Here is a 54,726-nt window from a genome sequence, read left to right as displayed (position 1 = left end):
GGGATAGCTCCTTCCACGGCGTGGGGTTCCATGAAATTCAATGTCAGATCAAAGTTTCCGGCAATCCGGGCGATGGCGGCACAAATACGGATGCCGGCGTGGGGCTGGAGCTGAGAGGAAACGCCAACAGAGCAACCTGGTACAACGGTTTCTGCTATATCCACCTGTTCGGCGGCGTCGGCGCAACGGCGATCAAACTCACCCGGACCAACACCGATAACATCCTGGGGCAGTTTACTTGCGAAGGTGAAGCCATTCTTCAGAGTGATGGAAGCACTTTTGAATGTCGAGGCGGTTTCTATAACGTGAGTACTACCACTTACAATGTGGCGGCAGAGCCGGTAAACGGCATTGCGGCGGCATTTGTGTTTGATAACATGATGAGCAATACGACAAGATTCGCCAACGCGGCAATCGCCGATATGGCTCCAAGGCAGCTTCCGTGGTCCTTGGCGGACAGGGCCAGTAATGGCGCTTATCCGGCGATTTTCCATGGCATCAAGGGCGACTCCGATAACCTGTTCTATGCAGCCAGAGGGGGAAGTACCAACTATCATTACTTTGGCGGTATTTCTCCAGGCAATAACCTTCAGGGGTTTGAACCGGGCGTCAGGTTGGCTCAGGACGGGGCTTCTTTCATTAGTTTTGCACCTAAGTTTACGCTTGGCGCGAATAACAATACGACCAGCAGCGGCGTATCCATCTCCCCTGCTGATTTTTCGCCGCAGAAGGATATCGCGACCGCCTTAGGACAGCCCTCATTCAAATGGAGCGGGTTGTACACTAAGCAGTTAACGGTCGCTGACAATGGCGTTTATCCTGCCGGTAACGGCGCTTACCCTATTGGTGGGCCGAATAACCAATTCTCCTCTGGCCACATAAAAGTGTTGAATATTTATGATTCAGCGAACGTGAACGGAGATCCCGTAGGTGTCAGAGTTGCCGTCCCCGCTTCGGCCGTTGCGCCCGGTAAAATAGGCCAATGGTCGGCAGACTCCGCATTCTTTTATGTTTGCACGGCGGCCAATACCTGGAGAAGGGTGGCGCTCACCACATGGTAGGTACTGAACTTGCGGCTGATGGCTGACCTATCCATATCATCCTTCCGGGGCGGCGAGTATCGCCGCCCCGTTTTTTTCCTCTGCGTCATCCCGCCATTGCACTCTTTTTGTTCCCCCGCTGCGCACCGCTGGTGCAGCCCGTTTGCCGCCGCTGTCATAAGTTTTAATTATAATTTATTGAAATCATGAGATTAAAAATTGGCACGACGGTTGCTCTGTTGGATCCCATCTTGTGTACCAGATGGAATTCAGCCGATGAGCGAACCTGTTGAAGCGTGCGGTTTTACCCTCAGTGAATGGCAGCACCATTATCAAACTCGTCCGGCGGGCGAGCGCCTCGCCTGCGTCAGCGCGACGATCGAAACGCTGGTCGCCGGCCTGAACCCGGACGATAACGCCTGGCTGTATCTCGCCACGCCGGCGCAGCGCGAGCAGCAGTATCGGCAGCTCGCGCAGAGGCTCGAGGCGGTCGCCGGCGATCTCAGCCGCCTGCCGCTGTTCGGCGTGCCCTTCGCCATCAAAGACAATATCGACGTCGGCGGCTGGCCGACCAGCGCCGCCTGCCCGGCGTTCACCTATCAGGCCGCGGCGGACGCCACCGTGGTCGCCCACCTGCGCGCCGCCGGGGCGATCGCCCTCGGTAAAACCAACCTCGACCAGTTCGCTACCGGGTTGGTGGGCACCCGCTCACCTTATGGCGCGGTGGTCAACAGCTTCGACAGCCGTTACGTCAGCGGCGGTTCCAGCTCCGGCTCCGCTTCGGTGGTGGCGCGCGGCCTGGTGCCGTTCGCGCTGGGCACCGATACCGCCGGTTCGGGGCGCGTGCCTGCCGGGTTCAACAACATCGTCGGGCTGAAGCCGACCAAAGGGCGGTTGTCCAACCGCGGCGTGGTGCCGGCCTGCCGGTTGAACGATACGGTGTCGGTCTTCGCGTTGACGGTGGCCGATGCCGCGCAGGTGGCGGAGCTGGCGAGCGGCTTTGACGCGGCAGACCCGTATTCTCGTGCCGATCCGCATACCGCGCCGGCGGATATCCCCGCCGCGCCGCGTTTTGCCGTTCCCGCCCAGCTGGAGTTTTTCGGCGACGTGCAGGCCGAGCGGGCGTTTCATCGTGCGCTGGCGCAGCTGCAGGCGGGCGGCGCCACGCTGGAACCCCTCGATTTCGCGCCGTTTCGCACCCTGGCGGAACAGCTGTATTACGGGCCTTGGGTGGCGGAGCGCACCGTGGCGATTGAGCAGGTGCTGGAAGCGAGCCCGCAGGCCATCGATCCGGTGGTGCGCGGCATCGTTGGCAACGGCCTCGGCTACAGCGCCTGCGACGCCTACAAGGCGGAATACCTGCGCGCCGAGCTGGCGCGGCAGATCGCCCAGCGGCTGGCGCCGTTCGACGCGCTGGTGGTGCCGACCGCGCCCACTATCCGCACCCTGGCGGAGATGGCGCAGGAACCGGTGCTGTTCAATTCGCAGTTCGGCACTTACACCAATTTCACCAACCTGGCCGATCTGAGCGCGCTGGCGCTGCCGGGGCCGCTGCGCGAAGACGGCCTGCCGGCGGGCATCACCCTGATTGCGCCCGCCTGGCATGACCGGGCGCTGGCGGCGTTTGGCCTGCGCTGGCAACGGCAAAGCGCCTTGCCGCTCGGCGCTATCGGCCGGGCATTGCCGCCGCAGCCGGCGCTGGCCCCGTCTTCGGGACACGTGCGTCTGGCGGTAGTAGGCGCTCACCTTAGCGGCATGCCGCTCAACGCCCAGCTGACGCAGCGCGACGCGGTGTGGGTAGAGCAAACCGTTACCGCTCCCTGTTACCGCCTGTACGCGCTGGCCGATACCGAGCCGCCGAAGCCGGGGCTGGCGCGCGCGGCGCAGGGGGCGGCGATCCGCGTAGAGCTGTGGGACATCCCGCTGGCCCGTTTCGGCGAGTTTGTGGCGGAAATCCCGACGCCATTGGGCATCGGCACACTTCTGCTGGCGGACGGCCGGCGGGTGAAGGGGTTTATCTGCGAAGCCTGGGCGCTGGAAGGCGCCATGGATATCACTGAGTTTGGCGGCTGGCGCGACTATCTCGCCAGCGTTAAGGGAGCATGAACATGTTTACTACCGTACTGATCGCTAACCGCGGCGAAATTGCCTGCCGCGCCATTCGCACCCTGAAACGCCTGGGCGTCACCAGCGTGGCGGTTTATTCCGACGCTGACCGCAATGCGCCGCACGTCACCGAAGCCGACAGGGCGGTGGCGCTCGGCGGCGACAAGGCCGCAGACAGCTACCTGCGCATCGACAAGATCCTTGCGGCCGCCGCCGCCACCGGCGCGCAGGCGATCTACCCCGGCTACGGCTTTTTGTCCGAGAGCGCCGAGTTTGCCGAAGCCTGCGAGGCGGCCGGCATCGCCTTTATCGGCCCGACGGCGGCGCAGATGCGCGAGTTCGGCCTCAAGCACCGGGCGCGCGAGCTGGCGGCGTTGGCCGGGGTGCCGATGACGCCGGGTACCGGCTTGCTGGAGAACGTTGAGCAGGCGGTCGCCGCCGCTGCGCGCATCGGCTACCCGGTGATGCTGAAAAGCACCGCCGGCGGTGGCGGCATCGGCCTGACGCGCTGTGACGACGAGGCGGCGCTGCGCGACGCGTACGACAGCGTCAAACGGCTGGGGGAGCAGTTCTTCCGCGACGCCGGCGCCTTTATCGAACGCTTCGTCGATCGGGCGCGCCACGTCGAGGTGCAGATTTTCGGCGATGGCCAGGGGCAGGTGGCGGCGCTCGGCGAGCGCGACTGTTCACTGCAGCGCCGCAACCAAAAGGTGGTGGAGGAAACCCCGGCGCCGCATCTGCCGGCGGCGACCCGCCAGGCGCTGCATCGGGCGGCGGTGGCGCTGGGCGAGTCGGTGAATTACCGCAGCGCCGGCACGGTGGAGTTCATATACGACGCCGCGCGCGACGAGTTTTATTTCCTGGAAGTGAACACCCGCTTACAGGTAGAGCACCCGATCACCGAGATGGTCACCGGTCTGGATCTGATCGAATGCATGCTGCAGGTGGCGGCGGGCGATGCGCTGGATTGGGCGGCATTGCGCCGCGCGCCGCAGGGCGCGGCGATCGAGGTGCGCCTCTATGCCGAAGATCCGCTGAAAAACTTCCAGCCCAGCCCCGGCGTGCTGACCGAGGTGCATTTCCCTGACGACGTGCGCCTCGACGGCTGGGTGGCGACCGGCAGCGAAGTTTCGGCGTTTTACGACCCGATGATCGCCAAGCTGATCGTGCACGGCGCTGACCGGGCGCAGGCGCTGGAAAAACTGCGCGTGGCGCTGGCGGCGACCCGTTTGCACGGCATCGCCACCAACCTCGACTATCTGCGGCAGGTGATCGCCACGCCGCAATTTCAGCGCGGCGACGTCTGGACGCGCCTGCTGGACGATTTGCGTTTCCAGCCGCACTGCCTCGAAGTGCTGCAACCCGGCACCTACAGCAGCGTGCAGGATTATCCCGGCCGCCTCGGCTATTGGGACATCGGCGTGCCGCCGTCCGGCCCGATGGACGACTTCGCGTTTCGGCTGGCCAACCGCATCGTCGGCAACCACCCGGCGGCGGCCGGGCTGGAGTTTACCCTGCAGGGGCCGACGCTGCGCTTTCACTGCGACGCCACCATCGCGCTGACGGGCGCCAGCTGCCCGGCCGATCTGGACGGCGAGGCGGTTGCGTATTGGCGGCCGATTACGGTGCGGGCCGGGCAGGTGCTGACGCTGGGGCGCGCTACGCACGGCTGCCGCACCTATCTGGCGGTGCGTAACGGCTTCGACGTGCCGGTGTACCTCGGCAGCCGCTCCACCTTCGCGCTCGGGCAGTTCGGCGGCCACGCCGGGCGCACCTTGCGCGTGGCGGACATGCTGGCGATCGCCCAACCGGCGCTGGCGGCCAGCACCACGCCGGCGCCGATCGCCGCGCCGCAGGCGATGGACGACAGCCTGATCCCGCACTACGGCGATCAATGGCACATCGGCGTGCTGTACGGGCCGCACGGCGCGCCGGACTTTTTCACCGCTGAATCGATAGAGGCCTTCTTCGCCACCGACTGGCAGGTGCATTACAACTCCAACCGCCTCGGCGTGCGCCTGGCGGGGCCGAAGCCCGAGTGGGCGCGGGAGGACGGCGGCGAGGCCGGTTTGCATCCTTCCAACGTGCACGACTGCGAGTACGCCATCGGCGCGATCAACTTCACCGGCGACTTCCCGGTGATCCTGACCCGCGACGGGCCGAGCCTCGGCGGCTTCGTCTGCCCGGTGACCATTGCCAAGGCCGAACTGTGGAAAGTGGGGCAGGTGAAGCCGGGCGACCGCATCCGGTTCCATCCGATCGGCTTCCGGCAGGCGCAGTCGCTGGAGCAGGCGCAGCTTGGCAGCATCGAAGCGCTGGCGGCGGTGAAGGCCATCACCCTGCCGCCGCCGGATCTGGCCCCGGCGGACAGCGTTTCCGCCGCGGTACTGGCAGCGCTGCCGGCGGCGGAGGGGCGCCCGGCGGTGGCGTATCGCCAGGCGGGGGACGGTTACATCCTGATGGAGTACGGTGACAACGTGCTCGATCTGGCGCTGCGCCTGCGCATTCATCTGCTGATGCAGTCGCTGCGGCAGGAGGCGATCCCGGGCGTGGCGGAGCTGGCTCCGGGCGTGCGTTCGCTGCAGATCCGCTACGACAGCCGGCAGATTAGCCAGGCCGACCTGCTGCAGCGCCTGCTGGCGCGCGAACGGGCGCTGGGGGACGTCAGCCGCCTGAAGGTGCCGACGCGCACCGTGTGGCTGCCGATGGCGTTCGAGGATTCGGCCACGCTGGGGGCGGTGGATCGCTATCAGCAGACGGTGCGCGCCTCGGCGCCCTGGCTGCCGAACAACGTCGATTTCATTCAGCGCATCAACGGCCTGAGCCGACGCGAGCAGGTGCGCGACATTCTGTTCGACGCCAGCTACCTGATCCTCGGGCTGGGGGACGTGTACCTCGGCGCGCCCTGCGCGGTGCCGCTCGATCCGCGCCATCGCCTGCTGAGCTCCAAATACAACCCGGCGCGCACCCATACCGCCGAAGGGACGGTCGGCATCGGCGGCATGTACATGTGCATCTACGGCATGGACTCGCCGGGCGGTTACCAGCTGGTGGGGCGCACGCTGCCGATCTGGAACAAATTCCTCAAAAACCCGCAGTTCACCGCCGGTGAGCCCTGGCTGCTGCGCTTTTTCGATCAGGTGCGCTTCTACCCGGTCAGCGAGCATGAGTTGGACGAGCAGCGCGAAGCGTTCCGCGAAGGGCGCATGCAGGTGCGCATCGACGAGAGCGAGTTCGACTTCGCCGCCTACACCCGTTTCCTGGCCGACAACGCCGGGGCGATCGCCGACTTCCAGCATCGCCAGCAGCAGGCGTTCAGCGCCGAAGTGGCGCGCTGGCGCAGCGATGACGACGAGGCCGAGGCGCAGCTGTTGCCGCCGGAGGAAGAAGACGCCATCGACGGCGATCTGGTCAGCGCCGATCTGAACGGCAGCGTGTGGAAGATCCTGGTGGAACCGGGGCAGGCGGTGGCGGCCGGGCAGCCGCTGATCGTGGTCGAGGCGATGAAAATGGAGCTGGCGGTCACCGCGCCGCGCGCCGGGATCGTTAAGCGCATCAGCTGCCGGCAGGGGCGGCCGGTCGGGCCGGGCGACGCCCTGCTGTGGCTGGAAAAGGCGGTCTGAACGGAGAAGCGATGATGCAAATCACCAACGGAGAGCACAAGGCGCGCCCGGAGGGGCTGGCGGAGCGCATTTATCTGCAGCTCAAGGCCGACATTTTCGAGTTTCGCCTGCTGCCGGGCGATCGCTTCAGCGAAAGCGAGGTGGCGCAGCGCATGGCGGCCAGCCGCACGCCGGTGCGCCAGGCGCTGTTTCGGCTGGAGCGCGAAGGCTATGTCGAGGTGCTGTTTCGTAGCGGCTGGCAGGTGCGGCCGTTCGATTTCGCCTACTTCGAAGAGCTGTACGACCTGCGCATCGTGCTGGAACAAGAGGCGGTGAAACGGCTGTGCGAACGCCCGGCCGGGGAAACGCCAGGCGCGCTGGCGGCGCTGAGCCGTTTTTGGGCCGAAGCGCCGCGCCTGGCGGACGGCAAGGCGGTGTCGCAGCACGATGAGCAGTTTCATCAGGCGTTAGTGGCCGCGGCGGGCAACGGCGAAATGGCGCGCATTCACCGCGAACTGACCGAAAAAATCCGCATCATTCGCCGGCTGGATTTCACCCAGCAGGCGCGGGTGGACGCCACCTACCGCGAACACGCCGCCATTTTGCAGGCGATCCTGCAGCGGCAAAGCGGGGCGGCGCAAACGCTGCTCGGCGAGCATATCGCCGTCAGCAAGGCAGAGGTACGAAAAATAACGCTGCACATGTTGCACCAGGCGCGGGCTCAGCAGCCTGTGCGCTCGGCGTAACGATTTTGATTTCACACACATCAGGAGTTTGAACTATGCAACGTCGTCGTTTTATCAAAGCTTTTGCGCTGTCCGCCGCCGCGATCGGCATGGGCCTGGCCTGGAGCGCGCAGGCCGCCGACACCATCAAGGTCGGTATTCTGAGTTCGCTCTCCGGCACCATGGCGATTTCCGAGACGCCGCTGAAGGATGTGGCGCTGATGACCATCGACGAGATCAACGCCAAAGGCGGGGTGCTCGGCAAAAAGCTGGAGCCGGTGGTGGTGGATCCGGCCTCCAACTGGCCGCTGTTCGCCGAAAAGGCGCGCCAGCTGCTGAGCCAGGACAAGGTGGCGGCGGTGTTCGGCTGCTGGACTTCGGTGTCGCGCAAGTCGGTGCTGCCGGTGTTTGAGGAGCTGAACGGACTGTTGTTCTATCCGGTGCAATACGAAGGTGAAGAGATGTCGCCAAATGTGTTCTACACCGGCGCGGCGCCGAACCAGCAGGCGATCCCGGCGGTGGAATACCTGCTGAGCGAGGACGGCGGCGGCGCCAAGCGCTTCTTCCTGTTGGGCACCGATTACGTCTATCCGCGCACCACCAACAAGATCCTACGCGCCTTCCTGCACAGCAAAGGCGTGCAGGACAAGGATATCGAAGAGGTCTATACGCCGTTCGGCTACAGCGATTACCAGACCATCGTCGCCAACATCAAGAAGTTCGCCGCCGGCGGCAACACCGCGGTGATCTCCACCATCAACGGCGATTCCAACGTGCCGTTCTACAAAGAACTCGCCAACCAAGGCGTCAAGGCCACCGACGTGCCGGTGATCGCCTTCTCGGTCGGCGAGGAAGAGCTGCGCGGCATCGACACCAAACCGCTGGTGGGCAACCTGGCGGCCTGGAACTACTTCGAATCGCTGGATAACCCGACCAATAAACAGTTTGTCAGCCAGTGGAAAGCCTACGCCAAGGCGCACAATCTGCCGAATTACGCCACCGCGGTGACCAACGATCCGATGGAAGCCACTTACGTAGGCCTGCACATGTGGGCGCAGGCGGTGGAAAAGGCCGGCACCACCGACGTCGATAAGGTGCGCGCGGCGATGGCCGGGCAAACCTTCGCCGCGCCGTCGGGCTTCACGCTGACCATGGACAAAACCAACCACCACCTGCACAAACCGGTGATGATCGGCGAGATCGAGAGCAACGGCCAGTTCAACGTGGTGTGGCAGACCGAAGCGCCGGTGCGTGCGCAGCCGTGGAGCCCGTATATCGCCGGCAACGACAAAAAACCGGATTACCCGGTGAAAGGCGGCAAGTAACGTCACTCAGCGCCGGCGCGGCTCGACGCGCGCCGGCCCAACAGAAGAGGCAGCTGATGCAATCTCCGTTTTTATCCTCTCTGCGCGCCGGGCTGTGGCTATTGTGCGCCTGGCCCCTGCTGGCGCAGGCCGGGCCGGCCGATGAGTTCGCGGCGGCCACTCGCGCGCAGCAGGCCAAACTGCTGCAGGCGTGGGCGGCCGAGCCGGATCCTGCGCGTCTGCCGTTGCTGCAGGGGCTGCAGCAGGAAACCGTGGCGATCGACGAGGCGAAACGCGCCTTTATCCGCCAGGGCGACCGCTATCTGCCGCTTGAAGGTGAGGCGGCCCCGGTTGGCGAGCCGAAGAAGGTGTGGCTGAACAACCGGCTGCGCATTCTGATCGCCAACGCGTTGTCGGCGCAGCGGTTGGTCAGTGCGGACGCTGCGGTGCGGCTGCAGGCGGCGACCGCGCTGCAGCGCGAGGCGCAGGGCGAGCAGTTGCCGCTGTTGACCCGGCGGCTGGCGCAGGAGAAAGACCCGCAGGTACGCGACGCGCTGAGCATTGCGCTGGCGAACCTGCAATTGACCGACGCCAGCCCGCAGGTGCGCTTCAATGCGGTGCGGCTGCTGGGGGAATCGGGCGAGCCGGAAACCCGCGCGCGGCTGCAAGCCTTGACCGACGCGGCCAATGAGCCGGACGCCGCGGTGCGCGCCGAGGCGCAACGCAGCCTGCAGCGCGTGCAGCACCGCCTGATGATCGGCGATCTGCTCGGCCAGGCGTTCAGCGGCCTGTCGCTCGGTTCGATCCTGCTGCTGGCGGCGCTCGGTCTGGCGATCACCTACGGCTTGCTCGGCGTCATCAATATGGCGCACGGCGAAATGCTGATGCTCGGCGCCTATTCGGCCTATCTGGTTCAGGGGCTGTTTCAACAGTTTGCGCCGCAGTGGCTGGCGCTCTATCCGCTGGCGGCGCTGCCGGTGGCGTTCGCCATCACCGCCGGGATCGGCATGGCGCTGGAACGCACGGTGATCCGCCACCTGTACGGCCGGCCGCTGGAAACCCTGCTGGCCACCTGGGGCATCAGCCTGGTGCTGATCCAGCTGGTGCGGGTGCTGTTCGGCGCGCAGAACGTCGAGGTCGCCAACCCGGCGTGGCTGTCGGGTGGCGTGCAGCTGTTGCCGAATCTGGTGTTGCCGTGGAACCGCATCGCGGTGATCGCGTTCGTGCTGCTGGTGCTGGCGTTGACCTGGCTGTTGCTGAACAAGACCCGGCTCGGCATGAACGTGCGCGCGGTGACGCAAAACCGCGCGATGGCCGCCTGCTGCGGCGTGCCCACCGGCCGGGTGGACATGCTGGCCTTCGGGCTGGGATCCGGCATCGCCGGGCTCGGCGGGGTGGCGCTGTCGCAGTTGGGCAACGTCGGGCCGGAGCTGGGGCAAGGTTACATCATCGATTCGTTCCTTGTGGTGGTGCTCGGCGGCGTCGGCCAACTGGCGGGGACGGTGGCGGCGGCTTTCGGCCTCGGCATCGTCAATAAGATCCTCGAACCGCAGATCGGCGCCGTGTTGGGCAAGATCCTGATCCTGGTGCTGATCGTTCTGTTTATTCAAAAGCGTCCGCAGGGGCTGTTCGCCCTCAAGGGCAGGGTGATTGACTGATGAGCCAACCATTGACCGTAACCGGCGTGCAGAAAGCGCCCCGGCTGGCGTTGAGCATCGGCGCGCTGGCGTTGCTGGCGCTGTTGGTGATGCCGTTCTTGACGCTGTTGCCGGCGGATCATCCGCTGGCGGTGTCCACCTATACCCTGACGCTGGCGGGCAAGATCCTGTGCTACGCGGTGGTGGCGGTGGCGCTCGATCTGGTGTGGGGCTATGCCGGGCTGCTGTCGCTCGGCCACGGGCTATTCTTCGCGCTCGGCGGCTACGCCATGGGCATGTACCTGATGCGGCAGGCGGCGGGCGACGGGCTGCCGGCATTTATGGCGTTCCTCTCCTGGAATGAGCTGCCGTGGTTCTGGAGCGGCACCCAGCATTTCGCCTGGGCGCTGTGCCTGATCGTGCTGGTGCCGGGCCTGCTGGCCTTCCTGTTCGGCTACTTCGCCTTTCGCTCGAAAATCAAAGGGGTGTATTTCTCGATCATGACCCAGGCGCTGACCTATGCCGGCATGCTGCTGTTCTTTCGCAACGAGACCGGCTTCGGCGGCAATAACGGCTTTACCGGTTTCACCACGCTGCTCGGCTTTCCCATCACCGCCGCCGGCACGCGGGTGGCGCTGTTCCTGGCGACGGTGCTGCTGCTGGCCGCCAGCCTGGCCATCGGCTTTGCCCTGGCGCGCAGCAAATTCGGCCGGGTGCTGACCGCGGTGCGCGATGCGGAAAACCGCCTGACCTTCTGCGGCTACGACCCGAAGGGCTTCAAGCTGTTCGTCTGGACGCTGTCGGCGGTGCTGTGCGGGCTGGCCGGCGCGCTCTATGTGCCGCAGGTCGGCATCATCAACCCCGGCGAAATGTCGCCGACCAACTCGATCGAGGCCGCCATCTGGGTGGCGCTCGGCGGGCGCGGCACGCTGGTGGGGCCGCTGCTCGGCGCCGGCATCGTCAACGGCGCCAAGAGCTGGTTCACCATGGCCATTCCCGAATACTGGCAGTTCTTCCTCGGCCTGATGTTTATCGTCGTCACGCTGTTTCTGCCCAAAGGAGTGATCGGCCTGCTGCGGCGGAGGAAAACCTCATGAAGGCGATGCAAGTGACCGACGAACTGTTTACCCATCCGCTGCCGGCGGACAAATACCGGCAGCAAACCGATCCGGTGCTGCAGCTCGACAACGTCAACGTCAGCTTCGACGGTTTTCGCGCGCTGACCGATCTGTCGCTGCGCATTGGCGTCGGCGAACTGCGCTGCGTGATTGGCCCCAACGGCGCCGGCAAGACCACGCTAATGGATGTGATCACCGGCAAAACCCGGCCGGACAGCGGCAGGGTGTTTTACGACCAGACCGTCGATCTGACTCGGCTGGCGCCGATGCAGATCGCCCACGCCGGCATTGGCCGCAAGTTTCAAAAACCGACGGTGTTCGAGGCGCTGACGGTGTTCGAAAATCTGGAGATCGCCCAGAAAACCCGCAAGTCGGTGTGGGCCTGCCTGCGCGCTCGCCTGAGCAGCGAGCAGCGCGACCGCATCGACGAGATGCTGAAGACCCTGCGGCTGGGGCATGAGCGCCACCGGCCCGCCGGGCTGCTGTCCCACGGGCAGAAACAGTTTCTCGAGATCGGCATGCTGCTGGTGCAGGAACCGCACCTGCTGCTGCTCGACGAGCCGGCGGCCGGCATGACCGACGCCGAAACCGACTACACCGCCGAACTGTTCCGCGAGCTGGCGGGCAAGCATTCGCTGATGGTGGTGGAGCACGACATGGGGTTTGTGGAAACCATTGCCGATCGCGTGACGGTGCTGCATCAGGGACAGGTGCTGGCGGAAGGATCGCTGGCGCAGGTGCAGGCCGATGAACGGGTGATTGAGGTATATCTGGGGCGCTGAGGAGGCGTAATCATGCTGCAGGTAGAGGAATTGAATCAGTTTTACGGCGGCAGCCACATTTTGCGCGGCCTGTCGTTCGAGGCGCGCATCGGCGAGGTGACCTGCCTGCTGGGGCGCAACGGCGTGGGCAAGACCACGTTGCTGAAATGCCTGATGGGGCTGATCCCGGCGCGCAGCGGCAGCGTCCGTTGGCAGGGCGAAGCCATCACCGGTAAAAAGCCGCATCAGCGGGTGCAGGCGGGCATCGCCTATGTGCCGCAGGGGCGGGAGATTTTCCCGCGCCTGACGGTGGAGGAAAATCTGCTGATGGGGCTGGCGCGCTTTTCCGGCGCCGACGCGCGCGCGGTGCCGGATCCGATCTATGATTTGTTTCCGGTGCTGCGGCAGATGAAGGATCGGCGCGGCGGCGATCTCTCCGGCGGGCAGCAACAGCAGCTGGCGATCGGTCGGGCGCTGGCCTGCCGGCCGCAGCTGTTGATCCTCGACGAACCGACGGAAGGGATCCAACCTTCGGTGATCAAGGAGATTGGCGCAGTGGTCAAACAGCTGGCGGCGCGCGGCGATATGGCGATCCTGCTGGTGGAGCAGTTCTATGACTTCGCCGCCGATCTGGCGGACAGCTATCTGGTGATGTCGCGCGGCAGCATCGTGCAGCGCGGCGCCGGCAGCAATATGGAACAGGACGGCGTACGCGGGCTGGTGGCGATTTGAACGAAAAAATGGGAGCCGCATGTCTGAAAGTCGTGCCGTTGTTTTTCCTTGCTGATGTTATGGATTAATCTAAAAGACGTTCTTTATTAATCCCTTGCCATGGATAGCTAACATCATCATGAACGAAATCACTGTGTCACGCCTCGGTTGCATCGTCCTGTCTCTGTTTCCGGCCCTGTGGGGGCTGTTCAGCCTGTTGAACAATACGGCGGATTTCGCCGGCACCGCGCGCAATGCGGTCGGGCCGCTGCTTGCCATGCAGGATACCTATCAAACGCCGGGGCTGATGTGGCGCGCGATCCGCGCCGACTGGGCCTGCATGTTGGGGTTGGCGGTCATCACCGCGCTGGAAACGCTGGCCGGCCTATTCGCGGCCGCGGGCGTGGTGCTGATGATCGGGCGATTGAAAGGCCCTTACGCCGCCTTCGCCAAGGGCAAAGCCTGGGCGATGCTGGGAGCGCTTTGCGCGATCGCGGTGTGGGGCGTCGGCTTTATGGTGGTCGCCGGCGACTGGTTTATGGCCTGGCAGGCCAAGAAGGATCCGTTGGCGGTGCAGCTGGGGGCGCTGATCTACCTGGCGCCCAATGCGTTTGCCTTGCTGTTCCTGATGCTGCAGCGGGAGCCGCGCTAAACGGCGGCGGAGCGGGGCGCGGTTACAGCGCCTTGCTCATATACCAGATGCCTATCGAGCCCTGGGCGCTGGTGTAGCAGGTCTCGCCACACATGCTCAATCCCTGGCGCTGATAAAAACGTTGGGCGCCGGTGTTGCGTTGCAGCACCTCCAGCCACAGCGTTTTTTGCCGACGGTCGATAGCCCGCTGCTGCACCTGTTCGAACAGGTGCTGGCCATAGCCGTTGCCGGCATGGCCCGGCAGGAAATAGATTTTCTGCAGCTCTGCGCCGATTTGTTCGGTTGGTGCCAGCAGGCTGTCGAAGTTCACCCGCGCATAGCCGACCAGGGCGTCATCCTCATAGGCCAACAGCCAGCACACGTCCGGCTGGCGCAGCGTCTGGTCCAGCGCGGAGACGGAAAAATCCTCCGCCAGAAAGGCCTCCAGCTCGTGCGGGTAGCGCCACAGCTCACCGAAGTGGGCGTGATAGGTGCGGATGCCGATATCGCGCACCAGGGTTAAATCTTCCAGCAATGCCTGACGGACGGTGAACATGAGTGCCCCTTTGAGTAAGAAAAATTACAGCCGTTGTTCCAGATGCCGGTGGGGCACCATCGCCTGATGCAGAATGGCAAGAACGGTGATGCCGGCAGGGCGGCTGCGGTAATAGATCCTATGGCTGGCGTAAGGAAAACTGCGTATCTCTTCGCCCAGATCGTGAAAGTGGGCCTTACCCGCTTCCGGCATATCCGCCAGATGATGCATGACCTCTCTCAACTGCTCAAGATAGCGGCGAGATTGCGCTTGGCCCCAGTGCTCGACGGTGAAATGGCGAATAGCCAGCAGATCTTGTTGCGCCTGCGGGGTGAGGCGAAACGCGGGCATCTCAGTCGGTTTCATCGGTGAGCAGACGGTTGAAGAAGGCATCGCCGTCTACCGCCTTACCGGCGTCTTCCTCGGCGGTAGCCTGCGCGATTTTTTGCTGCAGCGCGCGTAATTTGAGATCTTCCAGCGTCTGGTAATCTTCTACTGACATGACGACGGCGACCGGTTTGCCGTTGCGATTGATTTGCACCGGTTCACGCTGCGCCTTGAGCAGCAAATCGCCGAATTGGGTTTTGGCCTCGTTCGCGGTGAGTGCGTACATTTAATCGCTCCAGTTAATTAAATCGTTCGATTCAATCATTATACGGCGCGATGAAAAAATCACCAATGTTATTCCGGCGGGCAGGTTTCGTTGGACAGATGCCGCGGCGTTTCGCGGCGAAAACCCAGGCCGATGATGCGGCCGAACAGGCGCGGCAGCCAGCGGCTGTTGCCGACGCGGGCGATCAGGCGCGAGCCGCCGGCGGCGCGGCGCTGACCCGGCTTACGCTGACTCATTTTGATCTGCAAAAACTGGATGGCGCGAGTGGGGAATTCGCGCCGGCGCTGCACGCTCAGCAGATGCTTCAGCTGCAGCCGATGCTGGCGCAGCGGCGGGATCAGGGCGTTGGCGGCGGCCACCGCGTCCTGAATCGCCAGGTTGACGCCCACGCCGCCGATCGGCGACATGGCGTGCGCGGCGTCGCCGATGCACAGCACCCCCGGTTTGGCCCAGCGATCCAGACGATCAATGCGAATGCTCAGCAGTTTGACCTGATCCCACTCGACGATCTCCTGCAGGCGATCGTCCTGGAACGGCGCCACCTCGGCGAGGTGCAGTAAAAATTTCTCCAGCCCGCTGCGGCGGATCGCATCGAAGCTGCCTTTATCGATCGAGTAACCGCACTGCCAGTAGTCGCCGCGATCGATCATGATGAAGTTCTGTTTCGGCCCGGTGTGGCCCATCGACCAGGCCGGATCGCCCGGCTGCTTGCTGAGCTTCATCCACAAGACGTCACGCGGCGCGCCGAAGGATCGGCTGCTGAGCGCCGCCTGTTCGCGCACCACCGAGTTGCGGCCGTCGGTGCCGACCACCAACTGGCTGCGCACGCGGATCGGGCCTTCCGGCGTATCGGCCAGCACGCCGCACACCTGGCCGCGGTCGTACAGCAGCTCATGAACCTGCGTTGAGGTCAGCAGCCTGAAGTTGGGGAAGGCGGCGGTCTGCTGGGCCAAAAAGTTGAGGAACTCCCACTGCGGCATAAAGGCGATAAATTTGCAGCGCGTCGGCAGGCGGCTGAAATCCGCCAGCTTGATGTCGCGTCCGGCGACTTCGGCATGCAGGGATTCCGCGCGTTGGTGCGGCAACGTCAGCAGTTCGTCGAGCAGACCCAGCTGATGCATGACTTCCAGCGTCGACGGGTGAATGGTGTCACCGCGAAAATCGCGCAGGAAATCGGCGTGCTTCTCCAGCACCGTCACGTCGATCCCCGCCCGCGCCAGCAGATAGCCGAGCATCAGCCCGGCGGGGCCGCCCCCCACGATGCAGCAGGTGGTGGCGTAAGGTGTGATCGGTGATGACGGCATGACGGTTGACCCCGGAGAGCGGCACGCATCCCGCGAGCCGCAAGTGAATGTTTAATGTTGATAATGATTATCAATATCAAGTTTGACTGTCAACCCGCGGCGCAGTGTGGTCAAAGGGGATGGACAGATGGCCGACGCGGAACAGCTGGCCGTTTTGCGGCCGTGCCTGCGGCGGTTCACGCCATAAATCCAGCCGCACTAACCGCCACTCGGCGGGGTCGAACGCCACGATGGAGGCCAGCGCGCCGGGCGCCGCCTGCTGTTGCCGACGCAGCGCAGGGAGATCGCTGTAGGGGATGATGGCCTGTTCCTGACAGGTTGCCCAGGTGGCCTCGGCCAGATGAGGGCGATCGAAATGCGTCAGCCACGGCAGCCAATGATTGACGCGCGGCCAGCCGAACGCCTGGCTGAGGCCTCTGAAACCTTCGCCGGCCAGGAAATCGTTCATGCCGGCGCTGCTGTTCCACAGGTAGAAGGGAGCGTAGAGATTTTCGGCGCTGCCTTCGCTGCGCTGCGCGTACAGATAGGCTTTGACGATCAGCTGCGGGCAGGCGTCGAGCCGATGGCCGAAATCGGCGATGCGGCGGCGGACGATCGCCATGTCGTAATCGGCGGGCAGGGTGAAACGGTATTGCATCGCGAGCATAAGGATTCTCCGCAAAGACATTGACCGGGAGAGTGTGACACGCCATCTTTATCAGTAAAATCGGTATTATTTTGATTGATGGTTCAGAAAATCAGGATGGTCAGCATGGGGCGAATCACGTTCGATCTCGAGGATTTGCGCAGCTTCGTCACCGGCGTCGAGCTGGGCAGCTTCGCCAAGGCGGCGGAACGGCTGGGGCGTTCGACGTCGGCGGTCAGCGCTCACCTGAAAAAGCTGGAGCAGCAGGTCGGCGCGCCGATCCTGCGCAAGGCCGGACGCGGCATGGTGATGACCGAGGCGGGGGAAACCCTGCTCGGTTACGCGCGCCGCCTGCTGGAGCTTAATGACGAAGCCGCCGCCGCGGTGCGCGGGTTGGATCTGCAGGGCACGGTGCGGCTGGGGCTGCAGGAGGATTTCGGCGAGACGTTTCTGCCGCAGGTGTTGGGCAGCTTTGCGCGTGCCAATCCGAAGGTGCGCATCGAGGCGCGCATCGCCCGCAATGCCGAGCTGATCGACTGGGTGCTGAAAGGCCAGCTGGATCTGTCGCTGGCGTGGGATGGCGGTCTGAGCACGCCGTTTCATCAGGCGCTGGGGCAGCGGCAGTTGCACTGGATTGCGTCGCCAGGCTTCGCGCTGGCGCCGTGGCGAGAAGGGGATGAGCCGTTGCCGTTGGTGATGTTCGACGCACCCTGTCTGATGCGCAGCGCGGCGACGCAGGCGCTGGATCGCGCCGGCATTCCCTGGCGCATCGCCTTTACCAGCCGCAGCCTGAACGGCGTTTGGGCGGCGGTGAGCGCCGGGTTGGGCGTCACGGTGCGCACGGCGGCGGGTTTGCCGCCCGGCCTGTCACCGTTGGCGCCCGAACTGCTGCCCGTTCTCGGCCAGCTCGGCGTGGTGCTGCACCGCGCCGAGGATCAGCCCTCGGCGGCCGTGCAGCGGCTGGCGCAGATCGTGGTCGAGCGGATCGAAACCTAATCTTTGGCGATGGGCTGTTTGCCGCTCAGCTGGCCCCATTCGCTCCAGGCGCCGTCATACAGTTTGACCTGCGGGGCGCCGAGCGACAGCAGGCCGAACGCCAGCACCGCCGCCGTCACGCCGGAGCCGCAGCTGGTGATGATCGGGCCGTTGATATCCACGCCCTTGTCGCTGAAGGTTTGGCGCAGCGCCTCCAGCGATTTGAAGCGGCCGTTTTCCAGCAGCTCGCCGTACGGAATGTTGATGCTGCCGGGAATGTGGCCGCGGTGCAGGCCGGGGCGCGGCTCCGGCGCTTCGGCATAAAAGCGCGGCGCGGCGCGCGCGTCGAGAATTTGCACCGGCGTGCCTAACGCCTGTTCCACTTGCCGCATATCCACCACCGCGTCGGCGTTGAACCGGGCGTTGAACGCCTGCGGTTCAGGCTGCGCCGGGCCGGTGGCCAGCGCCTGGCCCTGCGCTGTCCAGCCGTTCAGCCCTTCGTCCAGTACGTAAACATGCTGGGCGCCGAAATTGCGGAAGGTCCACCAGCCGCGCGGCGCGGAGAACTGGTTACCCTCATCGTAAATTACCAGGGTATCGCGCTCGCTGATGCCCAGTTTGCCCACCGCCGCGCCAAACTCCGCCGCCGTCGGCAGCATGTGCGGCAGCGCGGTGTTTTTGTCCGCCACTTCGTCGATGTCGAAATAGACCGCGCCGGGGATATGGCCGCGTTCGAACTCGGCAAGCATGTCCTTTTTCGGCGTTAGCCCCACCGGCGACATCCGGACGTCGATCACCACCAGATTTTCATCGTTGATATGTTGCGCAAGCCATTGAGGGGTCACCAGAAACGGAGAGTTCATCGTTATTGTTCGCCTGTTGTGAAAACGGATTTTCACTATACACCAGGCCGCGCGGGGATGAAGTATGATGTTCAGTCAAAGGCAATGGGCAGGGAGCGGAAAAATCATGACGGACGAGGCGTTTGGCGGGGCCAAGATCGCGCTGCTGTGCGATGGTTTCCTGCTGGTTTACCAACGGGACGATAAACCGGGCATTCCGTGGCCCGGCCTGTGGGATCTGCCCGGCGGCGGGCGGGAGAACGGCGAAACGCCGCTGCAGTGCGTGCAGCGGGAGACGCAGGAAGAGTTCGGCGTGGCGATCGCCGAACGTCAGGTTGTCTGGCGGCGGCGCTACGACGGCATTTTGCCCGGCTATCCGCCGACCTGGTTCATGGCCGGGATGATCACTCCGGCGCAGATCGCCGCCATACGTTTCGGCGACGAGGGGCAGCGTTGGCGGATGATGCCGGTGGAGCAGTTTATTCACCATCCGCAGGGTATCGAACACCTGCGCCGCCGGGTGGCGGAGTATTGGCGGCGGGGCGGTTAACCCCGTTGTTCAGGATGCCGCCAGCCGGTTGATCTGCGCCGGTTCGATGATGCGCAGCGCGCTTTCCCGTCGCGCCACCGCCAGCATCGCCCGCCCGATTCGTTCGGTGCTGCTTACCCGGGCGGGAAACAGCCGCAATGCGCCGAGCCACAGCGGCTTGAACAGCCGATAGGCCAGATCGTAGAGGCGGGTTTTGGAGCGAATGCCGTGCAGCGGCACAATGGCGCCGGGACGGAACATCACCGCGTGGAACGGCAGCGCCAGCAGCGCGTTTTCGGTGGCGCCCTTGACCCTGGCCCACATGCTGCGGCCGCGTTCGCTGCTGTCGGTGCCGAGGCCGGAGACGTAGACGAAGACCATCGACGGATTCAGCGTCGCCAACGGGCGGGCGGCGGCCAGCGTCAGATCGTAAGTCACCGCGCGATATTCAGCTTCACTCAGGCCGGAGGACGAAATCCCCAGGCAGAAGAAGCAGGCGTCGTAGCCGGCGAGCTGCGGCTCCAGCGCCGACAGATCACGCAGATCGGGCACAGAAAGCTGGCGCAGTTTGGCGTGGCTCTGGGCCAACGGGCTTCGGCCGATGCTGAGCACTTCGCTGACGCGCGGATCGCGCAGGCATTCTCGCAGCGCGCCCTGGCCCACCATGCCGCTGGCGCCGAAAATAATCACTTTCATGCTCTGTTCTCCCACTGGCCGGCGGCGCGCTGCGTGCGCCAGCGGCTGGGCGTCAGCGTTTCCCACTGAATAAAGGCGCGGCTGAACGAATTCAGCTCTTCGAATCCCAGCACAAAGGCGATTTCGCCCGGTTCAAGGTCGGTTTCCGCCAACAGCCGGCAGGCGGTGCGGTGGCGGGTTTTGTCCAACAATTGCTGGTAGCTGTAGCCGTGCTGTTGCAAGCGGCGCTGCAGCGTGCGCGGGCTGAGATAGAGTTCAGCGGCCACGCTGTTGACGCTGGGGCGCTGGCCGCGCATGCTGCGGCTGAGGATCGCCATCACCTGCGTGGGCAGATCGTGCGCCGACTGAGATTTGGCCAGCTCCGCCTCCAGCCCCGGCAGCAGCACCGCCAGCATGGCCTGGTTGTAGGTGACGAAGGGTTGACGCATCAACGCGCGATCGAACACCAGCACGTCCAGCGGGGCGTTGAATGTCACCGGGCAGCCGAAATAGCGCGCCAGCGGCGAGGCGGCGTCCGCTCGCCGGGTCAATTCGATCGCCTGCGGCTGCAGGGGCAAGCCGGTGCCGCGCCGACACAGGGCCGTGATGGCGGCGAACATGGCGTCGATCAGCAGCGCCGGCGCGTGGCCCTCGCTCATGGTCCAGCGGGTGTGCAGGCGCATGCTGTCGCCGTCTTCCACCAGCATCAGCTCTTCCGGGCAAACCAGCCGTTTATAGCGCGCCACCTTTTGCAATGCTTCGCCCAGCGTGGCGGAATGCAGCGCGGCGATCAAGGCAATGTCATAGTGTTCCGGCGCCGCCTCGCCGCCCAGACGCAGACCGAAGGCGGGATCGTCGTTCAACTGCGGCAGACTGCGCCAAAGAGAGAAGAACTGTTGCGTAGTGAGTTTAATCTTGTCGCGCCGTTCGCCGAACAGCCCGGCGGGCAACCCGGCCAATCGGCCGAGCTGCTCAATATCGACGCCCTGCGCCGCCAGGTGTACCGCCAGCGCGCCGGAAACCGGAATTTGATCGCTGCTCAATGCGGGCTCCTTAGGATTTTCCCGTCACCACCGCCGCCATCGCGGCGTGATCCGGCGAGCTGTCGTCGTGGTCGGTGCTGAGACTGAGGGCGCGAAACGCGGCGTCCTCCGCCTGGCGTTCTGCCAACACCTGCGCCGCCATATGCACCGCGTCGCTGCCGAGCAGCAGGCGTAGCGGAGGGGCTTCCAGCGCCGCCAACTGCAGGATCGCCTGCGCCGCCTTGGCCGGATCGCCGGTTTGGCTGCCGTTATGCTGCTGCAGGAAGGCCAGCATCGGCCCCAGCGTCGGCTGATAGGCTTCGCCGATCGGCGCAATGGTCATTGAAGAACCGGCCCAGTCGGTGCGGAAGCCGCCGGGTTCGACCATCGTCACCTTGACGCCGAAGGGGGCCATCTCTTTGGCCAATGATTCGGAAAACCCTTCGACCGCCCACTTGGCGGTATGGTAGGCGCTGAGGCCGGCAATGCCGAGGCGAGCGCCGATGGTGGCGATCTGGATGATGTGGCCGCTGCCCTGCCGGCGTAATATCGGCAGCGCCGCGCGGGTGACGTTGAACACGCCGAAGAAGTTGGTTTCGAGCTGCGCGCGAAAATCGGCTTCATCGGCTTCCTCCACCGGCGCGATATTGCCGTAGCCGGCGTTGTTGACCAGCACGTCCAGCCGACCGAAGCGTTCAATCGCCGTGCGCACCGCGCGTTCGGCGGCGGCGGCGTCGGTGACGTCGAGCGCGACTGTGGCGACCCGATCGCCGTAGCGTTCCACCAGCGGCTGCAGCTGTTGCGGCTGACGGGCGGTGGCGACCAGACGGTGCCCGGCGGCCAACACCGCCTGCGCCAGCTGTTGGCCCAGGCCGCGGGAACTGCCGGTGATTAACCATACTTGTGACTGAGACATCATGACCTTCCTGATTGCGAGTGGGTGTGATGCCACTTTAGAGCGCCGGGCAGCGCAGCGATAATCCGATCGCGTCAAGATTTAATCCGATTGCGCCAAACTGTCGGCCGGCATCAGCCGCTGGATGGTGGCGCCGACCTTCTGCACTGCCATCTCGATCTCTGTCGTCAGCGTCGGCGCATAGTTGATGCGCAGGCAGTTGCGGTACTTGCCGGCGGCGGAAAAGATGCTGCCGACGGCGATTTGTACGCCTTGCTGTTCAAGATGGCGGTTCAGCCGCAGGGTGTCGAACGCTTCGTCCAGTTCGATCCACAGCATAAAACCGCCGCGCGGCCGGCTGACGCGGGTGCCGGCCGGAAAGTGTTTCAGGATAAGATCGGTCATGCGGTCGCGGTTCTGCTGGTAGCGTGCGCGCATGCGCCGCAGGTGCTGCAGGTAATGCCCGCCGCGGATAAATTCGGCGATCGCCAGCTGCGGCTGGGTAGCGGTGGCGCCGGAGCCGATGAACTTCATGTGCAGCACCCGTTCCAGGTAGCGGCCGGGCGCGATCCAGCCCACGCGCAGCCCCGGCGCCAGCGTTTTGGAAAACGAGCTGCACAGCAGCACGCGGCCGTCGTCGTCGAATGACTTGATGGTGCGCGGCCGCGGGTAGTGGTAGGCGATGTCGCCGTAGACATCGTCTTCGATGATCGCCGCGTCGTGGCGCTGCGCCAGCGTCAGCAGCCGCTGTTTGTGGGCGTCGGGCATGATGTAGCCCAGCGGATTATTGCAGTTGGGCGTCAGCAGGATGGCCTTGACCGGCCACTGTTCCAGCGCCATCTCCAGCGCCGCCAGGCTGACGCCGGTGAGCGGATCGGTGGGGATTTCCAGCGCCTTGATGCCCAGCCCCTTCAGCGTCTGCATGGTGCCGTGGAAGCAGGGCGAATCGACCGCCACGATGTCGCCGGGTTGGCAAACGGCGCGCAGCCCGGCGGAGATTGCTTCCTGACAACCGGTGGTGATCAGCAGCTGATCGGGGCCGATTTGGCAGCCGGAGTCCAGCAGCAGACGGGCGACCTGTTCGCGCAGCGCGGCCACGCCCTGAATGCTGTCGTAATACAGGCTGCGTAGGTCGCCGTGGCGGGCGGCGTTGCGCAGGGCGACGATCAGCGGTTTCATCGTCGGTTCGGCGATATCCGGCATGCCGCGCCCCAGCTGGATTAGGCCTTCGCGCGGCCGGCTGCGCACCAGTTCCAGCACCTGCTCCCATTGCGAAATGTCCACCGGCCGCTGCACCGGCGCCGTCATGGCGGGCAGCTCGGCCTGCGCGCGCCGCGTATGCACGAAGTAGCCCGACTTCGGCCGCGCTTCCACCAGGCGCTGTTCCTCGAGCAACCGGTAGGCTTGCTGCACCGTGCTGATGCTGACGCCGTGCTCCTGGCTCAACGCGCGCACCGAAGGCAGGCGATGGCCGGCCGGATACAACCCTTGCTGAATGCGTTGGCTGAGAATGGCGGCCAGCGTGGCGTAGCGTGTCATACAGAGGCCTCTCATCGGTGGTCAGGATTAAAAAACCGGTACAGATACGTTCAAAATAAACCATTCAGCGGGTTTTTTGGCGCAGCTGTATGAAAAAAATAGCGCCAGCGTGAATCTGTATTGTTTTTTGCCTGGCGCGCATCATCACTACCAGGCGAAAACATCAGGGGGGATAATAAGATGGCTCTGTTTGATGGCATGACGATGTGGCGACGGGTAGGCTGGTCACGCTGGCGTTGGTATTTGTTGCGTCGCAGAACGCGCAGAGAGTTACTGCTGCTGAACGACAGGCAGCTGGCGGATATCGGCCTGACACGGGCGGAGGCCTGGAAGGAAGGGTATAAACCGTTCTGGAGAGAATAAGGAAAGTCAATGCTGAAATTATTGGGTAAAGCCTCATCGATCAACGTGCGCAAGGTGTTATGGACCTGTCAGGAGTTGGGGCTGACGCTGGAACGGGAGGACTGGGGCAGCGGTTATCGCTCCACGCAGGAGCCGGCGTTTTTGGCGCTGAATCCCAACGGCCTGGTGCCGGTGCTGATCGACGGCGAGCGGGTGCTGTGGGAGTCGAATACCATTTGCCGCTATCTGGCGGGGCGGGAAGGGCGGCAAGATCTGCTGCCGCAGGCACCCGGCGCGCGCGCGGCGGTGGAGATGTGGATGGACTGGCAGGCCACCGATCTGAACGGCGCCTGGCGCTACGTGTTTATGTCGCGGGTGCGTGGGCATGCGGATTATCAGGATGCCGCCAGCCTGGCAGCCGCCGAGCGCGAATGGAACCGGCTGATGGGCTTGTTGGACGCACATCTGGCGCAGCACGGCCCTTATGCCGCCGGCGCCGCCTTCACGCTGGCGGACGTGGTGCTGGGGCTGTCGCTGAACCGCTGGCTGATGACGCCGTTCGAGCGGCCGCATTATGCGACGCTGGCGGCCTATCAGCAGCGTCTGTTGCAACGCCCTGGCTACGTGCAGCACGGTGCTAACGGTTTACCGTGATATGAAATAAACGGTTCATTTTATCTTGTCCGGATACGCCCCGCCGTGTCCGGACTTTCCTCATTACATCATCCCGTCAACGTTTCATGAACGGCATCACGAATATGAACTTTATTTTCCTGTGTGCTTGTTATTGAAATTTATATTCCATATAAACCCGTTATCAACCGGCGCGTTTCATTGAGCGACGCCTGGTTCTACGCAGAGTTTTGGTCACGGGAGAAAATGATGAAACAGGTACGCGTTGGGTTAATCGGCACCGGTTATATCGGGCGTTGTCACGCTATCGCCTATGCGCAGGCTGCCACGGTCTTTCCTCTGAAAGGGGACCTGGTGCTGGAGATGCTGGCGGAAGTGACGCCCGAGCTGGCGGCGCAGCGCGCCGCCGAATTCGGCTTTGCGCGCTCGACCGGCGACTGGCGGCAGCTGGTGGCCGATCCGGCGATCGATGTGGTGGACATCTGCGCCCCCAACTTTTTGCATAAAGAGATGGCGCTGGCGGCGATCCGCCACGGCAAGCACGTGTATTCGGAAAAGCCGCTGGCGCTGGACGCCGCCGACGCGGCGGAGATGGTGCAGGCCGCGTGCGCCAAGGGGGTGAAAACGCTGGTCGGTTTTAACTACATGAAAAACCCCACCAGCCAACTGGCGCGCGAAATTATCGCCAACGGCGAAATCGGCGAGGTGGTGCATTTTTACGGCACCCACAATGAGGATTATCTGGCCGATCCGCGCACGCCGATCGACTGGCACTGCCGCCGCGCCAGCGCCGGATTAGGCGCGCTCGGGGATCTGGCGGCGCACATCGTCAATATGGCGCACTACCTGGTGGGCGATATCGTGGCGGTTTCCGGCGATATGCAGACCGTGATCAAACAGCGCCCGGATCCGCAGGACCCGACGCGCCTGCACCCGGTGGAAAACGAAGATCAGGCCAGTGCGTTGCTGCGTTTCGCCGGCGGCGCGATGGGCACTATCGAAACGTCGCGCATTGCCTGCGGGCGCAAGATGGGGTTGACCTATGTGGTTACCGGCACCAAAGGCACGCTGAGTTATACCCAGGAACGGATGGCGGAGCTGAAGCTGTATCGGCACGATGAACCGGCGGAGCGGCAGGGGTTCAAGACGCTGCTGGTGGGGCCGAAGCACCCGGACTATGCGGCGTTTTGCATCAGCGCCGGGCACGGCATTGGTTTTAACGATCAGAAGACGGTGGAGATCCGCGATCTGGTCAACGGCATCGCCGCGGGCGATCGCATGTGGCCGGACTTTGAAGAGGGCTGGAAGGTGTCGTGCGTGCTGGACGCGATAGCCGCCTCCGCCGAACAGCGGCGCTGGCTGGAGATCAACCGCGATTGAAAATGAAATGGCGCTCTCCCGTGGACAGCGCCATTAATTTATTATGTTGCCAGCTTAATAGCTTATTAAGTTAACTTTATAATAAGTTATTGGCTTGATAACTTAGAACGAGAAACACGAACAGCCGAACGCGCCCCAGAAGGCATTCTCGTCCGACACCGGGATGCTGGAGCGGCGCGCGATGTCATGCTGGTGTGCGTGCACGCCGCACGGGCCGCAGCATTGATGCGCCTGGCTCACTACCCCGACGCGGGCTGCCGCCGACGGTGGTGCTGAGCGGTAATGGCCCGGCACCTGGGTGACCGGCGACCACTCCGGCAGCACCGGCAGCGGTGGCGGCGCCAGCGACGAGAAGCTGCCGGCGGCGTAGACCACTTTGCCGTCCACCACCGTCATCACCGACTCGATGCCTTTGATCTGCTCTTCCGGCACGCTGAAGTAGTCCTGCGACAGCACCGCCAAATCCGCCAACTGGCCGACCTTGATCTGGCCTTTCTTGCCCTGCTCGGTGGAGAACCAGGCGCTGCCCTGCGTCCACAGCATCAGCGCCGTTTCGCGATCCAGCCGCGCGCTGTCGTCGTACATCGCCATGCCGCCGACGGTGCGGCCGGAGACCAGCCAGTACAGCGCCGTCCACGGGTTGTAGCTGGCGACGCGGGTGGCGTCGGTGCCCAGCCCGACCGGCAGCTCGGCCGCCAGCATTTTCGCCACCGGCGGCGTATGTTTGGCGGCTTCGATGCCGTAACGGTCGGCGAAATACTCCCCCTGGAACGCCATGCGGTGCTGGACTGCAATGCCGCCGCCCAGCGCCTTGACGCGCTCGATATTGCGCTCGGTAATGGTTTCGGCGTGGTCGAACAGCCAGTGCAGGCCGTTGAACGGAATATCGCGGTTCACCTTCTCGAACACGTCCAGCATGCGGCTGATGGATTCGTCATAGGTGGCGTGCAGGCGGAACGGCCAGCGGTGCTCGACCAGATGGCGAACCACTCGCTCCAGTTCGTCTTCGGTGCCCGGCGGCAGATCCGGGCGCGGCTGCAGGAAGTCTTCGAAGTCGGCGGCGGAAAACACCAGCATCTCGCCGGCGCCGTTGTGGCGATAGAAGTCGGTGCCCTGGCCCGGTTTGAGCATATCGGTCCACAGCTCGAAGTCTTCCAGCTCCTGTTTAGGCCGCTGGGTGAACAGGTTATAGGCGATGCGGATGGTCAGCTGCTTTTTCTCGTGCAGCTCGGCGATCACCTGATAATCCTCCGGGTAGTTCTGGAAGCCGCCGCCGGCGTCGATGGCGCTGGTGAGACCGAGGCGGTTCAGCTCACGCATAAACTGGCGGGTGGAGTTGACCTGCTGCTCCAGCGGCAGCTTCGGCCCTTTCGCCAGCGTGGCGTACAGGATCATGGCGTTGGGTTTGGCGATCAGCATGCCGGTCGGGTTGCCGTTGGCGTCGCGCTGGATCTCGCCGCCCGGCGGGTTCGGCGTGTCTTTGGTGTATCCGACCACCTTCAACGCCGCACGGTTAAGCAGCGCGCGATCGTAGAGATGCAGAATAAATACCGGCGTGTCCGGCGCCGCCTGGTTGATTTCGTCCAGCGTCGGCATGCGGCGCTCGGCGAACTGGAATTCGGTCCAGCCGCCGACCACCCGCACCCATTGCGGGCTCGGGGTGCGCAGCGCCTGTTCTTTCAACATGCGCAGCGCGTCGGCCAGCGAGGGCACGCCTTCCCAGCGCAGCTCCAGGTTATAGTTCAGGCCGCCGCGGATCAGGTGCAGGTGCGAGTCGTTCAGGCCCGGAATGGCGGTGTGGCCGTGCAGATCGATCACCTGGGTTTCCGGCCCGGCGTGCTGCATGACTTCGCTTTCGCTGCCGACCGCCAGAAACTTGCCGTCGCGGATGGCGACCGCTTGCGCGGTGGGGTGTTGGCGGTCAACGGTGTGAAACTTGCCGTTGGTGATGATCAATGAAGCGTGGTGGTTCATAACATTCTCCCGGCGAACCGCCTAGCGGCGGGTCAGCCATTGATGAAAAACGCGAGTCACGATAGGCATCCACAGGTACACCACCAGGGCGACCACGGTGGCGTCATTGAGAAAATGGCCGAGCAGCGTGCCGTCCAGCTGCGGCAGCGCCAGCCCCCAAAACCAGGGCACCAGATTGGTGGATGGAAAGATCACCAGCAGGGTGATGATGAATTGCTTCCACTGGGGCGGCTGGCGCACGCTGGGGTTGGGCGGGGTAAACCAGAACTCTGCGCCGGGGCGGATCTCGATATGGTCGTTCTCCAGTAACAGCGGAGTGACTTCTTCGATGTATTGCTTGCGCTGCGGCGAGTTGAGCCAGCGGTAGAGATTGTCGAGATTGTCGAAGCGGACCAGCACCGTATAGGCCTGTTCGTCGCCGGAAGGGCGAATCACGTTGACGCCTAAATGGCCGGTGAAGCCCGCGGCGTCGGGCATGATGCGGTTCAGCCAGGCCTCATAGGCCTGTTCGTTCCCCGGCGCCAAACGGTGGGTGATCACCAGCGTGACATGCTGCGGATGGGCCATAAAACCGACTCCTGAAAATACCCCGGCGCGAGGCCGGGGCAAGGGGAATTATTTCACCGTGCGGGCCGGTGCGTGGTGCACCATGGTGTAAGCGTAGTCGACGCCCATGCCGTACGCGCCGCTGTGTTCGCGCACCAGCGCCATCACCGCGTCGTAGGTATCTTTGCGCGCCCAGTCGCGTTGGTACTCCAGCAGCACCTGCTGCCAGGTCACCGGTACGGCGCCGGCCTGCACCATGCGGTCGATCGAACGTTCGTGCGCATCGACGGAGGTGCCGCCGGAGGTGTCGGTCACCACATACACTTCATAGCCGGCTTCCAGCGCCATCAGCGCCGGGAAGGTCAGGCACACCTCGGTCCACAGCGCGGAGATCACCAGCTTTTTACGGCCGGTGGCTTCCACGGCTTTAACGAAGGCCGCGTCTTCCCAGGAGTTCATCGAGGTGCGTTCAATCGGGGTGATTTCAGGGTGTACCGCCAGCAGTTCCGGCCAGATATAGCCGCTGAAGCTTTCGGTTTCGACCGAGGTGAAAAGGGTGGGAACGTTGAAAATCTTGCCTGCCTTCGCCAAACCAACAACGTTGTTTTTCAGTTGCTGACGATCAATATTAGCCACGCCGAAGGCCATTTGCGGTTGATGATCGATAAAAATCAGTGCGGAGTTGTCTTTATCAAGCAGTTGAAACTTGGACATAATTTACCTTCCCAGTGATATTTCGGTTGAACATCTGATGAGTGTAACGCCGATAAAACCCATGGTAGGCAGAGGGCGATTTCAAAGATACCGCAGAATTTTTGCCGACTTGTTGAGTTTTTTTATACACGGGAGAAAACATGAGATTAAACCTGGAAGCGCTGCTGATTTTGGATGCGCTGGACCGGCACGGATCTTTCGCCGCCGCGGCCGCCGCACTGTTTAAAACCCCTTCGGCACTGAGCTATATGGTGCAAAAGCTGGAGAACGATCTCGACATCACCCTGCTCGATCGCTCCGGGCATCGGGCGAAGTTCACCGATACCGGCAAGCTGATGCTGGAAAAGGGGCGGGTGCTGCTGCGGGCGGCGCAGGATCTGGAGCAGCAGGCGCGCTATGTCGAAAACGGCTGGGAAAGCGAAATCACGCTCGGGATTGACGCCTCTTTCCCGTTTGCCCGCCTGTTGCCGCTGATCGACGAGTTCTATCGGCAGCATCACCATACCCGGCTGCGTTTCAGCCACGAAGTGCTGGCCGGCTCCTGGGAGTCGCTGGTCTACGGTTGCGCCGACATTATCATCGGCGCCATCTGCGAGCCGCCGTCACGGGTAGGCTATGCGTTCAGCAGGCTGGGGCAGCTGGATTACGTGTTCGCCGTCGCGCCGCAGCATCCGCTGGCGGCATTGCCGGAACCGTTGCCGAAGGACGAAATCCGTCAGCACCGGGCGGTGGTGGTGCGCGACACTTCGCGCGTCAACGCGCCGCAGAGCCTGAATCTGCTGGAAGAGCAGGATACGCTGACGGTCTTCGGTTTCGACGCCAAGCTGCAGGCGCAGCTGGCCGGGCTGGGCTGCGGCTATCTGCCGCGTTCTTTGGCGGAACCTTACCTGAACAGCGGCGAACTGGTGGCGAAACGCGTTGAATCGGAACGCTGCAGCGACATCGCCTATTTTGGTTGGCGGGAAAGCGCCAGCGGCCTGGCGGCCAAATGGTGGCGCGAACGGCTGCAGCGCTACGCGGACGACGGCGAGGCCTACCCGGCGGCGCAGTGAGGGCCGCCCGATAAGGATAAATCCCCCAATAAGGACATCGGGAATGAAAAAGACACTAAGCCTGTTGGCGTTGTTGCTGCTGAGCGGCTGCGGCGCCGGGCGTGAGGCCGGCATACCGTTGCCGCAGGCCCCGGCATTGGCCGCAACGCAGCTCAGTTACCCGGAGCGGGTGCATAACGCGGTGAGCCGCGAGCTGCGCTTGCCGGAACATGCGCACGGTCAGCGTTGCACCCTCGCTATCCGTTTGCAGCCGGACGGCAAGCTGGCGAGCAGCAAGATCGTAAGAGGCGATGCGCCCCTGTGCGCAGCGGCGAGCGCTGCGGTGCAGCGCGCGCAGTTTCCGCCGATGGCCAGCGCCACTGAATACGCATTGTTCAACGCCGTGGTGCTCGATTTCGTTCCCTGAAAACATGTGAGCGACGGGCCGCTTGCGCGGCCCGTTTTTTCTCGTCTCGCCGTTTGCGTATTCACGCTTTTCCGCCAATAGTGTTTTCCGGGCATGCATTAAGATGATTTTTCATTGGCCGGCCAACGGGAGAAAAAGGCATGAAAGGCGAGCATCATTATCAGGTGGCGATCACCTGGCAAGGGAATCTGGGGGCAGGCACCGAGGATTACCGCGCCTATGGGCGCGATCATCTGATCGGCGCGGTGGGCAAGGCAGACATCGCCGGTTCAGCCGATCCGGCCTTTCGCGGCGACGCGACGCGCTGGAATCCGGAGGATTTGCTGGTGGCTTCGCTCAGCGCCTGTCACAAATTATGGTATCTGCATTTATGCGCTACCTCGGGCATTTCCGTACTGGCCTATCAGGACAACGCCGTCGGGGTGATGCGCGAAGATGCGGCGCGCGGTGGCTTTTTTACCTCGGTGACGCTGCGGCCGCAGGTCACGGTGCGCGACGGCGACGATCTGCAGCTGGCGCAACAGCTGCACGAGCAGGCGCATCACCTGTGCTTTATCGCCAACTCGGTGAATTTCCCGGTGGCGTGCGAACCGCAGACCGAGTACGCAACCCGCTGAATTTTCACTTAGCTTTGCCATTTTCGTTATTTTGAACGTCACTGCGGCTCACCGATACTGGGGGAAAATCCCCAACCGCGAGCCGCAGCATGTCCCACGCCCACTATTTGCACCCTGAACAACGCGACCGCATCCGGCGGCTTCATCGGCGCTGGCACTGGCGGCTGGAGTTGCCCACCTGGGGGATCATGGCGGCAGTGTACGGCGGCTGGTTCGGCGTGGCGCATTATTGGCAGGCGCTGGGCCCGTGGCTTGGCGCGCCGCTGCTGATCCTGCTGACCACCGGGTATATGTCGCTGCAACACGAGCTGATCCACGGCCATCCGACGCGCTGGCCGCGCGTCAATCAGCTGTTCGGCCTGTTGCCGCTGGCGGTGTGGTATCCCTATGGGCTGTATCGGGATTCGCATCTGCGCCACCACCGCAACGACCACCTGACCGATCCGCATGAAGATCCCGAAAGTTACTACTTCAGCGCCGCGCAGTGGCGGCGTTATCCCCGCCTGCTGCCGCTGTTGGCCGCGGTGCGCAATACGCTGATCGGCCGGGTGCTCCTCGGCCCGGCGCTGGATATCGTCACCACGCTGTTCGGCGCAGTGAAGACGCTTGCAGCGGGCGATCTGCGCGCCTGGGCGATGTGGCTGGCGCATCTGTCGCTGTTGGCGGCGCTGCTGCACTGGCTGCAGATGCAGGGCATCGGCGCGGCGTTTTACCTGTTGGCCATCAGCTACCCGGCGCTGGCGCTGACCAAGGTAAGATCGTTTTTTGAGCATCGCGCCGTGGACGCACCGCAGGCACGTTCTATTATTAATGAGGCGGGCTGGCCGTGGCGGCTGCTGTTTCTCAATCTGAACTACCATTTAGTGCATCACGATTTGCCCGGCCTGCCCTGGTATGGCCTGCGCGAAGTCTACCTGGCGGAACGCGAGGCGTATCAGCGCCGCAGCCAGGGATTCGTCGCGCAGGGTTATGGCGAGTGGCTGCGCGATTACGCACTGACGCCGATCGACGTCGGCGTGCATCCGCTGAGCGCCGGCGAACGGCGGGAGGAACGCGATGTCCTGCCGAAGAAAAAACTTATTGCGCGCTGGAAGCGCGTTTCTCAGGATTTTCCAACCGAACTGGCCCATGAGCCGGAAAACATATAACCAGAGGAAAAGTATGGCAATCACCTTATCACGCGGACGTTCCTTTGCCGTCGCGCTGGCTCTGCTGGCCGTCGGCGGTCTGGCACAGGCGGCCGACTCGGTGCGCGTCGGCTCCAAGATCGATACCGAAGGTTCGCTGCTCGGCAACATCATCGTGCAGGTGCTGGAAGCCAACGGCATCAAAACCACCAACAAGCTGCAGCTCGGCACCACCAAGGTGCTGCGCGGCGCCATCACTTCCGGCGAGATCGACATCTACCCGGAATACACCGGCAACGGCGCGTTTTTCTTCTCCGATGAGAAAGATCCGGCGTGGAAGAACGCCCAGGCCGGCTTCGAGAAGGTGAAGCGGCTCGACTACGACAAAAACAAAATCGTCTGGCTCGATGCGGCGCCGGCCAACAACACCTGGACCATCGCCATTCGTCAGGACGTGGCGGACGCCAACCATCTCAAAACGTTGGCGGATCTCGGCAAGTGGATCAACGGCGGCGGCAAGTTCAAGCTGGCGGCCTCGGCGGAATTTATCGAGCGGCCGGATGCGCTGCCGGCGTTCCAGAATGCCTACGGCTTCAAACTGAATCAGGATCAGCTGCTGTCCCTGGCCGGCGGCGATACGGCGGTGACCATCAAGGCGGCGGCGGAGCAGACCTCCGGCGTCAACGCGGCGATGGCCTACGGCACCGATGGCCCGGTGGCGGCGCTGGGGCTGCAGACGCTGGCGGACCCGAAAGGCGTACAGCCGATCTACGCGCCGGCGCCGATCGTGCGTGAAGCGGCGCTGAAGGCGCACGCCAATCTGCCTGAGCTGCTGAAGCCGGTGTTCGCCTCGCTGGACGGGCCGACGCTGCAAAAACTCAACGCGCAGATCGCTGTGGAAGGCCAGGACGCCAAACAGGTGGCGGCCGCTTACCTGAAAGAGAAAGGGTTTGTTAAGGGATAATGCCGAGGTGCCCCCTTTGCCGTCGGGAGAGGGGGTAAACCGAGGGAGCCGGAGCGTTTCTTTGACTATCGCCGTAAAACATCGCGTCTTGTTGACGCTGTTCATGCTGTTGCTGCTGGCCGCGTTCGGCCTGCCGTTCCTCAGTTATGCCCCCAATCGCCTGTTGTCGGGCAAAAGCCTCTCCTTGTTCTCCCTGCTGCACGGCCCGGCGCTGTGGCTGCTGTTGCCGCTGGCGGCATTGGCGATCCTCAGCCTGTTGCCGCCGACGCGGGGGCGGGCGCTGCTGGCGGCGTTGGCCGCCTGCGGGGTGCTGACGCTGGCGTTCTGGATCAGCGGGCAGGCCGCCGGGCGTCTGGCGCAGGAGGGATCGCGCCTGGCACGCACTTCCTGGGGCAGCGGCTGCTGGTTGACGATGGCGCTGAGCCTGCTGATCGCCGCCGACGCCATGGCGCGTCTCACCGCGTCGCACCTGCGGCGGATGCTCGGCAACGCGCTGGTGCTGGTGCCGCCGGCGCTGCTGCTGTTCGGCCATCAGCTCGATCAGCTGTCGCTGCTGAAGGAGTATCATAATCGGCAGGAGGTGTTTGACGCCGCGCTGCTGCAGCACCTGACCATTCTGCTGGCGACGATGGCGCCGGCGCTGGCGATCGGTGTGCCGCTCGGGGTGCTGTGCTTTCGTTCCGAGCGCTGGCAGCGGCCGATCTTCTCCGTGTTGAACATTATCCAGACCGTACCGTCGATCGCGCTGTTCGGCCTGCTGATCGCGCCGCTGGCGGGGTTGGCGGTGGCGGTGCCCTGGCTGGCGGAACACGGCGTCAGCGGTATCGGCATGGCGCCGGCGATCGTGGCGCTGGTGCTGTACGCGCTGTTGCCGCTGGTGCGCAGCGTGGTGGCGGGGCTGCAAAGCGTGCCGGCCGGCGTGATTGAGTCCGCCACCGGCATGGGGTTGACGCGCGGGCAGATCTTCCTGCGCGTGCAGCTGCCGTTGGCGCTGCCGCTGTTCCTGACCGGCGTGCGCATTCTGGCGGTGCAGACCGTCGGCATGGCGGTGGTGGCGGCGCTGATCGGCGCCGGCGGTTTTGGCGCCATCGTATTTCAGGGGCTGCTCAGCAGCGCGCTGGATCTGGTTTTGCTGGGGGTGATCCCGGTGGTCATGATGGCGGTCATCGTCGATTCGCTGTTTAAATTTTGGGTTTCAATCCTGGACGTATCGCGCCGATGATTCACTTTGAGCAAGTCAGCAAAATTTTTCAGGGCAAGCCGGCGGTGGACGATCTCACGCTGCACATCGCCGAGGGCGAATTCACCGTGTTGATCGGCACCTCGGGTTCCGGTAAGTCCACGACGTTAAAAATGATCAATCGCCTGATCGAACACGATCGGGGCAAGATTCTCTTTGCCGGCGAAGAGATCCAGTCGTTCAAACCGCAGGATCTGCGGCGGCGCATGGGCTATGCGATCCAATCGATCGGCCTGTTTCCGCACTGGACGGTGGAGGAGAACATCGCCACCGTGCCGCAGCTGCTGAAATGGCCGCGCGCGCGCATTCGCGATCGGGTGACCGAACTGTTGGAGCTGCTGCATCTGGAGCCGGATCTGTTTCGCCGCCGCTATCCGCACCAACTGTCCGGCGGGCAGCAGCAGCGGGTGGGGGTGGCGCGCGCACTGGCTGCCGATCCCGAGGTGTTGCTGATGGACGAACCGTTCGGCGCGCTGGATCCGGTCACCCGCGCGGCGCTGCAGGCGGAGATCGCGCGCATCCATCAGCTCTCCGGCCGCACTATCGTGCTGGTGACGCACGACATCGACGAAGCGCTGGGCCTGGCGGATCGTCTGGTGCTGCTCGATCAGGGGCGGGTGGTGCAGCAGGGCACGCCGCTGACGCTGTTGACCGCCCCGGCCAACGATTTCGTGCGTGATTTCTTCGGGCGCAGCGATCGCGGCATCAAGCTGCTGTCGCTGGGGACGGTGGCGGAGCGGGTGCGGCCCGGTGTCGCCGGGGGCGAGCCGATCGCCGCCGCCATGAGCCTGCGCGAGGCGCTGTCGGTGTTTGTGGCGCGCGGCAGCGACTGTCTGCCGGTGGTGGATGAACGGGGCGAAGCGTTGGGGGTGTTGCACTTCAACGATCTGATCGCCGGGCAGGCGCTGTCATGAGCGGGCGCATCGGGCGCCTGCTGCGCGATCCTTTGCCCTGGACGCTGGCGCTGCTGTTGGCGCTGGTGTTCGGCATGGATCATCTGCGCGGCCTGTTCGCCGCCTGGTTCCCCGATCTGGAGCGGCCCATTTATCAGCAGGACAGCTTTATCGCGCTGGTGGGGGCGCACCTGTCGCTGGTGGCGATCTCCAGCCTGATCGCGGTGGCTCTCGGCGTGGCGGCAGGCGTGGCCGTGACCCGACGCAGCGGCCGGGAGTTTCGTTCGCTGGTGGAAACGGTGGTGGCGGTGGGGCAGACCTTCCCGCCGGTGGCGGTGTTGGCGGTAGCGGTGCCGGTGATGGGCTTCAGCGAACAGCCGGCGATCATTGCGCTGGTATTGTACGGCCTGCTGCCGATCCTGCAGGGCACGCTGGCGGGCATTGAATCGGTGCCGCCCGCCACGCGCGAGATCGCCCGCGGCGTGGGGATGAGCGCCTGGCAAATTCTGTGGCGGGTTGAACTGCCGCTGGCGGCGCCGGTGATCGTCGCCGGGATCCGCACCTCGGTGATCATCAACATCGGCACGGCGGCCATCGCTTCCACCGTCGGCACCAAGACGCTCGGCTCGCCGATCATTATCGGCCTGAGCGGGTTTAACACCGCCTATGTGATCCAGGGCGCGGCGGTTGTGGCGTTGTTGGCTATTATCACCGATATGCTGTTCGAACGTTGGGTGCGTTATCTCACCGCCTGGCGTCAGCAGACGCTGGCGCCCACTTCTGCGGGGTAAGGGGGAAATGATGCAGGTGTCTCTACCGATGTACGGCGTTGGCCGGGAGCAGGCCGAATCCTTCTGGCAGGTGTTGCGCGACAAGCTGCTGCGGCTGGGGTTGCCGGCGGTGCCGGAACGGCTTAGCTGGCCGGACGATCTGGCGCAGCACTGGCGACGCGAGGATCTCTTGCTCAGCCAAACCTGCGGTTATCCGTTGGTCAGCAGTCTGCCGCAGGTACAGTTGATCGGCACCTATCATTATCGGGTGGAAGGGTGCGACGGGCCGAATTACCGCAGCTGGCTGGTGGTGCGTGCGGACGACCCCGGCGAGCGGCTGGCGGATTTTCGCGGCCGAACGGCGGCGTATAACAGCACCGATTCCCAGTCCGGCTACAACGGCCTGCGCGCGCTGATCGCGCCGCTGGCGCAGGACGGGAAATTCTTCGGTGCGGCTATCGCCTCCGGCGCGCATTATCAGTCGCTGCAGCTGATCCGCAGCGGGCAGGCGGATATCGCCGCCATCGACTCCATCAGCATGGAACTGCTGCGCCGCGCGCAACCGCAGGCGCTGGAGGGGCTAAAAATCATCGGCCGCACGGCGGCGGTGCCGGGCCTGCCGTTGATCACCGCAGCCGGCACGCCGCCGGAACAGGTGGAAATCCTGCGCGCCGGCGCCCGAGCGATGCTGGATGAGGCGGTCAGCGACCGCCTGCTGATCGGCGATTTCAGCCTGGTGCCGCGTTCGGCCTACCAGATTATCACCGTGCTGGAACAGCAGGCCGCCGCGCAGGGCGTGACGGCGCTCTAGCCGCCGTTACAGCAGGCCGCCGCCGTCGATGTCGATCACGCTGCCGGTGACGAAGCCATTCTCCATCGCCAGCAGATACCCCGCCGCGACGTCGGCCGCCTGCCCGACCCTGCCGACCGGCAGGCTGACGCCAACCCGTTCGAACAGCGCCTGACGCTGTGCGGCGCTCATGCCGTCGTAGGCTTCGGTGGCGGTGATACCGGGGCTGATCACGTTCACCCGCCGCGGCGCCAGCTCCTTCGCCAGCTGTTTGCCGACCGCTTCCAGCGCGGCGTTGATGGCGGTTTTGACCAACTGACCGTTGAGGTATTTGCGCGACAGCTGGCCGGAGGTCAGGGTGATCGAGCCCTGCGGCGCCAGCGTCGGCAGCGCCGCCTGCACCGCGCGCAAACTTCCCCAGAATTTGACGTTGAAGTCGGCCTGAGCCTGTTCAAGGGCGGTCTCCGCCAGCGGCTTCGCGTCCACCAACGGCCCGGCGGTGATCACCAAATGGTCGAAAGCGCCGACGGCGGCGAACAGCGCGCGCAGCGACGCGTCATCGGTCAGATCGGCCTGCATCAGGCGCAGCGCGTCGTTCTTCTCCCCGGCGTGAGGGAGACGACGCGAAGCCAGCACCACTTCAGCGCCGCGCGCCGCCGCCGCGTAGGCCACCGCGGCGCCAATGCCGCTGGTGCCGCCCAGGATCACCAGCTTTTGTCGTTTCAGGGGGGAGTCAGGAATCGTCATGTTAAGGCCTCTTTTTAGGTAAGTTTCAACGGGATCTATCTTTCCTGATTGAAAATGAGGAAAAAAGCCCGCCTAATAGCAAACACTTGTAAATTAATATTAATAATTGATTGGGCTAAAAAGAGAGGGAGCAGATGACCTCATTTGTCGATCTCGAGGTGTTTGTCCGCACGGTGGACGGCGGCAGTTTTTCCGCCGCGGCGCGCGCGCTGGATATCACGCCGGCGGCGGCCAGCATTGCGGTGAAAAGGCTGGAGCAGCAGTTGGGCGCGCGGCTGCTGGTGCGCTCCACCCGCAGCCTGAGGCTGACGGAGGAGGGGGCGCGCTATCTCGACAGCGCGCGCCTGGCGCTGGGGGCGTTGGCCGAAGGAGAGCAGGCGATCCGCGAGAAGCATCAGGGGCTGTCCGGGGTGCTGCAGATTTCCGCGCCGTCGGATTTTGGCCGCAATCTGCTGCTCGGCTGGCTGGATGAGTTCCGCCTGCAGCATCCCCACATTCAGCTGCAGCTTCTGATCAACGATCGACAGGCGGATCTGTTCCGCGAACCGGTGGATGTGGCGTTGCGCTTCGGGCCGCTGGCCGACTCTTCGCTGGTGGCGCTGCCGATCCTGCCGCAGCATCGGCGGCTGATCTGCGCCAGCCCGGATTATCTGCGGCGGCATGGCGCGCCGCAAACGCCGGCCGATCTGGTTCGGCACAGCATTCTGGTGTATCAGCCCAGCGGCAAACGGCAGGTGGAATGGCGGCTGTGGCGCGGTGAGGAGCTGGTCGAGCTGCCGCTGAACGGCAGCTATTTTACCGATGACGGTGAGGTCGCGCGGCGATGGGCGCTGGCCGGGCACGGCGTGGTGCGCAAGTCGGCGATCGACGTGGCGGCGGATATTCGCGCCGGGCGGTTGATGCAGCTGTTGCCGGAATGGCGCAGCGACGCGGTGCCGATCAGTTTGGTCTGCCCGCATCGTTCGCAGGTGTCGGAGCGCGTCAGGCAACTGCAGCGCTTTTTACAGCAGCGCTGCCAGCGCTGGATGGACGATCACTTGGCCTGAAGAGTTTCGGTTTGCGCCGGCGTAGCGGCGGTATCCCCGGCAGGCGCGCTTTCTTCGTGCGGGGTGGTGGAACGGGTGTAGATGTTCAGCCCGGCGAGGAATACGCCGCCCAGAGAACCGAAGGCGCACAGGGCGATGACGATGACGAACGCTTTTTTCAGCATAGGAATAATTTCGCAGGTTGCTTGGAACAGCGGGAATTATAGCCCCTTCGCCGGGTGAAACAAGAATCGTTTTTAACGGCGGCCCGCAGACCGCCCTTTGTGATCATCGCCGTTCGCAGTCGATGGCCTGCACGTTGGCCGGGCGGGCGAACAGGTATTTTCCCAGCGTCACCAGCACCACCGCCGCCACGATGATCACCAGCGCCAGCCACTCGCGCGGCGCCAGCGATTCGCCGGCAAAACCGATGCCGAGCAGCACCGCCACCACCGGATTGACGTAGGCGTAACTGGTGGCGACCGCCGGGCGCACATTCTTCAACAAGAACATATAGGCGCTGATCGCCAGCATCGAACCGAAGACGATCAGATAGCCCAGCGCCAGAAAGCCGCCGGTGCTCGGCATCTGAGTGAGGCGCTCGCCGCTCAGCTGGCTGGCTGCCAATAACACCACGCCGGCGACCAGCATCTCCGCCGCGCCGGCCATCGGCCCGGCCGGCAGCGAGATGCGCGATCCCAACACCGACCCAAAGGCCCAGCTGGCCGAAGCCAGCAAAATCAGCAGCGCGCCGGTCGGGTTGCCCACCAGGTTGTTGCCGGTGTTGAGCAGCACGATGCCCACCAACCCGAGCGCAATGCCGGCCCATTCCAGCTTGGTGTTGCGCATGCCCCACAACAGGCTGAAGCAGAGGGTGAACAGCGGCACCGTCGCCACCATCACCGCGGCGATGCCGGATGGCACATGTTGGTGTTCCGCCACCGTCACCAGGCCGTTGCCCACCGCCAGCAGCAGAATGCCGATGGCGCCGGCGGCCAGCCACTGCTTCAGCGTCGGCAGCGCGTGGCCGCGCCAGGCCAGGAAACTGAACAGCACGATACCGGCTGTCAGAAAGCGAATGCCGGCCATCATCAGCGGCGGCCACTGCGCGACGCCGAGGCGAATGACGAAATAGGTGGAACCCCAAACGATATATAACGTGAACAACGCCCCGATCAACGGCAGGACGCTACGGCTTTGTTGGCTAAGCATAGGATTGTATTTTGCGGGAATGATTATTATTAGAACGCTCAGTAAACCCGATCGGGCAACCGATAAGCAATGGCCTTCGGCATTATTTTTCCGGCTGCTGAAAGCCGTTCAATGGCCTTGCTGTTTCCACTGCAGCCAGCTGACGGCCGGCAGGTAAATCGACCAGCCGACGGCCAGCAGCAGCAGCATGAACTCGGGCGGCACGCCGGGCAACAAGGCGTCCAGCTTCCAGGACACGGCGTAGGCGAAGGGGCCGACGGCGGCGCCCAACACCGCCAGCGGCCAGGGGGCCGCTCTGACCACGTCAAGCAACCAATACCACCAGCAACCGAAGCCGATCCACAGCGCGATGGTCCAGAGCGGCAGGCCGTGTTGCCCGCTGTAGTGCAGCACGCCGCTGTAGCTCCAGAGCCCATCCATGCCGATACCGCCGAGGGCGGCCAGGGCCGCGCCTTTGCGGCGGGCGGCAGGGGTAAAGATCAGCGCCAGCGCCGCGCCGGCCAGCAGTATGCCGTTGAGCCGATCGCGAGTCAGCAGCGCCAGCAGCCAGCAAACGCCCAGTCCCAGCGTCGCCAGCCAGAATCCGGCATGCGGCTTCTTCATCGTTCAACTCCCGTGGGGTTACTCTGCCGCTGCGCTAAGCGCCGACGGATTTGCCAGAGCGGGCGCGAGGCCCGCTGTTTGCCTGAATGTTCGTTAGTTCAACCTTAGAAGGGAAGGTGCGGGGTGCACAAGCAGAATAATCTGTACCGGTTGAAAACGTGGGCAAAAACCGGTGTTACAGGCGGGAAATCCGGTAGGCGCAGCGGCGCGAGCCGGCCAGAATGTGTTCGGCGCGCTCCACCTGCGCCTGCAGCACTTCGGTGAAGATGCTTAATTCCGCCCGGCAGAAGCCCTGGCAGACGGTGGCGGCGGCGCAGATCGGGCAGTGGTTTTCCACCAGCAGATAGGAACCGTCCTCCTCCTGGCGCCATTCGGCCATATACCCTTCGCGGCAGCGGATCTCGGTCAGGCGCGCCACGCGTTCGCGCAGCTCGGTGGCGCCGATCATCGCCTGCTTGTAGTTGATGCGGTTTTCCTGCTCGCGGGTCTCGATCAGCACGTCGATCGCTTGTTCGCCCAACTTGTCGCGCACGGTGCGCAGCAGCTGCACCGTCAGATCCGCATGGGTATCGGGAAAGCGCGCGTTCCCGGCAGAGGTCAAATGCCACAGCTGCACCGGGCGGCCCACGCCGCGCGTTTCCGCCACCGCTTCGACCAACCCCTCTTTCGCCAGCTTGACGAACTGCTGGCGTGCCGCCTCACCGGTGGTGCCGAGCACTTTTCCTGCGTCAGAAGCTAGCTGCGGGCCGCGGGTTTTCAATAACGTCAGCAAGCGGTCACTGACCGATTGTGCGGTGCTGCCGCTATTTTCCAAGTTTATTCTTGACATATTTCTCCGCCTCGCCCTAACTTATTCCAAGATAACTCTTGTTAAATTTAACGCAATCTTATGACCAACTCAATGCCATTCCTCTGAAAACAGGACGACAACCGTGATAACCCATGACGACAGCCGCTGGAGCGACCTTTTCTCCGGCAAAAATGCGGCCAGTGCGATCGCGCTTTCGCTCGGCGTGGCGCTGCATGCCATCAATATTCTGGTCGCCACCACCATTCTGCCCTCGGTGGTGCAGGATATCGGCGGGCTGGATCTCTATGCCTGGAACACCACGCTGTTCGTGGTGGCGTCGATCCTCGGCTCCGCGCTGTCGGCCCGGTTGCTCAGCGGCTATGGCGCACGCAGCGCCTATCTGGTGGCTTCGCTGTTCTTTATCGTCGGGGCGGCGCTGTGCGCGCTGGCGCCGAGCATGCCGGTGATGCTGATCGGCCGCACGGTGCAGGGCTTCGGCGGCGGGCTGATCTTTGCGCTCTCCTACGCGATGATCAACCTGGTGTTCGAGCAGCGATTGTGGCCGCGCGCCATGGCGCTTATCTCGGCGATGTGGGGCATCGCCACCCTGGTGGGGCCGGCGGTGGGCGGCATTTTTGCCGAGCTGCACGCCTGGCGTTGGGCCTTCGGCATTCTGCTGCCGATCATGGCGCTGTACGCTGCGTTTACCTTCCTGATCCTGCCCAAAGGCAAGGCGCAGCAGGCGGCCGCGCCGTTGCCGACTGCGCAACTGCTGTTGCTGACCGTGGCGGTGCTGGTGGTGTCCGCCGGCAGCCTGGCGCACAGCGTCTGGATCAATCTGGCGGGCATCGCGCTTTCGCTGGTGCTGATGGCCTGGCTGATGAAGCGCGAGGCGCACGCACGCGCGCGCCTGTTGCCGCATGGCTCGCTGCGGCGCGGCTCATCGCTGGCGGCGCTCTATATTACGGTCTCGTTGCTGGTGATCGGCATGACCAGCGAAATCTTCGTGCCCTATTTCCTGCAGCTGTTGCACGGCCAGTCGCCACTGATCTCCGGCTATATCGCCGCCACCATGGCCGCCGGTTGGACGTTGTCCGAAATCCTCAGCTCCGGCTGGCGCGGGGCGGGCATTCGCCGGGCGATCGTCAGCGGGCCGCTGTTCGTGCTGGTGGGCCTGCTGGCGCTGGCGATCCTGATGCCGACGCCCTCCGGCGGTGACTGGCAGGCGCTGACGCCGATCGTTATCGCATTGTCGCTGGTAGGGTTCGGCATCGGCTTCGGTTGGCCGCATCTGCTGACGCGCATTTTGCAGGTGGCGCCTGAAGCGGACAAAGATATCGCCGGCGCTTCAATTACCACGGTGCAGCTGTTCGCCACCGCATTCGGCGCGGCGCTGGCCGGGATGATCGCCAATCTGGCGGGGCTGAACGATCCGGGCGGCGCGGCGGGCGCGGCATCGGCGGCGCGTTGGCTGTTCCTGGCGTTCGCGCTGGCGCCGCTGCTGGCGGTATTCAGCGCCTGGCGCTGCGCCGCGATCGCGCCGCCGGGCGCAGAGACGGGCAATTTTGTACAAACTCCGCCCTCGCGCGAGTGCTAGAACGCTTCTCCTCATTCGGCGATGTTTGCGGTGATCCTGGCGTTCTTCCTGCGCGATATTTTTTAAAATCCGCTTGCTATATCTCTAATTTGAGATTATTTCTCTTATATGGGATTTTCAAGCGGAGTGTGAGCGGTGGATAACGGTTTGGAGACTGCCGACCTGAGGTTGGCGCAGCGGCTGGCGGATTTGCGCCAGCAGCGAGCGTGGTCGCTGGAGGAATTGGCGCAGCGCACCGGTCTTAGCCGGGCGACGCTCTCGCGGGTGGAGCGCGCCGAGACCAGCCCGACGGCGTCGTTGCTGAACCGGCTGTGCGCCGCCTATGGGTTGACCATGTCGCGCCTGTTGAGCGAAATCGAAGACGAGCCGCCGGAGCTGCTGCGGCCGCAGCAGCAACCGGTTTGGGTCGATCGCGCCAGCGGTTTTCACCGTCGCTCCGTTTCCCCACCCGCCGCGCTGTATAAGGCCGAGTTTATCGAAGCCCGGCTCGATGCCGGCGCGCAGATTGATTACGACCTGCCGTCGATTCCGGCGCTGGAACATCACCTCTGGTTGCTGTCCGGGCAGTTGGAATTGACCCTGGAAGGGCGCGTTTTCCGGCTGTCGGCCGGCGACTGCCTGCGCTACCGCCTGTTCGGCGCCTCCCGTTTCCATGTCCCCGGCGATGAGCCGGCTCATTACACGCTCGTTATCTGTAGGCCATAGCCATGATTGAATTGCAACAGTGGGACGCCGGCGCGGCGCAAAGCGCCATTGCCGAATTGGCCGAGATGCTGCACGCCAGCGTGGCGCACGGCGCCAGCATCGGTTTTGTCATGCCTTTTACGCTGACGCAGGCGCAGGCATTTTGGCTGGGGGTGCTGCCGGCTATCGCGCGGGGAGAGCGTGCGATGCTGGTGGCGCTCGCGAACAGCCGGCCGGTCGGCACCGTGCAGCTGCTGTTGGCGATGCCGGACAACGGCCGCCACCGGGCGGAAGTGGTCAAGCTGATGGTGCACCCGCAGGCGCGGCGGCAGGGCGTTGCCCGGCTGTTGATGCAGGAAGTGCAGGCGCTGGCGGCGCGCCATCAACGCAGCCTGTTGGTGCTGGACACCCTGAGCGGCAGCGCGGCGCAGGGGCTGTACCGCCAATTGGGGTTCGAGGCGGCGGGGGACATCCCGCAATACGCCCGCGCCAGCGACGGCGGGGCGTTGGAGGCCACCTGCTATATGTACAAACTGCTGTGAGGCTTAGCGCCCGCGCCAGGCCTTGATCGCCTGTTGGCGCACCTGCAGCTTCTGTTGCGGCGTCAGCTTGTTGTAGTCGCGAGCCAGGCCGCTCTCCCAATCGCCGTACAGCGGGTTGGGCAGCACGATGAATTCGGTGCCGAATTTGTTCTGGTTCTCGCTGACAAACGCCCGGCGCTGCGCATTATCCTGGTGGTAGGTCGCGGCGCCGAAGTCGTTCAGGTTGTCGCCCGCGTACACCACGATGTCATAGCCGGCTTGTTTGATGGCGTCGAAGCGCGCCTGCTTATTGGACGTGTCGGTACTGAGCAAGACGGTTTTATCCGACATGCCGGTGAAACCGAGCTTCTGCATGTTGGCCACCGTGGCGGCGTATTCGCTCTGCTTGCGGTTCGAGACGTAGAACATCGTCCCCTGGTGGGCGTTAACGTAGCGGGCGAACGACACTGCCCCCGGCACCGCGCCGGCCTGTTCGGCCTGCGTCCATTGGGCCCAGGTGGCGCCGTCATACGGCTGGCCCTGCTGCGCCTGCCAGGCGGAGTAGGCGCTGTTGTCCAGCATGGTTTCATCCAGATCGACCACTACCGCCTTTTTGCGGCCCGGCGCGGCCCTGGCCCGATCGAAGGCGCGTTGCGCGCTGTTGAACGCTTGGTGGGCCAGCGCCTGGTATTCACCGGACTGTTGGAACCAGTTCACCGCCAGCACCGACTGATCCGCCAGCCGCTGCTGGGCTTGGGCGTCGGTGTGCGGCGGCTGCGCGCAACCGGCCAACGTCAGCAGCGCGATGCCAACCGCCGCGCCGAGGGTGAGTTTCCTTGCCTGTTTTCCTGCCATCGTTATCTCTCCCGGTTTTATTTTTGTGGGCTGTCCAGCAGCATATCCATCTCGAACTGGCGCAGGGGATCCTGCCGCCAGCCAAGATGCGTAAAGAAGGGGGCGGCCACCTCGGGCACAAAAACGTTGGCGGTCAGCGGCAAAGGGGCGAACTGCGCTTGCAGGGCGGCCAGCAAGGCGCGGGCATGCCCCTGGCCGCGGTGCTGCGGCGGCACGTAGATCAGGCGCAGCCAGCAGTGCTCGGCGCCGGGCATCACCACGGCGTAGGCCTGACGATTGAGCGTATAGGCTTGCGGTGTGCCCGGCAGCTTGAACAGCGATTCGGGAGCGATCAACCAGGGCAGATCGGTGGCGCCTTCCGCCGTCAGGCGATGGCTGACGGTCAGCGGATCGACCGCCTGCAGCGCCGCCGTGCCTGGCGGCACTTCCGCCGGCGCCTGATGGCCGGTCAGGGTGCGCACGATGCGCAGCCCGGCGCGGTGGTACAGCGCCAGCGCGGCTTCGTTGCCTTCGATCACCTCCAGCGACAGCCGACGGTCGCCGCGCTGGCGGGCATCCGCCACCAGCCGCTGCATCAGCGCCTTGCCCAGCCCCTGACCGCGCATCTCCGGGCGCACGGAAAAGGCCGCAACCCGGCTGTGCTGGCCGCGGCGGGCGATCAGCGCCACCGCCACCGGTTCATGGCGGTGGGTGACGATCAGGCTGTCGTTCAGGCTGAGATCTTCGGCGCCGAAGCGGGCGGCGAAGGTCGGCCCGTCGAGCACGAAACGCACGATGTAGTTTTCAAAACAGTGGTTGAGGATGTTGGCCAGTTCGTCGCTGCTGTAGCGCAAGGCGTTGTGGTAGTCGAAGCGTCCGTCGTTATGCATGGCTGATTCCGCTCGGGGGAAAGCTATACATGTAGACCCGTTTGTTTTGCAAGGCAAGCGGGGGGATTCGCCGGCGGGGAAAATAAAAACAAAAAAGCCGGACGCAGCCGCCCGGCGAAATAAAACTCTGGGTATCAAGTGACGCTAAAGTTTGCAGTGGTGGTTATTCATTCATCACATCAGAACTGGTAGGTCAGGGCGACAACAACGACGTCGTCGTTTTTCAGACCCAGCTTGTTGTCGTCATCAAGCTGGTTGATTTTATATTCGACATAAGTGGACATGTTTTTGTTGAAGTAATAGGTCGCCGCCACGTCGAAATATTTCACCAGATCGACGTCGCCGATGCCTTCAATATCTTTGCCTTTCTGCTGAACGTAACCCAGCGATGGGCGAAGACCGAAGTCGAACTGATATTGCGCGACCAATTCAATCCCTTCCGCTTTATTGGCGAAGCCGCTAACGGAGGTCGAGTTATTATTGATGGTGGCGGTGCCGGAAATAGGCGCGATATTGCGGCTCTGCGAATAAGTCGCGGCCAGGTAGACATTGTTGTTGTCGTATTTCAGACCGCCGGCCCAGATATCGGCCTTGTCGCCTTTACCGAAGGTGCCCGCCTTTTGCGTGGCGGTGCGGTTGGAAGAGGCATAGGCGGCGCCCACGCTCAGGCCGTCAATGATTTCATAGCTGGAGGAGAGACCCCAGCCGTCGCCGTTCGCCTTGCTGGCGGAGCGGCCGTCGTTTTCGTTCTTGCCCTGGTACTGCACGGCAAATTTCAGGCCGTCAACCAGACCGAAGAAGTTGTTATTACGGTAGGTGGCGACGCCATTGGTACGGCCGTTCATAAAGTTGTCGGTCTTGATATAAGCATCGTCGCCGAATTCAGGGATCATATCCGTCCAGGCGCCAACGTCGTAAATGATGCCGTAGTTGCGACCGTAGTCGAAGGAGCCGAGGTCCTTATATTTCAGACCGGCGAAGCCCAGACGCGTTTTGGTGTCTTTGGTGCCGTCGGATTCAGAATGGTTGGCGGCGATCTGATATTCCCACTGGCCATAGCCGGTCAGCATATCGTTAATCTGAGTCGCGCCTTTAAAGCCGATACGGACGTAGGTTTTATCACCATCATTGCCGGCATCATCAGAGAAATAATGCAGGGCTTTCACACGGCCGTAAAAATCGAGTTTGTTGCCGTCTTTATTGTAGATTTCTGCTGCCTGTGCCGCTTGCGCAAGTAAAAGTGCCGGAATAATAACGGCCAGAAGATTACGTTTCATGGGTTACCCTGCTTTATTCGATTGAAAGACGCTTATCATCAGTTGCATTGCTGTTTTACTGTGCCGCCTGATTGTTGGCGGCGGAGAATTTTTACCGTAGTAATGTGATCTATTTATGACAAAAAATTCATTTTCATGTCGAACGATTAAAAAAGTCGCGCAAAGGGTGAATTTTTTCTTCAGCCGATGGTCGGCGGCTGGTCTACAGTTACCGATACCTTGTTCCGCTGCGGGAGGAATCATGCACGATACTTATACTTTGTTCGGTACGCAGGGCTGCGGTTCGACCATCGTGGCCGCCGCGTTGGCGTTGACCGCTTTCCCCTGGGGCTATGAGGAGGTGGATTACACGCAGGACGGCCCGGAGCGCGATCGCCTGTTGGCGCTGAACCCGCTGGGTCAGGTGCCCACCTTAGTGTTGCCCAATGACGAAGTGATGACGGAGAGTGCGGCGATTATCCTGCTGCTGCACGATCGCGCGCCGCATGCCGAGCTGGCGCCGCCCGGCGGTTCGCCGCTGTTGCCGCGTTTTCTGCGCTGGCTGCTGTTCATCAACGCGGAGATTTACCCCACCTTCACCTATGCCGACCATCCGCAGCGCTGGCAGCCGCAGGCGGCAGGGGCGGAACAGCTGAAAAACGCGGTAATGGATTATCGTGAGCGTTTATTGCGGCAGTTGAACGCCGCCGCAGGGGCGTCTGGCCCGTGGTTTCTCGGCAAGAGCTTCAGCGCGTTGGATCTGTACGTGGCGGTAATGTGCAACTGGCGGCCGGGCCGCGCGTGGTTCCGGCAACACTGCCCGCGGCTTTACGCCATTGCCGAACGGGTGGAGCGGCGGCCGGAGCTGAATGCGCTGCTGAGCGCCCATTTCGACGGCGTTGCCTCGCTGGAACCGTGAAATCGCCCCGCCGCCTGGCGGGGAACCCTCCCGTTTTTCTGAACCGAGAGTGCCGAAAATCCCGATTTTCACTCGCCTCGGCGGCGGGTAGCGTAAGGCTATCCGCAACTGACAGGAGAGTGTGATGCCATCAAAATCCCAGGCCGGGCAACAGGCGTTCGGCGAGATCGCCCCCAAGCTGGCGCAGCTCAGCGACAGCGTCTTGTTTGACGATGTCTGGCAGCGGCCAGAGCTGAGCCCGCGCGAGCGCAGCCTGATCACCGTCGCCGCGCTGGTGGCGCTCAACCGCCTGGAGCAACTGCCGTTTCATCTGCAGCTGGCGCAGCGCAACGGTGTCGATCGCCCGCAATTGGCGGAGCTCATCACCCACCTGGCGTTTTACGCCGGCTGGCCCGCGGCGGCGTCGGCCGTGGCGCGCCTGCGCGAGCTGGAACCGGAGGTGCCCCATGCCGTTTAGCCGCATCGCCCTACATCAGGGCAAGTCTGCCGACTATCTGCAAACCTTGTCCGACAGCCTGCATCAGGCGCTGGTGGAGGCCTTCGAGGTGCCGCCGGCGGACAGGTTTCAGGCGATCGATCAATACCGCCCCGGCGAGCTTATCTACGATCGCGACTATCTCGGTGGGCCGCGCAGCGCGGATTTCGTGCTGTTTTACATCACCGCCGGGCGGCCGCGCGACAGCGACACCAAGCGGCGCTTCTACGGGCGGCTGGCGGCGCTGCTGGCGGAAAACCTGCGGCTGAACCCCGAGGATGTGATGGTGGTGATCGCCACCACCCAGTTGGACGAGTGGTCATTCGGCGGCGGGCGCGCCTCAATGATCGATCCGCAGACGTAACTCGGGCTGACGTCGTCGGCGGTCTGTGGGACAATAGCGCCATCATTTCGTTTAGATAAGAGTTGAATGGCGCTCTCCTCCGCAGTTAAAGATCAGATTGGCCAGTGGTACAAAGCCCTGCAGCAGCAAATACCGGATTTTATTTCCCGCGCGCCCCAGCGCCAGATGATCGCCGAGGTGGCCAAGACGCTGGCCGGCGACTACCCGCGCCATCTGGCGATCGAGGCGCCGACCGGCGTCGGCAAAACGCTGTCTTACCTGATCCCGGGCATCGCCGTCGGGCGGGCGGAGAGCAAGCCGCTGGTGGTGAGCACCGCCAACGTGGCGCTGCAGGATCAGATTTACAGCAAGGATTTGCCGCTGCTGAAGAAGATTATCCCCGATCTGAAATTTACCGGCGCCTTTGGCCGCGGGCGTTACGTCTGCCCGCGCAACCTGGCGGCGATGAGCACCGACGTCAGTCAACAGGGCGATCTGACGCTGTTCCTCGACGACGAGCTGGCGCCGTCCAGCGGCGAAGAGCAGGCGCTGTGCCAGAAACTGACCAAGGCGCTGGCCCGCTTTGAGTGGGATGGGCTGCGCGATCACTATCAGCAGAGCATCGACGATCCGCTGTGGGCCAAGCTGAGCACCGACAAGGCCAACTGCCTGGGGCGCAACTGTCACTACATTCGCGAATGCCCGTTCTATATCGCCCGCAAAGAGATCGAGAGCGCCGACGTGGTGGTGGCCAACCACGCGCTGGTGATGGCGGCGCTGGAGACGGAATCGGTGCTGCCGAACCCGAAAGAGTTGCTGCTGGTGCTGGACGAAGGCCACCATTTGCCGGAGGTGGCGCGCGACGCGCTGGAGATCGACGGCGAAATCACCGCGCTGTCGACCAACCTGCAGCTGGACATGATCGTGCGCCAGGTCGAACAGTGCATGACGCAGTACCGGCCGAAGAATCCGCCGGGGCTGGCCAACAGCGAACGGCTGAAAAACCATTGCGAGGAGCTGCGCGAACTGGTGCAGATCTTCGAGCATCAGGTCAGCGCCTACCTGCCCGGCGACAGCGTGGCCGCCGAGCACCGTTTTGAAATGGGCGAGCTGCCGGCGGAGATGGTGGAGAGCTGCGCGCGGCTGTTTAAACTGACCGATGCATTGCGCGGGCTGGCGGAGTTCGTGCTTAACGATCTTACTGAGCAGACCGGCAAGCACGACATCATGCGCCTGCACCGCGCCATCCTGCAGATGAGCCGCACGCTGGGCTATCTGGAAGCGATGAGCAAGCTGTGGCGGCTGGCGGCGCTCGACAAGTCGTCCAACGCGCCGATCTCCAAATGGGTCACGCGCGAACTGCGCGATAACGTCACCCATCTGTATTTGCACTGCGTCGGCATCCGCGTCAGCGATCAGCTGGAGAAGCTGCTGTGGCGCAAGGTGCCGCACGTGGTGGTCACCTCGGCCACGCTGCGTTCACTGAACAGCTTCGCGCGTTTGCAGGAGATGAGCGGGCTGAGCGAGAAGGCCGGCGATCGCTTCGAAACGCTCTCATCGCCGTTCAATCACGTCGAACAGGGCAAGATTGTCATTCCGCAGATGCGCTACGAACCGGCGCTCGCCAATGAGGCGGAGCACCTTGAGGAAATGGCGCGGTTTTTCCGCGCCGAGCAGGCGAGCGGCAAGCACAAAGGCATGCTGATCCTGTTCAGCAGCCACCGGGCGATGCAGACTTTCCTCAGCTACGTGACCGATCTGCGGCTGATGCTGCTGGTGCAGGGTGACCAGCCGCGCTACCGGCTGGTGGAAGAGCACCGCAAGCGGGTGGAGAAGGGCGTCGCCAGCGTGCTGGTGGGGCTGCAATCGTTCGCCGAAGGGCTGGATTTGAAAGGCGAACTGTTGACCCAGGTGCATATTCACAAAATCGCGTTCCCGCCGATCGACAGCCCGGTGATCATCACCGAAGGCGAGTGGCTGAAATCGCTGAAGCGCTATCCGTTCGAAGTGCAGAGCCTGCCGAGCGCCTCGTTCAACCTGATCCAGCAGGTCGGCCGTCTGATCCGCAGCAACCAATGCTACGGCGAGATCGTGATCTACGATCGCCGGTTGCTGACCAAAAATTACGGTTCGCGGCTGTTGGCGTCGCTGCCGGTGTTCCCGATCGAGCAGCGCACGGTGCCGGAGGCCGACAAGGCGCATCTGGCGGCGCTGAAATCCGCCGCCGACGCGGCCAAAAAAGAGAAGAAGCGCGGCAACCCGTTCGCCCGCAAGCGGCGGCGTTAATCAAAGCAGCGGCGGCAGGCGGCGCTTGACCGGCGTGGTTTTCACGATCGAGGTGTTGCTCTGCGCATGCTCGGCCAGCCGATCGAGGGTGTGGTCGAGCTGTTCCATCGAGTGCGCCACCAGCCGCACGATAAAGCAGTCTTCGCCGGTCACCTTATCGCATTCGACCACTTCCGGGATCGCCTGAATCAGCTGCTCGACCTTCTTCAGCATGCCCGGCAGCGGCTTGATGCGCACCAGCGACTCGAAGGCGTAGCCCACCGCCTGCAGATTGACGTTCAGGGTATAGCCCTGGATCACGCCGCTTTCCTCCAGCCGTCGCAGTCTTTCCGACGTGCTCGGCGACGACAGGCCCACCTGCGCGCTCAGCGTCTTCAACGATGCGCGCGCATCGTCCGCCAGAATGGTCAGGATTTGGCGATCGATATCATCCATAACGCCTCCGTTAGGTATTTTATTTATTATAGCTGCGAGAAAAAGGCAGTTAAGCATATCTGCCTTTTTTATGCTATGGAAAGCCGCCCGGCGAAGCCGCAAGCTATGTCTCTGGGCAAGCTTCGAGGAACGCAGAATGAATGCAGAGATAAAACGCGGATCGCTGGAGATGGCGGCGGCGATGTTGATTTCCGGCTCTATTGGCTGGTTTGTGTTGATGTCCGGCCAGCCGGTTATCAACGTGGTGTTTTGGCGCTGCGCGGTAGGCGCGCTGACGCTGCTGGCGGTGTGCGGCGTATTGGGGCAGCTGCGACGCGATGCGCTGACGCGCGCCACGCTGCTGCTGGCGATCGCCGGCGGCGTCGCGCTGGTGATCAACTGGCTGCTGCTGTTCGCCGCCTATTCCTATGCGTCTATCTCCATCGCTACCGCGGTGTACAACACCCAGCCGTTTATGCTGGTGGGGCTGGGGGCGCTGTTTCTGGGGGAACGGCTGACCGCCCGCAAGCTGCTGTGGCTGGGGCTGGCGTTCGGCGGCATGATGCTGGTGGTGCTGGCGCAGCCGCGGCAGGCGGGGGAGCAGAGTCATTATCTGGCGGGCATCGCGCTGGCGCTCGGCGCGGCGTTTTTCTACGCCCTGATGGCGCTGGCGGCCAAGCGGCTGAAGGGCACGCCGCCGCATCTTATTGCGCTGATCCAGGTGACGGTGGGGGCGGTGATGCTGTTGCCGCTGGTGGATTTCCACGTTTCGGCCAGCGTGGGGCAGTGGGGGATGTTGGCGACGCTCGGCGTGCTGCACACCGGCCTGATGTACGTGTTGATGTACGGCGCCCTGCAGAAGCTGCCCACCAATCTGATCGGCTCGCTGTCGTTCATCTACCCGATCGCCGCCATGCTGGTGGATCGCCTGGCGTTTGGTCACCGGCTGTCTGTGTGGCAGCTGCTGGGCGCGGCGATCATCCTGCTGGCGGCGGCGGGCATGAACCTGCTGGGCGAGCGGCGAGCGCGGCTGCTGCCGGCCTCGGACGGCCGGCGCGCCGGCTGATGCTCAGCGCGGTTTTTTCAGCCGGCGCCATAAAGTGGTGCGGCTGATCCCGAGCAACCGGGCGGCGGCGGCGTGGTCGCCTCCGCACCGCGCCAGGGCTTCGTGGGCGGAGACGGGCGCCGCCTGCGTCTCGGGCGGCGGCGCCACCGCCAGCTCCGGCAGCAGCCACTGCAGGGTCTCGCCGCTCGGCGCAGCGCCGGTGCTCAGCATCAGCGCCACCCGCTCCATCATGTTGCGCAGCTCGCGCAGGTTGCCGGGCCAGGCGTAATGACTCAGTGCGGCGTAACAGCCGGCCAGGGCGGTGCGCAGCGGCTCCGTCAGCGGCACGTCGAGCGCCGCCAGCGACTGTTTCAGAAAGTGTTCCGCCAGCATCGCAATATCGTCGCCACGCGCCCGCAACGGCGGCAGCTGCAGCCGCAGGGCGCTCAGACGGTAGAACAGATCGGCGCGAAAATCGCCGTGTTGAATCGCCTGCTCCAGGCGATTGTGGGTGGCGCTGATAACGCGAAAATCGACCGCCACCGGCTGTTGCCCGCCGACCCGCGTGATGGTTTTCTCTTCCAGCGCCCGCAGCAGCCGGGTTTGCAGGTGCAGCGGCATTTCGCCGATCTCATCCAGAAACAGGGTGCCGCCGTTGGCGGTTTCCAACAGCCCGCGTCGGCCGCCGCGCCGTGAGCCGGTAAAGGCGCCTTCCTCATAGCCGAACAGTTCCGCCTCCAGCAGCGATTCGGCGATGGCGCCGCAGTTGATGGCGACGAACGGCGGCGTCGCGCCGCGCCGGGAAAAGTATTCGCGGTGGATCGCCTGCGCCGCCAGCTCTTTGCCGGTGCCGGTTTCGCCTTCGATCAACACCGCCGCCGGCGATCGGGCGTACAGCATGATGGTGCGCCGCGTCTGCTCCATCTGCGGGGAATCGCCCTGTAAATCGCTCAGTCCATAGCGCGGCTGCAGGGTATTGCGCGCGGCGTAGTCGCCGCCGCGTTTGGCGCCGCCCAGCATCAGGCGCGTCACGTCCAGCGCGTCGCTGAAGGCGGCGCGCAGGGTGGCGGCGGAATAGAGAAAAATGGCGGTGAGCCCGGCCTCTTCCGCCAGATCGCTGATGAGGCCGGCGCCGACCACCGCCTGAATGCCGGCGGCTTTCAGCTCGGCGATCTGGCCGCGCGCGTCCTCTTCGGTGACGTAGCTGCGCTGCTCCAGCGGCAGATCGAAGGTTTGCTGGAACTCCAGCAGCGCGGGCAGCGGCGTTTTGTAGGTGATGACGCCGATTCGATCGGCGGTTCTGCGCGCCTTGCTCAGCGCCTGCAGCAGGTCGAAGCCGCCGGGTTTGACCAAAATGACCGGCACCGACAGGCGGCTTTTCAGGTAGGCGCCGTTGGAGCCGGCGGCGATAATGGCGTCGCAAGGCTCGGTCGCCAGGCGAGCGCGGATATGCTGCACCGCCTCCTCAAAGCCGAGGCGGATCGGGGTGATGACCGCCAGATGGTCGAACTCGAGGCTGATATCCCGGAACAGATCGAACAGGCGAGTGATGGAGACGGTCCAGATCACCGGTTTGTCCGGCGTGCGGGACGGCGTGATGTGATCGCTCATGGTGGGTTACCGAATGAAAGTGGCTGCATTAGGTGTAGCCTTGTTTCAGTCATGTTTCAAACATGCCGAGTGAAACCGCGATTGAAACGTTAACTGAAACGTTTTTTATCGCTTGGTCTGCCCAATGGCGACGCGAATTTTATAACTCACTTATTTTTATCGCTTTTAATTTTTTCCCCGCCAAAGTGCAACCTGGCCCGCCCCTTGCTCTGTCTGTTCCATCTAGCTAATCGGAGAGAACGTCATGACGCTGCGCTCACCCGGGCTCGCCTTTCGTCAGGCCCTGAGTAAAGAGAAACCCCTGCAAATCGCCGGCGCGATCAACGCCAACCATGCCCTGCTGGCCCAGCGGGCGGGGTTCCAGGCCATCTATCTTTCCGGCGGCGGCGTGGCGGCCGGTTCGCTGGGGCTGCCGGACCTGGGCATTTCGACGCTGGACGATGTGTTGACCGATATTCGCCGTATCACCGACGTCTGCCCGCTGCCGCTGCTGGTGGATGTCGACAGCGGTTTCGGCGCATCGGCGTTCAACGTCGCCCGCACGGTGCGCTCGGTGAGCAAGGCCGGGGCGGCGGCGCTGCATATCGAAGATCAGGTTGGCGCCAAGCGCTGCGGCCATCGGCCCAATAAGGCCATCGTTTCCACCGAAGAGATGGTGGATCGCATCAAGGCGGCGGTGGATGCGCGCAGCGATCCGGACTTCGTGATCATGGCGCGCACCGATGCGCTGGCGGTGGAGGGGCTGGAGGCGGCCATCGAGCGCGCTCAGGCTTACGTGGCGGCCGGGGCCGACATGCTGTTCCCGGAAGCGATCACCGAACTGGGCATGTACCGCCG

57 protein-coding genes (2 of these 57 only partly in view) are annotated in these 54,726 nt (G+C 63.7%); 34 read left to right on the top strand and 23 right to left on the bottom strand.

Annotated features, from left to right (window positions below):
- The 10 genes from MMS95_RS08135 to MMS95_RS08090 form a co-directional block, all read left to right on the top strand.
- A protein-coding gene (locus tag MMS95_RS08135; protein ID WP_060558910.1) for a right-handed parallel beta-helix repeat-containing protein crosses the window boundary here: on the top strand, positions 1–1,061 show its end. 2,083 nt of this gene lie to the left of the window's left edge; the window shows 1,061 of its 3,144 coding nt (coding positions 2,084–3,144); the start codon falls outside the window, past its left edge; it ends in the stop codon at positions 1,059–1,061.
- Positions 1,062–1,316: 255 nt separating this feature from the next.
- The gene (gene atzF / locus MMS95_RS08130; protein WP_242141561.1) at positions 1,317–3,146 is read left to right on the top strand and encodes an allophanate hydrolase; all 1,830 of its coding nucleotides are present in this window, start codon (positions 1,317–1,319) and stop codon (positions 3,144–3,146) included.
- Between the two features lie 2 nt (positions 3,147–3,148).
- Positions 3,149–6,769 (top strand): urea carboxylase, encoded by a 3,621-nt coding sequence (gene uca / locus MMS95_RS08125; protein WP_242141560.1) that lies wholly within the window; start codon positions 3,149–3,151, stop codon positions 6,767–6,769.
- A 14-nt stretch (positions 6,770–6,783) separates the two neighbouring features.
- Positions 6,784–7,494, top strand: coding sequence for a GntR family transcriptional regulator (locus tag MMS95_RS08120; RefSeq protein ID WP_031299707.1), 711 nt, complete (start codon positions 6,784–6,786; stop codon positions 7,492–7,494).
- Positions 7,495–7,529: 35 nt separating this feature from the next.
- Positions 7,530–8,798, top strand: coding sequence for an urea ABC transporter substrate-binding protein (gene urtA / locus MMS95_RS08115; RefSeq protein WP_015377100.1), 1,269 nt, complete (start codon positions 7,530–7,532; stop codon positions 8,796–8,798).
- A gap of 56 nt (positions 8,799–8,854) precedes the next feature.
- Positions 8,855–10,435, top strand: coding sequence for an urea ABC transporter permease subunit UrtB (gene urtB, locus MMS95_RS08110; RefSeq protein WP_197795471.1), 1,581 nt, complete (start codon positions 8,855–8,857; stop codon positions 10,433–10,435).
- Positions 10,435–11,511 carry an urea ABC transporter permease subunit UrtC gene (gene urtC, locus MMS95_RS08105; protein ID WP_031299706.1) on the top strand — a complete coding sequence of 359 codons (1,077 nt, stop codon included), beginning with the start codon at positions 10,435–10,437 and terminating at the stop codon, positions 11,509–11,511. The genes urtB and urtC overlap by 1 nt, the downstream gene beginning before the upstream one ends.
- On the top strand, positions 11,508–12,314 hold the full coding sequence (gene urtD, locus MMS95_RS08100; protein WP_015377102.1) for an urea ABC transporter ATP-binding protein UrtD: 807 nt from the start codon (positions 11,508–11,510) through the stop codon (positions 12,312–12,314). The genes urtC and urtD overlap by 4 nt, the downstream gene beginning before the upstream one ends.
- A 12-nt stretch (positions 12,315–12,326) precedes the next feature.
- Complete coding sequence (gene urtE, locus MMS95_RS08095; protein WP_004939445.1) at positions 12,327–13,025, top strand: urea ABC transporter ATP-binding subunit UrtE; 699 nt, start codon at positions 12,327–12,329, stop codon at positions 13,023–13,025.
- Between the two features lie 118 nt (positions 13,026–13,143).
- Positions 13,144–13,656 carry a DUF2165 family protein gene (locus tag MMS95_RS08090; RefSeq protein ID WP_060432676.1) on the top strand — a complete coding sequence of 171 codons (513 nt, stop codon included), beginning with the start codon at positions 13,144–13,146 and terminating at the stop codon, positions 13,654–13,656.
- Between the two features lie 22 nt (positions 13,657–13,678).
- Here the strand turns inward: MMS95_RS08090 and MMS95_RS08085 are convergent, their stop codons facing one another.
- From MMS95_RS08085 to MMS95_RS08065, 5 genes are all read right to left on the bottom strand, one after another.
- A complete protein-coding gene (locus tag MMS95_RS08085) occupies positions 13,679–14,191 on the bottom strand; it encodes a GNAT family N-acetyltransferase (RefSeq protein ID WP_242141559.1) in 513 nt (170 codons plus the stop codon).
- A gap of 24 nt (positions 14,192–14,215) precedes the next feature.
- Complete coding sequence (locus MMS95_RS08080) at positions 14,216–14,521, bottom strand: type II toxin-antitoxin system RelE/ParE family toxin (protein WP_021503944.1); 306 nt, start codon at positions 14,519–14,521, stop codon at positions 14,216–14,218.
- Between the two features lies 1 nt (position 14,522).
- Complete coding sequence (locus MMS95_RS08075) at positions 14,523–14,783, bottom strand: type II toxin-antitoxin system Phd/YefM family antitoxin (protein WP_021503943.1); 261 nt, start codon at positions 14,781–14,783, stop codon at positions 14,523–14,525.
- A gap of 68 nt (positions 14,784–14,851) precedes the next feature.
- Positions 14,852–16,087, bottom strand: coding sequence for an FAD-dependent oxidoreductase (locus MMS95_RS08070; protein WP_021503942.1), 1,236 nt, complete (start codon positions 16,085–16,087; stop codon positions 14,852–14,854).
- A gap of 76 nt (positions 16,088–16,163) precedes the next feature.
- Positions 16,164–16,733, bottom strand: a complete 570-nt coding sequence (locus MMS95_RS08065) for a DUF4865 family protein (protein WP_242141558.1) — start codon at positions 16,731–16,733, stop codon at positions 16,164–16,166.
- A 105-nt stretch (positions 16,734–16,838) separates the two neighbouring features.
- Between MMS95_RS08065 and MMS95_RS08060 the strand changes: the two genes are divergently transcribed.
- Positions 16,839–17,708, top strand: a complete 870-nt coding sequence (locus MMS95_RS08060) for a LysR substrate-binding domain-containing protein (RefSeq protein WP_015377109.1) — start codon at positions 16,839–16,841, stop codon at positions 17,706–17,708.
- Here MMS95_RS08060 and sseA read toward each other — a convergent pair.
- Positions 17,705–18,550, bottom strand: a complete 846-nt coding sequence (sseA, locus tag MMS95_RS08055) for a 3-mercaptopyruvate sulfurtransferase (protein ID WP_015377110.1) — start codon at positions 18,548–18,550, stop codon at positions 17,705–17,707. The two genes, MMS95_RS08060 and sseA, sit on opposite strands and share 4 nt — an antisense overlap.
- Positions 18,551–18,656: 106 nt before the next feature.
- Here sseA and MMS95_RS08050 point away from each other — a divergent pair, with 106 nt between their 5' ends.
- On the top strand, positions 18,657–19,079 hold the full coding sequence (locus MMS95_RS08050; protein WP_242141557.1) for an NUDIX hydrolase: 423 nt from the start codon (positions 18,657–18,659) through the stop codon (positions 19,077–19,079).
- 9 nt (positions 19,080–19,088) lie between these two features.
- On the opposite strand, the gene MMS95_RS08045 is transcribed toward MMS95_RS08050, so the two are convergent.
- The 4 genes from MMS95_RS08045 to MMS95_RS08030 all read right to left on the bottom strand — a co-directional run bounded on the left by MMS95_RS08045 (position 19,089) and on the right by MMS95_RS08030 (position 23,189).
- The gene (locus tag MMS95_RS08045) at positions 19,089–19,754 is read right to left on the bottom strand and encodes an epimerase (RefSeq protein WP_048322490.1); all 666 of its coding nucleotides are present in this window, start codon (positions 19,752–19,754) and stop codon (positions 19,089–19,091) included.
- Positions 19,751–20,776, bottom strand: coding sequence for an AraC family transcriptional regulator (locus MMS95_RS08040; RefSeq protein WP_197789298.1), 1,026 nt, complete (start codon positions 20,774–20,776; stop codon positions 19,751–19,753). Before MMS95_RS08040 ends, MMS95_RS08045 begins: the two co-directional genes overlap by 4 nt.
- Positions 20,777–20,786: 10 nt before the next feature.
- Positions 20,787–21,671: an oxidoreductase gene (locus MMS95_RS08035; RefSeq protein ID WP_060558937.1), complete on the bottom strand. Its 885-nt coding sequence runs from the start codon at positions 21,669–21,671 to the stop codon at positions 20,787–20,789.
- Positions 21,672–21,752: 81 nt separating this feature from the next.
- Positions 21,753–23,189: a PLP-dependent aminotransferase family protein gene (locus MMS95_RS08030; protein ID WP_075684835.1), complete on the bottom strand. Its 1,437-nt coding sequence runs from the start codon at positions 23,187–23,189 to the stop codon at positions 21,753–21,755.
- Positions 23,190–23,369: 180 nt separating this feature from the next.
- Here MMS95_RS08030 and MMS95_RS08025 point away from each other — a divergent pair, with 180 nt between their 5' ends.
- The 3 genes from MMS95_RS08025 to MMS95_RS08015 all read left to right on the top strand — a co-directional run bounded on the left by MMS95_RS08025 (position 23,370) and on the right by MMS95_RS08015 (position 25,544).
- On the top strand, positions 23,370–23,552 hold the full coding sequence (locus tag MMS95_RS08025; RefSeq protein ID WP_156865329.1) for a DUF1127 domain-containing protein: 183 nt from the start codon (positions 23,370–23,372) through the stop codon (positions 23,550–23,552).
- 9 nt (positions 23,553–23,561) lie between these two features.
- Positions 23,562–24,185 (top strand): glutathione S-transferase, encoded by a 624-nt coding sequence (locus MMS95_RS08020; RefSeq protein ID WP_156865330.1) that lies wholly within the window; start codon positions 23,562–23,564, stop codon positions 24,183–24,185.
- A gap of 228 nt (positions 24,186–24,413) precedes the next feature.
- The gene (locus MMS95_RS08015; RefSeq protein ID WP_156865331.1) at positions 24,414–25,544 is read left to right on the top strand and encodes a Gfo/Idh/MocA family oxidoreductase; all 1,131 of its coding nucleotides are present in this window, start codon (positions 24,414–24,416) and stop codon (positions 25,542–25,544) included.
- A 102-nt stretch (positions 25,545–25,646) separates the two neighbouring features.
- Here MMS95_RS08015 and MMS95_RS08010 read toward each other — a convergent pair whose 3' ends face one another.
- The 3 genes from MMS95_RS08010 to MMS95_RS08000 are packed head-to-tail and all read right to left on the bottom strand — an operon-like array spanning position 25,647 to position 28,778.
- Positions 25,647–27,518, bottom strand: a complete 1,872-nt coding sequence (locus MMS95_RS08010) for an amidohydrolase (RefSeq protein ID WP_103085792.1) — start codon at positions 27,516–27,518, stop codon at positions 25,647–25,649.
- Between the two features lie 21 nt (positions 27,519–27,539).
- Entirely contained in the window at positions 27,540–28,085 is a 546-nt protein-coding gene (locus MMS95_RS08005; protein WP_048322496.1) for an antibiotic biosynthesis monooxygenase, read from the bottom strand.
- Positions 28,086–28,133: 48 nt separating this feature from the next.
- Positions 28,134–28,778, bottom strand: coding sequence for an isochorismatase family protein (locus MMS95_RS08000; protein WP_004939390.1), 645 nt, complete (start codon positions 28,776–28,778; stop codon positions 28,134–28,136).
- A 140-nt stretch (positions 28,779–28,918) separates the two neighbouring features.
- On the opposite strand from MMS95_RS08000, the gene MMS95_RS07995 reads away from it, so the two are divergent.
- From MMS95_RS07995 to MMS95_RS07955, 9 genes are all read left to right on the top strand, one after another.
- The gene (locus tag MMS95_RS07995; protein WP_004939387.1) at positions 28,919–29,830 is read left to right on the top strand and encodes a LysR substrate-binding domain-containing protein; all 912 of its coding nucleotides are present in this window, start codon (positions 28,919–28,921) and stop codon (positions 29,828–29,830) included.
- Positions 29,831–29,873: 43 nt separating this feature from the next.
- Entirely contained in the window at positions 29,874–30,236 is a 363-nt protein-coding gene (locus MMS95_RS07990; RefSeq protein ID WP_021503935.1) for a cell envelope integrity TolA C-terminal domain-containing protein, read from the top strand.
- Between the two features lie 140 nt (positions 30,237–30,376).
- On the top strand, positions 30,377–30,853 hold the full coding sequence (locus tag MMS95_RS07985; RefSeq protein WP_049278876.1) for an OsmC family protein: 477 nt from the start codon (positions 30,377–30,379) through the stop codon (positions 30,851–30,853).
- Between the two features lie 89 nt (positions 30,854–30,942).
- Positions 30,943–32,001, top strand: a complete 1,059-nt coding sequence (locus tag MMS95_RS07980; RefSeq protein WP_031299703.1) for a fatty acid desaturase — start codon at positions 30,943–30,945, stop codon at positions 31,999–32,001.
- Between the two features lie 13 nt (positions 32,002–32,014).
- Complete coding sequence (locus tag MMS95_RS07975) at positions 32,015–32,944, top strand: ABC transporter substrate-binding protein (protein ID WP_033633783.1); 930 nt, start codon at positions 32,015–32,017, stop codon at positions 32,942–32,944.
- 61 nt (positions 32,945–33,005) lie between these two features.
- Complete coding sequence (locus MMS95_RS07970; RefSeq protein ID WP_015377121.1) at positions 33,006–34,166, top strand: ABC transporter permease; 1,161 nt, start codon at positions 33,006–33,008, stop codon at positions 34,164–34,166.
- Entirely contained in the window at positions 34,163–35,098 is a 936-nt protein-coding gene (locus tag MMS95_RS07965) for an ABC transporter ATP-binding protein (protein ID WP_016928556.1), read from the top strand. The genes MMS95_RS07970 and MMS95_RS07965 overlap by 4 nt, the downstream gene beginning before the upstream one ends.
- The gene (locus MMS95_RS07960) at positions 35,095–35,868 is read left to right on the top strand and encodes an ABC transporter permease (RefSeq protein WP_044031664.1); all 774 of its coding nucleotides are present in this window, start codon (positions 35,095–35,097) and stop codon (positions 35,866–35,868) included. The genes MMS95_RS07965 and MMS95_RS07960 overlap by 4 nt, the downstream gene beginning before the upstream one ends.
- Positions 35,869–35,896: 28 nt before the next feature.
- Positions 35,897–36,658 carry a PhnD/SsuA/transferrin family substrate-binding protein gene (locus tag MMS95_RS07955; RefSeq protein WP_079007603.1) on the top strand — a complete coding sequence of 254 codons (762 nt, stop codon included), beginning with the start codon at positions 35,897–35,899 and terminating at the stop codon, positions 36,656–36,658.
- A gap of 6 nt (positions 36,659–36,664) precedes the next feature.
- On the opposite strand, the gene MMS95_RS07950 is transcribed toward MMS95_RS07955, so the two are convergent.
- Positions 36,665–37,384, bottom strand: a complete 720-nt coding sequence (locus MMS95_RS07950) for an SDR family oxidoreductase (RefSeq protein ID WP_099981870.1) — start codon at positions 37,382–37,384, stop codon at positions 36,665–36,667.
- A gap of 134 nt (positions 37,385–37,518) precedes the next feature.
- On the opposite strand from MMS95_RS07950, the gene MMS95_RS07945 reads away from it, so the two are divergent.
- Complete coding sequence (locus MMS95_RS07945) at positions 37,519–38,430, top strand: LysR family transcriptional regulator (protein ID WP_099981871.1); 912 nt, start codon at positions 37,519–37,521, stop codon at positions 38,428–38,430.
- Here MMS95_RS07945 and MMS95_RS07940 read toward each other — a convergent pair.
- From MMS95_RS07940 to MMS95_RS07925, 4 genes are all read right to left on the bottom strand, one after another.
- Positions 38,418–38,594: a hypothetical protein gene (locus tag MMS95_RS07940; RefSeq protein ID WP_004939348.1), complete on the bottom strand. Its 177-nt coding sequence runs from the start codon at positions 38,592–38,594 to the stop codon at positions 38,418–38,420. The genes MMS95_RS07945 and MMS95_RS07940 overlap by 13 nt on opposite strands.
- 103 nt (positions 38,595–38,697) lie before the next feature.
- Complete coding sequence (gene yedA, locus MMS95_RS07935) at positions 38,698–39,621, bottom strand: drug/metabolite exporter YedA (RefSeq protein WP_015377127.1); 924 nt, start codon at positions 39,619–39,621, stop codon at positions 38,698–38,700.
- A gap of 108 nt (positions 39,622–39,729) precedes the next feature.
- Positions 39,730–40,224, bottom strand: a complete 495-nt coding sequence (locus tag MMS95_RS07930) for a DUF2878 domain-containing protein (RefSeq protein ID WP_015377128.1) — start codon at positions 40,222–40,224, stop codon at positions 39,730–39,732.
- A gap of 175 nt (positions 40,225–40,399) precedes the next feature.
- Positions 40,400–41,053, bottom strand: a complete 654-nt coding sequence (locus MMS95_RS07925) for a metalloregulator ArsR/SmtB family transcription factor (protein ID WP_015377129.1) — start codon at positions 41,051–41,053, stop codon at positions 40,400–40,402.
- A gap of 103 nt (positions 41,054–41,156) precedes the next feature.
- Between MMS95_RS07925 and MMS95_RS07920 the strand changes: the two genes are divergently transcribed.
- The 3 genes from MMS95_RS07920 (at position 41,157) to MMS95_RS07910 (ending at position 43,837) form a co-directional block, all read left to right on the top strand.
- Positions 41,157–42,611, top strand: coding sequence for an MFS transporter (locus MMS95_RS07920; protein WP_015377130.1), 1,455 nt, complete (start codon positions 41,157–41,159; stop codon positions 42,609–42,611).
- A 135-nt stretch (positions 42,612–42,746) separates the two neighbouring features.
- Positions 42,747–43,316: an XRE family transcriptional regulator gene (locus tag MMS95_RS07915; RefSeq protein ID WP_015377131.1), complete on the top strand. Its 570-nt coding sequence runs from the start codon at positions 42,747–42,749 to the stop codon at positions 43,314–43,316.
- Positions 43,317–43,318: 2 nt separating this feature from the next.
- Positions 43,319–43,837, top strand: a complete 519-nt coding sequence (locus MMS95_RS07910; protein ID WP_242141556.1) for a GNAT family N-acetyltransferase — start codon at positions 43,319–43,321, stop codon at positions 43,835–43,837.
- Positions 43,838–43,840: 3 nt separating this feature from the next.
- Here MMS95_RS07910 and MMS95_RS07905 read toward each other — a convergent pair whose 3' ends face one another.
- The 3 genes from MMS95_RS07905 to ompC form a co-directional block, all read right to left on the bottom strand.
- Positions 43,841–44,671: a 5'-nucleotidase, lipoprotein e(P4) family gene (locus tag MMS95_RS07905; RefSeq protein ID WP_242141555.1), complete on the bottom strand. Its 831-nt coding sequence runs from the start codon at positions 44,669–44,671 to the stop codon at positions 43,841–43,843.
- Between the two features lie 17 nt (positions 44,672–44,688).
- On the bottom strand, positions 44,689–45,540 hold the full coding sequence (locus MMS95_RS07900; protein WP_082996952.1) for a GNAT family N-acetyltransferase: 852 nt from the start codon (positions 45,538–45,540) through the stop codon (positions 44,689–44,691).
- A 179-nt stretch (positions 45,541–45,719) separates the two neighbouring features.
- On the bottom strand, positions 45,720–46,817 hold the full coding sequence (ompC, locus tag MMS95_RS07895) for a porin OmpC (protein ID WP_004939326.1): 1,098 nt from the start codon (positions 46,815–46,817) through the stop codon (positions 45,720–45,722).
- 241 nt (positions 46,818–47,058) lie between these two features.
- Here ompC and MMS95_RS07890 point away from each other — a divergent pair, with 241 nt between their 5' ends.
- From MMS95_RS07890 to dinG, 4 genes are all read left to right on the top strand, one after another.
- Positions 47,059–47,715: a glutathione S-transferase family protein gene (locus MMS95_RS07890; protein ID WP_015377134.1), complete on the top strand. Its 657-nt coding sequence runs from the start codon at positions 47,059–47,061 to the stop codon at positions 47,713–47,715.
- A 124-nt stretch (positions 47,716–47,839) separates the two neighbouring features.
- The gene (locus MMS95_RS07885; RefSeq protein ID WP_242141554.1) at positions 47,840–48,172 is read left to right on the top strand and encodes a carboxymuconolactone decarboxylase family protein; all 333 of its coding nucleotides are present in this window, start codon (positions 47,840–47,842) and stop codon (positions 48,170–48,172) included.
- Entirely contained in the window at positions 48,162–48,554 is a 393-nt protein-coding gene (locus MMS95_RS07880; protein WP_015377136.1) for a tautomerase family protein, read from the top strand. Before MMS95_RS07885 ends, MMS95_RS07880 begins: the two co-directional genes overlap by 11 nt.
- 66 nt (positions 48,555–48,620) lie before the next feature.
- Positions 48,621–50,819, top strand: coding sequence for an ATP-dependent DNA helicase DinG (gene dinG, locus MMS95_RS07875; protein WP_160125248.1), 2,199 nt, complete (start codon positions 48,621–48,623; stop codon positions 50,817–50,819).
- Here dinG and MMS95_RS07870 read toward each other — a convergent pair whose 3' ends face one another.
- On the bottom strand, positions 50,820–51,254 hold the full coding sequence (locus MMS95_RS07870; RefSeq protein ID WP_004939311.1) for an Lrp/AsnC family transcriptional regulator: 435 nt from the start codon (positions 51,252–51,254) through the stop codon (positions 50,820–50,822). It abuts the gene before it with no gap.
- 136 nt (positions 51,255–51,390) lie between these two features.
- On the opposite strand from MMS95_RS07870, the gene MMS95_RS07865 reads away from it, so the two are divergent.
- A complete protein-coding gene (locus MMS95_RS07865) occupies positions 51,391–52,299 on the top strand; it encodes a DMT family transporter (protein WP_033633771.1) in 909 nt (302 codons plus the stop codon).
- Between the two features lie 3 nt (positions 52,300–52,302).
- Here the strand turns inward: MMS95_RS07865 and prpR are convergent, their stop codons facing one another.
- Positions 52,303–53,889, bottom strand: a complete 1,587-nt coding sequence (prpR, locus tag MMS95_RS07860) for a propionate catabolism operon regulatory protein PrpR (protein ID WP_242141553.1) — start codon at positions 53,887–53,889, stop codon at positions 52,303–52,305.
- Between the two features lie 244 nt (positions 53,890–54,133).
- Here prpR and prpB point away from each other — a divergent pair, with 244 nt between their 5' ends.
- Positions 54,134–54,726, top strand: partial view of a methylisocitrate lyase gene (prpB, locus tag MMS95_RS07855; RefSeq protein WP_016928535.1) — the 5' portion only. The gene runs 298 nt beyond the window's last position; the window shows 593 of its 891 coding nt (coding positions 1–593); it begins with the start codon at positions 54,134–54,136; its stop codon lies beyond the right edge, outside the window.

Origin of the sequence: Serratia sp. PGPR-27 (assembly GCF_022678525.1) — a bacterium.
Lineage (GTDB): Bacteria > Pseudomonadota > Gammaproteobacteria > Enterobacterales > Enterobacteriaceae > Serratia > Serratia nematodiphila.
The sequence above is the reverse complement of the archived record's forward strand: the minus strand, read 5'-3'. Positions and strand labels throughout refer to the sequence as shown.

What these genes read in the sequence shown, in the direction of transcription:
- atzF (WP_242141561.1), top strand. Translation starts at nt 1,317, where the DNA reads ATGAGCGAACCTGTTGAAGCGTGCGGTTTTACCCTCAGTGAATGGCAG.
- uca (WP_242141560.1), top strand. Translation starts at nt 3,149, where the DNA reads ATGTTTACTACCGTACTGATCGCTAACCGCGGCGAAATTGCCTGCCGC.
- MMS95_RS08120 (WP_031299707.1), top strand. Translation starts at nt 6,784, where the DNA reads ATGCAAATCACCAACGGAGAGCACAAGGCGCGCCCGGAGGGGCTGGCG.
- urtA (WP_015377100.1), top strand. Translation starts at nt 7,530, where the DNA reads ATGCAACGTCGTCGTTTTATCAAAGCTTTTGCGCTGTCCGCCGCCGCG.
- urtB (WP_197795471.1), top strand. Translation starts at nt 8,855, where the DNA reads ATGCAATCTCCGTTTTTATCCTCTCTGCGCGCCGGGCTGTGGCTATTG.
- urtC (WP_031299706.1), top strand. Translation starts at nt 10,435, where the DNA reads ATGAGCCAACCATTGACCGTAACCGGCGTGCAGAAAGCGCCCCGGCTG.
- urtD (WP_015377102.1), top strand. Translation starts at nt 11,508, where the DNA reads ATGAAGGCGATGCAAGTGACCGACGAACTGTTTACCCATCCGCTGCCG.
- urtE (WP_004939445.1), top strand. Translation starts at nt 12,327, where the DNA reads ATGCTGCAGGTAGAGGAATTGAATCAGTTTTACGGCGGCAGCCACATT.
- MMS95_RS08090 (WP_060432676.1), top strand. Translation starts at nt 13,144, where the DNA reads ATGAACGAAATCACTGTGTCACGCCTCGGTTGCATCGTCCTGTCTCTG.
- MMS95_RS08085 (WP_242141559.1), bottom strand. Translation starts at nt 14,191, where the DNA reads ATGTTCACCGTCCGTCAGGCATTGCTGGAAGATTTAACCCTGGTGCGC.
- MMS95_RS08080 (WP_021503944.1), bottom strand. Translation starts at nt 14,521, where the DNA reads ATGCCCGCGTTTCGCCTCACCCCGCAGGCGCAACAAGATCTGCTGGCT.
- MMS95_RS08075 (WP_021503943.1), bottom strand. Translation starts at nt 14,783, where the DNA reads ATGTACGCACTCACCGCGAACGAGGCCAAAACCCAATTCGGCGATTTG.
- MMS95_RS08070 (WP_021503942.1), bottom strand. Translation starts at nt 16,087, where the DNA reads ATGCCGTCATCACCGATCACACCTTACGCCACCACCTGCTGCATCGTG.
- MMS95_RS08065 (WP_242141558.1), bottom strand. Translation starts at nt 16,733, where the DNA reads ATGCTCGCGATGCAATACCGTTTCACCCTGCCCGCCGATTACGACATG.
- MMS95_RS08060 (WP_015377109.1), top strand. Translation starts at nt 16,839, where the DNA reads ATGGGGCGAATCACGTTCGATCTCGAGGATTTGCGCAGCTTCGTCACC.
- sseA (WP_015377110.1), bottom strand. Translation starts at nt 18,550, where the DNA reads ATGAACTCTCCGTTTCTGGTGACCCCTCAATGGCTTGCGCAACATATC.
- MMS95_RS08050 (WP_242141557.1), top strand. Translation starts at nt 18,657, where the DNA reads ATGACGGACGAGGCGTTTGGCGGGGCCAAGATCGCGCTGCTGTGCGAT.
- MMS95_RS08045 (WP_048322490.1), bottom strand. Translation starts at nt 19,754, where the DNA reads ATGAAAGTGATTATTTTCGGCGCCAGCGGCATGGTGGGCCAGGGCGCG.
- MMS95_RS08035 (WP_060558937.1), bottom strand. Translation starts at nt 21,671, where the DNA reads ATGTCTCAGTCACAAGTATGGTTAATCACCGGCAGTTCCCGCGGCCTG.
- MMS95_RS08030 (WP_075684835.1), bottom strand. Translation starts at nt 23,189, where the DNA reads ATGACACGCTACGCCACGCTGGCCGCCATTCTCAGCCAACGCATTCAG.
- MMS95_RS08025 (WP_156865329.1), top strand. Translation starts at nt 23,370, where the DNA reads ATGGCTCTGTTTGATGGCATGACGATGTGGCGACGGGTAGGCTGGTCA.
- MMS95_RS08020 (WP_156865330.1), top strand. Translation starts at nt 23,562, where the DNA reads ATGCTGAAATTATTGGGTAAAGCCTCATCGATCAACGTGCGCAAGGTG.
- MMS95_RS08015 (WP_156865331.1), top strand. Translation starts at nt 24,414, where the DNA reads ATGAAACAGGTACGCGTTGGGTTAATCGGCACCGGTTATATCGGGCGT.
- MMS95_RS08010 (WP_103085792.1), bottom strand. Translation starts at nt 27,518, where the DNA reads ATGAACCACCACGCTTCATTGATCATCACCAACGGCAAGTTTCACACC.
- MMS95_RS08005 (WP_048322496.1), bottom strand. Translation starts at nt 28,085, where the DNA reads ATGGCCCATCCGCAGCATGTCACGCTGGTGATCACCCACCGTTTGGCG.
- MMS95_RS08000 (WP_004939390.1), bottom strand. Translation starts at nt 28,778, where the DNA reads ATGTCCAAGTTTCAACTGCTTGATAAAGACAACTCCGCACTGATTTTT.
- MMS95_RS07995 (WP_004939387.1), top strand. Translation starts at nt 28,919, where the DNA reads ATGAGATTAAACCTGGAAGCGCTGCTGATTTTGGATGCGCTGGACCGG.
- MMS95_RS07990 (WP_021503935.1), top strand. Translation starts at nt 29,874, where the DNA reads ATGAAAAAGACACTAAGCCTGTTGGCGTTGTTGCTGCTGAGCGGCTGC.
- MMS95_RS07985 (WP_049278876.1), top strand. Translation starts at nt 30,377, where the DNA reads ATGAAAGGCGAGCATCATTATCAGGTGGCGATCACCTGGCAAGGGAAT.
- MMS95_RS07980 (WP_031299703.1), top strand. Translation starts at nt 30,943, where the DNA reads ATGTCCCACGCCCACTATTTGCACCCTGAACAACGCGACCGCATCCGG.
- MMS95_RS07975 (WP_033633783.1), top strand. Translation starts at nt 32,015, where the DNA reads ATGGCAATCACCTTATCACGCGGACGTTCCTTTGCCGTCGCGCTGGCT.
- MMS95_RS07965 (WP_016928556.1), top strand. Translation starts at nt 34,163, where the DNA reads ATGATTCACTTTGAGCAAGTCAGCAAAATTTTTCAGGGCAAGCCGGCG.
- MMS95_RS07960 (WP_044031664.1), top strand. Translation starts at nt 35,095, where the DNA reads ATGAGCGGGCGCATCGGGCGCCTGCTGCGCGATCCTTTGCCCTGGACG.
- MMS95_RS07955 (WP_079007603.1), top strand. Translation starts at nt 35,897, where the DNA reads ATGTACGGCGTTGGCCGGGAGCAGGCCGAATCCTTCTGGCAGGTGTTG.
- MMS95_RS07950 (WP_099981870.1), bottom strand. Translation starts at nt 37,384, where the DNA reads ATGACGATTCCTGACTCCCCCCTGAAACGACAAAAGCTGGTGATCCTG.
- MMS95_RS07945 (WP_099981871.1), top strand. Translation starts at nt 37,519, where the DNA reads ATGACCTCATTTGTCGATCTCGAGGTGTTTGTCCGCACGGTGGACGGC.
- MMS95_RS07940 (WP_004939348.1), bottom strand. Translation starts at nt 38,594, where the DNA reads ATGCTGAAAAAAGCGTTCGTCATCGTCATCGCCCTGTGCGCCTTCGGT.
- yedA (WP_015377127.1), bottom strand. Translation starts at nt 39,621, where the DNA reads ATGCTTAGCCAACAAAGCCGTAGCGTCCTGCCGTTGATCGGGGCGTTG.
- MMS95_RS07930 (WP_015377128.1), bottom strand. Translation starts at nt 40,224, where the DNA reads ATGAAGAAGCCGCATGCCGGATTCTGGCTGGCGACGCTGGGACTGGGC.
- MMS95_RS07925 (WP_015377129.1), bottom strand. Translation starts at nt 41,053, where the DNA reads ATGTCAAGAATAAACTTGGAAAATAGCGGCAGCACCGCACAATCGGTC.
- MMS95_RS07910 (WP_242141556.1), top strand. Translation starts at nt 43,319, where the DNA reads ATGATTGAATTGCAACAGTGGGACGCCGGCGCGGCGCAAAGCGCCATT.
- MMS95_RS07905 (WP_242141555.1), bottom strand. Translation starts at nt 44,671, where the DNA reads ATGGCAGGAAAACAGGCAAGGAAACTCACCCTCGGCGCGGCGGTTGGC.
- MMS95_RS07900 (WP_082996952.1), bottom strand. Translation starts at nt 45,540, where the DNA reads ATGCATAACGACGGACGCTTCGACTACCACAACGCCTTGCGCTACAGC.
- ompC (WP_004939326.1), bottom strand. Translation starts at nt 46,817, where the DNA reads ATGAAACGTAATCTTCTGGCCGTTATTATTCCGGCACTTTTACTTGCG.
- MMS95_RS07890 (WP_015377134.1), top strand. Translation starts at nt 47,059, where the DNA reads ATGCACGATACTTATACTTTGTTCGGTACGCAGGGCTGCGGTTCGACC.
- MMS95_RS07885 (WP_242141554.1), top strand. Translation starts at nt 47,840, where the DNA reads ATGCCATCAAAATCCCAGGCCGGGCAACAGGCGTTCGGCGAGATCGCC.
- MMS95_RS07880 (WP_015377136.1), top strand. Translation starts at nt 48,162, where the DNA reads ATGCCGTTTAGCCGCATCGCCCTACATCAGGGCAAGTCTGCCGACTAT.
- dinG (WP_160125248.1), top strand. Translation starts at nt 48,621, where the DNA reads ATGGCGCTCTCCTCCGCAGTTAAAGATCAGATTGGCCAGTGGTACAAA.
- MMS95_RS07870 (WP_004939311.1), bottom strand. Translation starts at nt 51,254, where the DNA reads ATGGATGATATCGATCGCCAAATCCTGACCATTCTGGCGGACGATGCG.
- MMS95_RS07865 (WP_033633771.1), top strand. Translation starts at nt 51,391, where the DNA reads ATGAATGCAGAGATAAAACGCGGATCGCTGGAGATGGCGGCGGCGATG.
- prpR (WP_242141553.1), bottom strand. Translation starts at nt 53,889, where the DNA reads ATGAGCGATCACATCACGCCGTCCCGCACGCCGGACAAACCGGTGATC.